This is a genomic window from Citrobacter cronae, from assembly GCF_016893685.1.
GTDB lineage: Bacteria > Pseudomonadota > Gammaproteobacteria > Enterobacterales > Enterobacteriaceae > Citrobacter > Citrobacter werkmanii.
Window position 1 is genome coordinate 3741143 of the sequence record NZ_CP069763.1, and the last position, 55952, is coordinate 3797094.

Below are 55952 nucleotides of genomic sequence, written 5' to 3' on the forward strand. Positions count from 1 at the left end.
ACGATAATGCGCAGACCGGCGATATCTTCCGCCTGCTCGATTTTCTTCAGCTTGCTGCCGGTTTTGACATAAAAGCCCAGGGAGTCCTTACGATAGGTCGCGAAATCGAATTTCTCTTTCCGCGCTTTTGTGACGGTAATATTGCTGATCGCGGCATCGTATTTGCCGGAGGTGACGCCCAGCGGCCAGTCTTCCCATGATGTGGGCACAACGTTGAGTTCCAGACCCAGACTGTCTGCCACCAGACGGGCAATGTCCGCCTCGCTGCCGATCAGTGTTTTATTGTCATCGGCAAACACGGTCAGCGGCGGCTGACTGAGCCCGGCAATCGCCACGGTGAATTTGCCCGGTACGGCCAGGTGCAGGTTCGCGGGTAATTGCGCCATCGCCTGCGGATTTTTTGCCGTATTAATCGGCGTTTTATTGGCTTCCAGGCTTACGCCCGTGCCGTTAATAGTCACGTCATTTGCCCAGACGGTCGCGCTGAAAGCCAGCGACAGCGCGAGGAAGACTGATTTTTTCTGCATAGCGTTGTTCTCTTATTGTGTGAATTGATTTGCAGGTGTCGCTAATCCCAGGCTTGCACGCAGGGTCGTACCGGGATATTCATGGCGGAACAGGCCACGAGCCTGAAGCACGGGGATAACCTGTTCGACAAAACGTGGGAAGGTATCCGGCGTTCCTCCCTGAATGATAAAACCGTCAGCCGCTTTCTCGTCGAACCACTGCTGAAGACCGTCGGCTACCTGCTGCGGCGTGCCGCTAAAACGCGGACGCGGGCTGGCGGCTTCCAGGGCAACCTGACGTAGCGTTAACCCCCGTTCGCGCGCATTACGCTTGATCTCATCGGTCGTGCTGCGAAAGCTATTTTGTCCGAGGGAACCCAGATCCGGGAACGGTGCGTCCAGCGGATATTGGGCAAAATCATGATGTTCGAAGTAGCGGCCAAGGTAGTTCAGTGCGTCAGCAATGGAAACCAGCGCAGCGGTAGTCTGATACTGCTGCTCTACGTCCTCTGCACTGTCGCCAACAATGACGCTGACGCCCTGGAATATATGCAGTTGTTCGGGACCGCGCCCGGTGGTTGCTAATTGGCTTTTTACATCCTGATAGAACGCTTTAGCCTCCGCCAGCGACTCCTGATGAGTAAAAATGGCATCAGCATGCTGCGCTGCTAATTTCTTGCCATCGGATGAAGCCCCAGCCTGAAATATAATTGGACGACCTTGTGGTGTTCGCCCGATATTTAACGGCCCGGCAACCTGAAAATAATCCCCATGATGGTTAAGCGTGTGCAATTTTTGCGGATTAAAAAATTCTCCGCTTGCCTTGTTACGGGTAAAAGCATCATCTTCCCAGGAATCCCACAGTCCTTTCACTACTTGTAAATATTCATCGGCAATACGATAACGTTGGGCATGCTCTGGATGCTGGGCGCGGGAATAGTTTTTTGCCGACCCTTCCAGAGGCGACGTCACCACGTTCCATCCGGCACGGCCCTGGCTGAGATGGTCGAGGCTGGCAAACTGCCGGGCGGTGGTAAAGGGCTCGCTGTATGACGTGGAGACAGTGCCAACCAGTCCCAGATTGCGGGTGATGCTGGCCAACGCAGATAATACCGTCAGCGGCTCAAAGCGATTTAAAAAATGTGGAATTGATTTTTCATTAATATACAGACCATCGGCGACAAAAATAAAATCCAACTTCCCTTTTTCCGCAATAAGCGCTGTTTCTTTAACAAAGTCAAAATTAATACTGGCATCGGCCTGCGCCGCCGGATGACGCCATGCAGACATATTTCCCGATGCGCCATGCAGAATAGTGCCGAGCCGTAGTTGCCGATTTCCAGCCATAATAACCCCTACCCAACAGGTAAAATTAAATGTGTGCGAATGCCGTTTTTGCTAAATGAGCAAAGTAGTGCGCGGCGGGTTCTATTAAGCGTTCATCCGGATTAAATCCCGGATGATGTAATCCGTATTCGCTGGCGCTACCAATACTGACGAACGCTCCAGGCGTATTTTGCAGGTAGACGGCAAAATCCTCCCCGCCCATATGCAGGTCGGCATAGTGGGTGGCGTAGCCTGATTGTTTCGCCACGGCGGTGGCGATATCCGCCCAACGATCATCGTTCACCAGCGCGGTCGGTCCCGCATGCCAGATAACATCAATTTGTGCGCCAAAAGCGTGGGCAAATCCGGCGGCGATGTCATTTACCCGGGCTTTGACCTGCTGCTGCACCTCAATGCGATGCGTTCTGAGCGTCCCTTCCAGCTCTACGGACTCCGGCAGTACGTTCCATGTGTTTCCTCCCTGAATACGGGTCACGCTGAGCACCACTGAATCCAGGGTGTTAACATCGCGACTGGCAACGCTTTGCAAAACTGTTACCAGTTGGCTGGCGAGCAGGATGGCGTCTTTGCCTTCATGCGGACGCGCCGCATGTGCGCCTTTTCCATTGATACGTAACACAAAGCGATCAACATTGGCATAGAATGCACCGCCGCGCGTGGCGAACTCCCCTACCGGCAAACCCGGTTCATTGTGCATGCCAAAAATAGCCGCGACGTTTTGCAGTGCACCGGCGCGAATCAGTGTTTTGGCGCCGCCAAAACTCTCTTCCGCGGGTTGAAACAAAATACGTACTCGCCCCGGTAAGTCTGCTTCCTGCTGCTTAAGCAGCAGCGCGGCGCCAAGCATGACGCTGGTGTGAATATCGTGCCCGCAGGCGTGCATCACCCCCGGCGTGAGTGAGCGAAACGGAACATCGGCGCTTTCTTCTATCGGCAGGGCATCAATGTCCGCCCGCAAGGCGATGATCTCTTCTCCCTGACCAATTTCCGCGACCAGACCAGTTTTCAGGTTGAATGGCAGAATCTGGACATCAGCACTGCGCAACCAGTCGCGAATACGCGCCGTCGTCGCCACTTCCTGCAGGGAAAGTTCCGGGTGTTGATGCAATTCACGACGCCAGTTGATAAGCGTTGTCGCCAGTGTCATCAGACCACCTCCACGGCGTTATGGGCTTGTGCCAACAACCGTAGCGACGTCAGACGCGCGTGCCCCTCTGCCACTGGCGTGTCGATAATGAACTCATTAATGCCAAATTGCGTATGCAGGGCATTCAGTTTTGCCAACACGTCGTGGGCAGTACCGTGTAACAAGGCCTGTTCACGACGCGCGATTTTGCGGGGTGGACTGCCAGCCTGCGCAGCGAAGGCCAGCGCTTGCTCTTCGCTGGCAACCGTGACGCGTTGGCCATTTTCGAGTTCCACGCCCCAGATCTGCACGTTTTCCGCAAGCTGCGCGGCGGTGTCGTTACTGTCAGCCACAATCACCTGGACGGCGACTATCGTCGGGCGTGTGCTGTGGGTCTGCCAGAAGGACAAAACGTCACGCAATAACGCTCTGTCACCGTTGAGGTGTGCCGCGAAGATGAAATTCCAGTCGGATTGCGCTGCCAGCTGAGCGCTTTGTACACTGGCTCCCAGCACAAACCCTTCTGGCGGTCGCGGTGGGATTGGCGTCGGGAAAACCGTTTCCCCGCTTTCCGTGCCGTTCAGCGCCAGCCAACCGTTAAGCTGAGAAAGCTGGTCAGCAAAACTGCCTTTTTCATCCTGATGAAGTCCCAGCTGTAACGCCTGAGTCGACAGGGGTAAGCCGCCAGGCGCTTTTCCGACGCCAAGATCGACACGTCCGGGGGCCAACGATGCCAAAAGATTAAAGTTTTCCGCCACTTTGTACGGGCTGTAATGCTGCAGCATCACGCCGCCGGAACCGACGCGGATACGCTGGGTTTGCCCAAGGATCCAGGCGATCACCAGCTCCGGCGACGGGCTGGCCAGCTGTGGTGTATTATGGTGTTCCGCGATCCAGAAACGATGGTATCCCCACTCTTCTGCCAGTTGCGCCAGACGCAAGGTCCGGGCAAGCGCCATCACGGCAGTTTCTCCTTCCCCAACGGGGCTTTTATCCAGAATACTCAGGCGATATGACATGTTACAGGCCCATATTTGTTAACATGTCTTTATTATTAAATTATCAAATAACCATAATGAAACACTTAATTCACATTTGCTCAGCAAAAAAGTAGATAACCAGCCCTGTTGCTGTCAGGGATAAGATTCGGCTTATCTCTCACGGGCGAAACACGCCGCAAAAACAGCCTGCACGTATTACCTACAAAATATAATAGGGTTGTTGTTACTACAGTAATACCTTCTTTATCCTTTCTGCCAGTGTGCTTTTTATGGTGATTTTTTTAGCGTGATTTACATTAAGTCAGATTAAATAGCTTGCCACGTTATATATTTGTATTAGATGTTTCACTTTCATGACAATTAACAACTTTTATACGTCGGGATTTTTATTATAACTACTTCCACCGAAATCATGATTAGTAGAGAATACAGCGTTTCTTATTAAAATGGTTTAAACAGTTTTTAATATCCCCTGGCTTTATTGCGGGGATTTTTTTATGGCTTATACATACCACCTGGGGCCTCTATGAAAAGTAACATGCCTGTTACACAAATTGAGTACGCACTTAACGATAAAGCGACGCTGCTTTCGACAACAGATAAAGAAAGTCATATTACCTACGCCAACTCTGCTTTTATTGACGCCAGCGGATTCAGCGAACACCAGTTAATGGGCGAGCCGCATAATATTATTCGCCACCCTGATATGCCCTCTGCCGCTTTCGCCGATATGTGGTACACGCTACAGCAGGGGGACAGTTGGACGGGAATGGTGAAAAACCGGCGGCAGAATGGCGATCATTACTGGGTGCGGGCCAACGTGACGCCGGTCTGGCACAATGAAAAACTCACTGGTTACATCTCGGTACGCACTGTTCCTTCGCGCGATGAAATAACCCAAAGTGAAAACTTATATCAAAAAATAAATAGTCAGCAGCTTAAAGGCTTTCGTCTGTTTAAAGGTATTATCATTCGTCGCGGCATAATGGCATGGGTTTCAATGTTTAAATGGCTGAGTATTAGCCAGCGCGTCAATTATAGTTTAGGGGTGACTGCCCTGCTGGCGTTGTTATTTATCTTATCCCCTGTGAATTCTATTATTCAGGCGGGTGGGCTGTTGATGCTGTTTCTGGCACTGGCTATTTACCTTAAGTATCAAATTTGTCAGCCAGTTAATACGCTACTGACGCAAATGAAGAAAGTGGTGTCTGGTCGTAAAGCCGATAACTGTCATTTAAACAGGGTCGATGAAATAGGAATGTTGATGCATCTGGTTAATCAATCCGGGCTTAATCTGAATTCACTGGTCGATGACGTCAGTACGCAACTATCCGGTATTCGCGCCATCAGTCAGCGGGTATCAAAAGAAGGTACTGCGTTGCACAAGCGTTCAGAAGAAACCTCCGCTGACCTGCAACAAACGGCTGCCGCCATCGAAGAAATTGGCAGTGCGGTACAGCAAACCGCTGAAACGGCGGCGCAGACCATGACCATGGCAGATAAAACCAGCGCCAACGCGGCAGCAGGCGGCGATATCATGAAACAAACCATTACCATGATGCAGGCAATCTCGCGTGATAACGGACAGATAGTCGACATCATTGGCGTTATCGATAGCATTGCCTTTCAGACCAATATCCTGGCGCTCAATGCCGCGGTTGAGGCCGCGCGAGCCGGAGAATCCGGGCGCGGCTTCGCCGTTGTCGCAGCAGAAGTTCGCAATCTGGCGCAGCACTCGGCGTCGGCGGCAAAAGAGATCAAACAGTTGATCGAGAAGAACGTCGCCAACGTTAACAGCGGCGTCAAAATGGTGGAGCGAACGGAAACACATCTCACCGGGATGATTGGTGATGTCCTGCAGATGTCGATGATGATCAAAGAGATTAGTCTGGCCACGCGAGAGCAAACCCAGGCGCTGGATCTGATTAACGATTCAATTTCACGCGTGGGCGCCATGACACACAATAACGCCGAAATGGTGGAACGTGTTACTGATGCTACCGCCGATCTGACCCAGCGATCATCACGCTTACAGCAGGCCGTTCAGGTCTTTGGCGTATCAGCATAACGTTACGGCGCTTATCGGGCGAATGTCTTAATAAGCGCACTCCTCTCCCTGGTTAAAACGCCCCTTTCTTTTATTGGCTGAATCGAGGCCACACCGCGCCAGTTCCGGCTGCACAAAAATGCTGAATTCTTGTTATCGGGGCTTTGCGCAAGTGAACAATTGAATGTAGGATGCTCGGCCGGCAGTTTTCCCCCGTAACACAATGAAGGGTAACGCTGTTTTCGCCGCAGCAGGTGCGGCAAAAAGGATTTTGTAAATCAGTCAGGTCAACAGGAAACGTAATGAACACACACAACACGCAAGCCGCGGAACAACATGCGGCGAAACGACGCTGGTTGAATGCTCACGAAGAGGGGTATCACAAGGCGATGGGCAATCGACAGGTACAAATGATCGCCATTGGCGGCGCGATTGGTACCGGGTTGTTTTTAGGGGCAGGCGCACGGTTGCAGATGGCTGGCCCCGCTTTGGCGCTGGTCTATCTGGTGTGCGGTATTTTTTCGTTCTTTATTCTTCGCGCGCTCGGCGAACTGGTTTTGCACCGCCCTTCCAGCGGTAGCTTTGTCTCCTACGCCCGCGAATTTTTAGGTGAGAAAGCCGCCTATGTGGCGGGCTGGATGTATTTCATCAACTGGGCGATGACCGGTATTGTCGATATCACCGCAGTTGCGCTGTATATGCATTACTGGGGCGCATTTGGCGACGTGCCGCAGTGGGTGTTCGCCCTCGGGGCGCTGGCCATTGTCGGCACCATGAACATGATCGGCGTGAAGTGGTTCGCAGAGATGGAGTTTTGGTTTGCGCTGGTCAAAGTGCTGGCGATTGTGATTTTCCTGGTTGTGGGTACCGTTTTCTTAGGTAGCGGAAAACCGCTGGATGGCAACGCCACGGGTTTTCACCTGATAACCGACAACGGCGGATTTTTCCCGCATGGCCTGCTGCCAGCGCTGGTACTGGTTCAGGGGGTCGTCTTCGCGTTTGCCTCCATCGAACTGGTCGGCACTGCCGCGGGTGAGTGCAAAGATCCGCAAACGATGGTGCCGAAAGCAATCAATAGCGTTATCTGGCGTATCGGTCTGTTTTACGTGGGTTCGGTGGTCCTGCTGGTTCTGCTTCTGCCCTGGAATGCCTACCAGGCGGGGCAAAGCCCGTTTGTCACCTTCTTCTCCAAACTTGGCGTGCCGTATATCGGCAGCATCATGAATATTGTGGTGCTCACCGCGGCGCTTTCCAGTCTGAACTCCGGCCTGTACTGCACCGGGCGTATTTTACGTTCCATGTCGATGGGCGGTTCCGCGCCAAAATTTATGGCTAAAATGAGCCGCCAACAGGTGCCATGGGCCGGGATCCTCGCCACACTGGTCGTGTATGTCGTAGGGGTATTCCTGAACTATCTGGTGCCGTCGCAGGTGTTTGAGATCGTGCTTAATTTCGCCTCGCTGGGCATCATTGCGTCGTGGGGATTTATCATGGTTTGTCAGATGCGTCTGCGCCGGGCGATTAAAGAAGGTAAAACCGCAGACGTCAGTTTTAAACTGCCAGGTGCGCCGTTTACCTCCTGGCTCACGTTGCTGTTCCTGCTGAGCGTGCTGGTGCTGATGGCGTTTGATTATCCAAACGGCACTTATACCATCGCATCATTACCGTTAATCGCCATCCTGCTGGTTGCAGGCTGGTTCGGCGTGCGTAAACGCGTAGCGGAAATCCACCGCACCGCGCCGTAAGGATAAAAGGCCTGACAGGTTACCCCTTCAGGCCTTCTTTTTTAGTCTGCTTCAATGAGCTGCGCAACATCGTTGCTATTAATTTCCCGCGCATTCCCATCCTGATCGGTATAGCTGGTCATTCCCGTGTCTTTATCCAGCTTTGGCTTGCCCTGGGTGGTAATCGTTTGTCCGCTTTTGGTCGTCATAACGTAATTGGTTGTGCAACCTGCCAGCGTAAACAGCATGACGCCTGCACAAAGACACATAAATGGCTTTTTCATGGTATTCCCGTGTTATTCAGTTAGCCGTTGAGGGCGTAGTGTAAGTCCCTGAAGTTAGTCAGGCTACTGGCGGGGTGTAACGAGGCGTATCGTGAGGTTTAGAGAAATGACAGGAGGGGTTTCCCCCTCCGGTTAATTACAGCGCAATACGAATCACATCGTCCGGCTGGGTAGCTTCCTGCTCGCGGGTAGATTTCTGTTTCACGCTAACGTACAGCGTTTTACCGTCGGCGGAGAGCGCCAGGCTGTTCGGGAATGTTGGGGTCTCGAACGTTTTGACAACTTTGTAGCTTTTCGCGTCGATCACGCTTACTTTACCGGCCTGACGATGAGTCACATAGGCCTCGTTGCGCGCCGGGTTGAACAGCACGGCCAGGGATTCCGGCGCGGCGACTTTCGCCAGTACATTGCCGTTGCGGGTGTCAATAACCAGCACTTCCGCAGCCTTAGAGTCGGTAACAAATGCGCGGTTACCCGCCGTGTCCAGACTCAGGTTGATAAAGAAGTGCTCTTTTCCATCATCCAACAGCTTTTTACGGCTGAGAATTTTGTTATTGGTGGTATCGATAGTGATAAATTCGCCGTCCGCATTGGCGGTGTACAGGCGTTTAGCCTTGCTGTCGACAGCCAGAGCGGTGCTCATTTTGCCAGTATTTTGGATTGTGTCCTGAAGTTTGATCGTCTCACCGTCCACGACCCAAATTACGCTCTCTTTACCAATACCGCTAATGTAGACCGTGTTGGTCGCATCATCGGCGACCAGCTCACGCGGCTGCAGCGGGCGCACAGCTTCAGAACGCTTACGCGCATCCAGCACCAGGCGCCCTTTCACCGCGCCTGTTTTAGCATCCATCGCCGTCACCGCACTGTTTACCGTATTACCAAACCACAGCGTTTGCGTGGTGTTATTGATGGTGGCGCCAAACGGTTTGAGATCGTTATGGATAACCTGAGTCACTTCGAGCGTCACCGGGTCAAGACGGTAAACCACGCCCCCGGTATCCAGTTTGCGGCTCTGTGAGGTCGCCAGCCACAGCGCGTTCTCTTGCTGGCTGTATGCCATTTCATAGGCACCTTTGCCCACGGCTTTGCGCAGCAATTCTTCCGCAGCCTGTGTCGTAAAAGATGATGCCACGAGCAGTGAACCTAACAGTAAAGAACCACGCAGGCGCGGCGAAAACAGATGACGTAAAGACATGACGACTCCCTTTGATAAATTCGTTTGTTACTGCTTCACATAGCTTCAATGAGCAAAATCATGGTTTTGCCTTTTTAAGAATGAGAATAGTAATCATTATTCATCGCAAAGTGGAGCACTTCTTCACATATTGACTACACTCGTTTTCATTGCCCGAAAAATTACCGCAATTCAGTAGCGCTAAAATTCATCTTTTTTATAAAAAAATTCACATGCTTACCGTCCGTTTCCCGGCGTCAGCATCATAAACTGGCCTTATTCATGACGATTTTTTCAGCCCGCTATACTGTCTTTCCTGTTTCATTACTGCCTGTCTTTCTCTCGACTTTTGCCGCGGCAGACAGTGAGATAAACGAGCAAACGCTGATCGTTAGCGCGACGCCACAATCCGTTTCAGAGCTGGATACGCCTGCCGCCGTCAGCGTTGTTGCCGGTGAAGATATGCGTCTGGCAACACCGCGCATTAACCTGTCCGAATCGCTGACCAGCGTCCCTGGGCTACAGGTGCAAAATCGGCAGAACTACGCGCAGGACCTCCAGTTGTCGATTCGTGGTTTTGGTTCACGCACCACGTATGGTATCCGTGGCATTCGTATGTATGTAGACGGAATCCCAGCCACCATGCCGGATGGGCAAGGCCAAACATCCAATATCGATATCAGCAGCGTACAAAATATTGAAGTCCTGCGGGGTCCCTTCTCTGCGCTGTATGGCAATGCTTCCGGCGGTGTGATTAATGTCAGTACTGAAACAGGGCGTGAGCCGTCCACCATTGAAGCCAGCAGCTATTACGGTAGTTTTGGCACCTGGCGCTACGGTTTAAAGGCCACCGGAGCGCTGGGCGACGGTACTCAGCCAGGCGATGTGGATTACACCGTTTCAACGACCCGATTTACTACCCATGGGTATCGCGATCACAGCAGCGCGCAAAAAAATCTGGCTAACGCCAAACTCGGCGTACGTATTGATGACGCGAGTAAACTGACGCTGATTTTCAACAGCGTGGATATTAAGGCCGACGATCCCGGAGGCCTGACGAAGTCAGAGTGGAATGCCAATCCGCAGCAATCGCCTCGCGCCGAGCAATTCAATACGCGAAAAACCATCAAACAGACCCAGGCGGGATTGCGCTATGAACGCCAGCTCAGCGCGCAGGATGATCTCAGCATCATGACCTATGCGGGGGAGCGTGAAACCACCCAGTATCAGTCGATCCCAATGGCCCCACAGTTAAGACCCTCCCATGCCGGAGGCGTTATCACTCTACAACGTCATTATCAGGGGATAGATAACCGTTGGACTCACCGTGGCGAATTGGGGATCCCGGTAACCTTCACCACCGGCATAAACTATGAAAACATGAGTGAAAACCGTAAAGGCTATAACAACTATCGGCTTGATAATGGTGTGCCTGAGTATGGTCAGAAAGGCGACGTGCGACGCAATGAACGTAACCTGATGTGGAACGTCGATCCCTATCTGCAAACCCAGTGGCAATTGACGGAGAAGCTTTCGCTGGATGCTGGCGTTCGTTACAGTTCCGTGTGGTTTGATTCCAACGATCGCTACATTACGCCGGGTAACGGCGATGACAGCGGGGACGCCAGCTATCACCAATGGCTCCCTGCCGGATCGTTGAAATATGCGATGACGGACGCCTGGAACGTCTATCTGGCTGCGGGGAGAGGATTTGAAACGCCGACAATTAACGAACTCTCCTACCGTTCCGATGGCCAAAGCGGGATGAATTTTGGTTTACAGCCGTCCACAAATGACACCATTGAAATCGGCAGCAAAACGCGTATCGGCGATGGGCTGTTTACCGCGGCCCTGTTCCAGACCAACACGGATGACGAAATCGTCGTTGATAGTAACAATGGCGGTCGTACGACCTATAAAAACGCCGGGAAAACCCGCCGTCAGGGAGGCGAGCTATCCTGGGACCAACGCTTTGCCACAAACTGGCGCGTAAAAGCGGCATGGACCTGGCTGGATGCAACCTATCGCAGCAATGTCTGCGGCGATCAAAACTGCAACGGCAACCGACTGCCCGGCATAGCGCAAAACATGGGATTCGCGTCACTGGGCTACGTGCCTGATGAAGGCTGGTATGCGGGAGCAGATGTGCGTTATATGGGGGACATTATGGCTAATGATGAAAATACGGCGAAAGCCCCGTCATATAGCGTAGTCGGCCTGAATACCGGCTATAAATTTTATTACAGCAACCTTATGATCGACCTGTTTGGCCGGGTGGATAACCTGTTTGATAAGACCTACGTCGGTTCGGTGATTGTGAATGAATCAAATGGCCGGTACTACGAACCGGCGCCAGGACGAAACTATGGCGTGGGTATTAATCTGGCCTGGCGTTTTGAATGATACTGGCGGGAATCGCTCCCGCCAGCACTCTTTACGCATCGTCTGCTACGCGAATAACCACCTTGCCGAAGTTTTTACCGGTCAGCAAACCGATAAAGGTCTGCGGCGCATTCTCCAGACCGTCAGTGACCTGCTCACGGTAGTGGATTTTACCCTCTTTAATCCAGCGCCCCATCTCCCGCTGAAACTCATGAATGCGGTGACCATAATCCTGACCAATGATAAAACCCTGCATCCGGATACGCTTTTTCAGTAAGGTTGCCATCAGCAACGGTAATCGGTCAGGGCCGGTCGGAAGCGATGTCGCATTATAACCGCTGACCAGTCCGCAAAGCGGAATGCGCGCCGAGGTATTGAGTAACGGCAGCACAGCGTCAAATACCTTACCGCCAACGTTCTCGTAGTAAATATCAATTCCCTGTGGACACGCTTTTGCCAGTTGTTGTGCAAAATCGTGCGCATGGTGATCGAGACAAACATCAAAGCCCAGCACTTCGGTAGCATGCCGGCATTTCTCTGCCCCGCCCGCTACACCGATCACCCGACACCCTTTGAGCTTACCAATCTGTCCAACCGTTGCGCCCACCGGGCCAGTTGCAGCGGCAACAACCAGCGTTTCCCCTGCTTTCGGCTGGCCAATGTCCAGCAAGCCCATATAGGCGGTAAATCCCGGCATTCCCAAAACACCCAGCGCCCAGGAGGGATGTTCAGGATTATCGCCAAGCTTCACCAGCCCGTTGCCGTCCGAAATGTCATAGTCCTGCCAGCCACTGTAGCTCAGCACCCATTCGCCAGGCTGGTAATCAGGATGGTTGGAGGACACGACGCGGCTCACAGTGCCACCGACCATCACACCGCCAATCTCAACGGGAGGCGAGTAAGACGGTTCATCGCTCATGCGCCCACGCATGTAAGGATCGAGAGAAAGGAAAACGGTGCGCAGCAAAACCTGACCTTCTCCCGGCGTTGCGACTTCATCTTCTTCAAGACGGAAGTTATCCGGGATTGGCGCGCCATGTGGGCGGGAAGCCAGTACCCAACGGCGGTTACGATTAGTCTGTTGACCCATGATGTGCTCCTCTGCTTTTGGCATGAATCCATCAATAGTAGCAGCCTGCGCCAGCATTTAGCTCACGACATGGTTTAATCGCACAACCAGATAAACGCAGGTTTGCGTGGTTTCATTGATAAACCGACAGTCATTCGGCGGCCCCAGTTCCAGACAATCGCCCGCTTTCATTTCATGACGCACATCGCCTTCCACAAAGACTAACTCCCCCTGCTGTAGCCAGATAAGCTGTCTGGCCTGCACGTAGGAGGATGCTGGCATTGGGATATTGCTTCCGGCGGGCAATTCGATTTGTACCAGGTCGATGGGGAGATCGCTGCGCGGTGAGACATGGCGTCGCAGATAGTGGCTCTGCGGATCGTGCCAGACGGGCTGGTCAGCGAGGCGCAGCAACTTGCCCTCCTGCATTTCGGCTCGTGCAATCAGCATCGACATGCTGATGCCAAACGCCCCGGAGAGCCTGCCCAGCAGCGTGGCCGTGGGGCTACTCTCACCACGCTCTATTTTATGGATCATTGCCCGCGACACGCCTGCACGCTCGGCGAGTTCCGTCAGAGACCAGCCGCGAGATTCTCGTTCAAGGCGAATTCTTGCACCGATCCGTTGATTTATGCTGTCTTCAATAGTATTCATATTGTAATACTATAGTGAACAAGCCCTGAGGTTCAACATGTCAATTAGATTTGCCAGCAAAGCAGACTGCGCCGCTATTGCTGAAATTTATAACCACGCGGTACTGCATACGGCGGCTATCTGGAACGATCAAACGGTCGATACCGAAAACCGTATCGCCTGGTTCGAAGCCCGCCAGTTGATGGGCTATCCCGTGCTGGTAAGTGAAGAAAACGGCGTAGTCACTGGATATGCTTCGTTCGGCGACTGGCGTAACTTTGACGGATTTCGTCATACCGTTGAGCATTCGGTGTATGTCCATCCTGAGCATCAGGGCAAGGGCCTGGGACGAGCGCTGCTCAGCCGACTGATAGAAGAAGCGCGGGTGTGCGGAAAACATGTAATGGTGGCGGGGATTGAGTCTCAGAATCAGGCGTCGCTGCATCTGCACAGTACGCTGGGATTTAACATCACGGCACAAATGCCGCAGGTTGGCACCAAATTTGGTCGCTGGTTGGATCTGACCTTTATGCAACTGCAGTTAGACGATCGTCGCGATCCGGATGCCGGCAGATGAACCAGACGCTGACCCTCTCCTTTCTGATTGCCGCAGGTATTGGTCTGGTGGTGCAAAACACCTTAATGGTGCGTATCACGCAGACCTCCTCGACGATCCTGATTGCCATGCTGCTGAACTCACTGGTTGGGATTGTACTGTTTGTCAGCATTCTGTGGTTCAAGCAAGGCGCCGCGGGGTTTGGCGAACTGATCACCAGCGTGCGCTGGTGGACGCTGATCCCCGGTTTGCTGGGGTCTTTTTTTGTTTTTGCCAGTATCAGCGGCTATCAAAATGTGGGGGCTGCCACCACGATTGCGGTACTGGTCGCCAGCCAGTTAATTGGCGGACTGGTGCTGGATATTCTGCGCAGTCATGGTGTACCGCTCCGTGCGCTGGTGGGGCCTGTTTGCGGCGCGGTGCTGCTGGTCGTCGGGGCCTGGTTGGTCGCGAGGCGCTCATTTTAACTGCCGGATGGCGCTTCGCTTATCAGACTTACGGAATTTATCCAGCCTGAACATACAGGCCGGATAACAGTAATAACGAATTAAAGGATTGTGCCGCCTTTGGTCAACTGCTCGCGACGGGCTTCCATATCCTCTTTATGCTGACGACCATGATGTGCAATAGCCGTACGCAAACGCTGTTGCTGGGTGTAACGATCTTCCCGGCTCAGCGCGGCATCATCGCTGAGTTCAATCAGCAATTCATTCATATGCGTAATGACGCTCTCTTCAATGGCGGCATCAACTCGTGCGCTGACCTCATCCAGATGCGACATAACCTCTCCTTAACTCTTTAATTTAATTTTGCTTTTGAAAAATCACTGCCCATCAGGCTGACGCTGTATCCGCTGACGTTGCTACGCGTGGCATAGAACGTTTTGCCATTTGCCAGGGCTATCCACGGAGCCTGCTGGTAGAAAATCTCTTGCGACTGCTGGTACAGCGCGGCGCGTTCTTCAGGTTTGCTCACCAGTTTCGCCTTTTGAACCAGAGAATTATACTCTTTATCGCACCAACGCGCGGCGTTAGATCCGGTTTTAATGCTGTCGCAGCCCAACAGTACATCCGCGAAATTATCCGGATCGCCGTTGTCTGACATCCAGCCGAACAGCGCGGTGTCATGCTCGCCTTTGCGCATTCCGGAGAGATATTCGCCCCACTCGTATGACACTATTTTTGCCTTTACGCCGACTTTTGCCCAATCGCTCTGGATCATCTCGGCAATACGTCGGGAGTTCGGGTTGTATGGACGCTGAACCGGCATTGACCACAGCGTCGCTTCAAATCCGTTTTCCAGCCCAGCCTGTTTCAGCAGATCTTTCGCTTTTTGCGGGTCGTAAGCGTAATCTTTTAGATCGTTATTGAACCCCATCATATTCGGTGGAATCGGCGATTTTGCCACCGTACCGGAACCTAAAAAGACGGCGTTAATAATGGCTTTTTTATCGGTCGCGTAGTTCAACGCCTGACGCACCAGCACGTTATCAAACGGTTTTTTCTCGGTATTAAACGCCAGATACCCGACGTTGAGCGCTTCAACCGAATGCAGCGTCAAATCTTTATTCTTGTTGATCTCGTCAAACTGGATTGGCGCAGGCGCCGGGATAATCTGGCATTCGTTAGTTTGCAGTTTTGCCAGTCTGGTCTGTACATTTGGTGTGATCGAGAATATCAGGTGCTTCGTCGGGACGGCGCCATCCCAGTAGTTCGGGTTGGCCAGATAACGGATTTGGGAATCCTGTTTGTACTGCTGCAACACATATGGCCCGGTGCCAATCGGCCAATTATCAACGTTTTCCGGGGTGCCTTTTTTCAGCATCGCGTCAGCATATTCCGCGGAAAGAATGGAAGCGAAATCCATCCCCCAGTCGGCAAGAAACGCGGCGTTAGGTTCATTCAGCACAAACTGAACGTGATAATCATCCACCTTCTTCACTTCTTTGATCAGTTTATCCAGACCGACATCGTTAAAGTATTCGTAGCTGCCCTGAGAAACCTTGTGGTACGGATGATCGGCATCTTTCTGGCGCAATACCGAGAAAACCACGTCATCGGCGTTGAAGTCGCGGGTAGGTTTAAAGAATTTATTACTGTTGAATTTCACCCCCTGGCGCAGGGTAAACGTGTAAGTCTTCCCATCGGGAGAAATTGTCCAGTCCGTTGCCAAAGACGGTATTGGGGTATTCTTTACCGGATCAAAGTTAATGAGTCGGTTGTAGAGCACCTGTGAACTTGCCACAAACGACGGACCGGAACTGGCGATTTGCGGGTTAAATGACTCCGGCGACGCTTCTGAGCAGTAGATGATGGTGTCAGTGCTGGCCGCGAACGCAGCGCCTGAGGGTAAGGCGGCGCTGAGCGCCAGCGCGAGTAACGTTTTCCTTGCAATCATGGTTATAAGCCTTCTTATTTTATTATTAACCGGAATATCAGAGCATAGCTGACAAAAACTGACCAATAACAAATCACTATCAGGTTATTCTAATCCGGTGGTTTTCGCTGAATTATTCATCACCACAAGCGAATTAATTTCCCTTAAGTCTTTTTCAAAACGTCAAGATTTTTCCCGGCACTCTATGCCATGAAAATTCGCCCCTTTTTGCCTCTCTTCCGTCGTTTGCTCGTTTTTATAAACCGTAAAGTAGATGTGTGAAGAAGTCTAAGGGGTAACAACGTGGCAAAAACTCTCTTGCGCAGCGGCAATTTGGATGACTATCAGGCCGTAGGTGGCGGTGGTCAGGCCGTGTTTGATTCAGCACTGCAAATTCGTGAAACGCTTCGCTTGCGTAAACAGCAGGCGATGGTGGATTGTCTGGCGATCCCACAAATTAACGACAACGGCGATCGGGTTGACTGGTATTCTCCGGTTGAAGGAAAAGTCGTTGCATGGAAAGCCGCTGATGAAGAGGCTCGTTTTCGTGCGCTACGCTATCTGGGGAGCACGCTGGAAAATGCGGCGGCCCTGAGCCGTAAAAGCCTGCAATCGGGGAAAACCGCCCTCCAACTGTTTGGTTCATTGCTCGAAAAAGCCATCCAGTTTCCTGGCGAGAATCACGTGTTTCTGGTTGATGGTAAACCCGTTATTACGTTCTGGGGCTTCGTCAATCTGAATGAAAATCCCCGCGACGATGTGCTCGATTGCCTGCGCCTTGCCGATATACCACCGGTTGTCACTGTGACAGAGCCTGACCCGGAAGAAGAGACTTCACCTGAAATCACCTTCACTGAGGCCGATGCCCCTTTACTGACGCCGGTCGTTGAACCGCCAAAACCGGTTGAACCTGAATCACAACCGCTGGCCATGATCAGCGAACCGGAAGTCACACCGCCACCGGTACAGGTGAAGCCCGCACGTCGCCTGCCGCTGTGGAGTCTACCCGTTGCCGCCGTCATTATCGCAGCCATTGTCGGACCGTTGCTATGGAAACAACAAGCCGTTATCCCTACCCCCTTAGTTGCCCCCATTGCAGTGGCTAAAGCAGACATGACGCCGTTGCCGGAACTGTCCTCTGCACTACCTTTGCATCGGGCTGAAGTCATTCCGGTAGCGAAAAAAGAGAAACCTGACGCAGGACCGGTAGTGATTGCCGCTATTCCCAAAGATGCGCTGGTCATGGATGCCAGCCAGATGAAGGCAGGAACGACGCGTTTCCTCAACGGTAACTGGCGCGTCATGGTCGACGTGAAAGATCCGGTCAGCGGCAAAGCGCCGTCGCTGCGTTATCAGATCCAGACGAATAAAGGCACTGCACGCGTTGTTCATGGCGACAATATTGTTTGTCGTGCCGAGATTTTCTCTGGTTTGCATCAGACTGGCGAATTAATGATTAAGAGTCGCGGCAATGCCCGTTGCACGGACGGATCACGTTATCCGATGCCTGAAATTACCTGCAAAGCGGGAACCAATGACGTCGCCACCTGCACCGCACGATATGACGATCACGCGGAAATCCCTCTGACGATCAAAAAGATAGGTGCCTGATTTTATGTTGGTGAATCTGTGTGACTACAAACAAAGCGTGACGCTCATCGCCAATAGCGGTGTGCAATTTCTGGATTTTGGCCTGACGCCGCAGGAATCTGCACATCATGGCCGCTTTGTGCGCAAAACGGCCAACGGTCCCCTGCTACGGCTGGACTTCGATCTGACAACGGGACGCTATACCTTGCCGGGCAGCACCGGCGGTCAGCCCGAAGTGGTGAAGCCGGAAAGCACCCAGACGCTGCATTATTCTCTGGACGTGCTCGACGGCATCTGGCTACCGCTGCCGTTCCTGCGCTTTAATCCGCCGCGTACGTTTGTTGAAGGCCCGGATAACTGGGCGCGTGTACAGGTGCGAAAACTGGCGCAACCAGACAGCGCGGGCAACACTCACCGCGTTACCCTGGCGCTGGACAGCCAGCTCACTGAAAATGCCCCGGCAGCGTTAACCCCCAACGAAAATGACCTGCTTAACGGTACGCGATTTGCACTGGCCTGGCATGATAACGAAATTGCCGATTTCCTCGACCAGACCTGGATTGACGGCTGGCTGCGCGAATCCTTTATGCATCATGTCACGCAGCATGAGAATCGCTCAGAACATGAGATCCAGCAGGCGCTGCGTAATTTTGAATATCAGGCGCACTGGTTAAATTTGTTAACCCTGTTAGGCGAACAGCTTTCTATTCCTGAAGTCAAGCTGGTCACACATACGCTCAGCACACCGGCGATTCCCGTCGATCTGATCCTGGACATTGGTAATACCCATACCTGCGGCGTCCTGATTGAGGATCACGGCGATGCCAATGATGGACTGCGCCAGACCGCTGAATTACAGGTGCGGTCATTAAGCGAGCCGCAGTTTCTTAACGATCCGCTATTCACCAGCCGACTGGAGTTTTCCGAAGCGCGGTTCGGTAAACAGCACTTTTCCGTTGAGAGCGGTCGTGATGACGCCTTTATCTGGCCGTCGATTGTTCGCGTGGGCGATGAAGCCCGAAAGCTGGCGATGCAACGTATGGGTACGGAAGGCAGCAGCGGGATCTCCAGCCCGCGCCGTTATCTGTGGGATGAAACGCCGGTGCTGCATGACTGGCGCTTTAGCCAGATGAATGGCAAAACCCAGCGCGAACCGCTGGCTACCGCCTTCCCGCTGATGAATCTCATGAATGATGACGGACAACCGCTGTTCAGCCTGCCGCAGGATGACCGTCTGCCGGTGTTCTCACCGCAATACAGCCGCAGCACGTTGATGACGCATATGCTGTGTGAGATCCTGGCTCAGGCGCTGGGTCAAATTAACAGCGTGGCGACGCGTTTGCGCCTTGGTTTCCCGGCCTCTCCTCGCCAGTTGCGCACATTGATCCTGACCCTACCCTCAGCGATGCCAAAACAGGAGCGCGAGATTTTCCGCCTGCGTATGTTTGAAGCCATTGCACTGGTCTGGAAAGCGATGGGCTGGCACCCGCAGGATGAAGACTTCACCACCCGTAAGCAGCAGGAAAAGAGCGTGGTTCCCGTCCCTGAGATCCAGATGGAGTGGGATGAGGCCAGCTGCGGTCAGTTGGTGTGGCTGTATAACGAGGCGATTTCCCACTACGATGGTCACACGGAATCGTTTTTTAATGCCCTTGCCCGTCCGGACCGTCAGCCGGAACCTGGTGAGATAAAAGGTCGTGCGCTGCGCGTGGCATCCATCGATATTGGCGGTGGGACCACGGATATGGCCGTCGTCCATTACCAACTTGATGACGGCGTTGGCGCGAACGTCAAGATCACCCCGCATTTGCTGTTTCGCGAAGGCTTTAAGGTCGCGGGCGATGACATGCTGCTGGACGTGATTCAGCGTTGCGTACTACCTGCCCTGCAAACCCGCTTGCAGCAGGCTGGCGTGACCGACGCCGCCGCATTACTGGCTACGCTGTTTGGCGACTCCGGGCGCATCGATACTCAGGCGATCCTGCGTCAGCAAACGGCATTACAACTCTTTATGCCGCTCGGTCATGCGGTGCTCTCCGCCTGGGAACAAAGCGATATTAACGATCCGGTAGCCGGACTGCATGCCACCTTTGGCGAGCTGCTCAGCCAGCAACCCACGCGTAACGTGATGAACTATATCCAACAGGCTATCGATCATGCGTTGCCGTCTGGTTCGCCAGCGTTTGATGTTTTGAGCGTGCCGTTACAGGTGCAGTTCAGGCAGTTACAAGAAGCGTTACTGGCGGGGCAATTTACCCTGACCTCGCCGCTGCACGCGGTTTGTGAGGCTATTTCACATTATCGTTGCGATATTTTATTAGTGACCGGCAGACCCGCTTGTTTACCGGGCGTACAGGCGTTGATCCGCCATCTTCAACCCGTTCCGGTTAATCGTATGATCTGGATGGATAACTATCGGGTGCACGAGTGGTATCCGTTCAGTCAGCAAGGGCGGATTGGCAACCCCAAATCCACCGCAGCAGTCGGTGCAATGCTATGCAGCCTGGCGCTGGATCTGCGTTTACCGCGCTTCAATTTTAAAGCTGCCGATATCGGCGCTTACTCGACCGTACGTTATCTTGGCGTGCTGGATAATACGGTCAACACGCTACGCGATGAGAACATCTGGTATCACGATATCGATCTGGATACACCCGGCGCGAAGCTGGATACCCGTTTGCACTTCCCGCTGCGCGGCAATGTAACGTTAGGCTTCCGCCAATTGGCAAACAGCCGCTGGCCTGCCACGCCGCTGTATACGCTGAGCATAAATTCTGCCGAACTGGCAAAAAGTATCGCCGGAGATGGCGTGTTAAATGTACGGCTGCAGTTACGCGGCGGCAGCAAAGAGAGCGGCCCGGAATGCTTCGTACTCAGCGATGCCTGGTTACAGGATGGCACCCCCGTTGCCGCCAATGCCTTAACGTTAAAATTGAATACCCTGGCGGATCGTCGCCATAGCGGTAGCCATTACTGGATTGATAGCGGGAGCGTGTACCTGAAATGAGTAAGATGTTAAACACCGCGCAGGCCGTCATCGAGTGGGTAACAGAGACCCGCCAGCGTTCCGTACGTCTTGATGATGAGGCGGATGCCCTGCTGACACAACTTACGTTAGCCGCGGTTAATGAATCTGCGCTGACAGCGACCTTTTCAGCACGAGGCTGTGTTGGGTTATATGGGCACTCACAATCAGCGAAAGCGCATCTGCTCGCGGCATTGTGCAGCAATGCCAATGGCAAAGTGAATATCGTGACCCCGGATCGCAGTTTTGATTATTTTTCGCATATTAATCCGGGGCATGCACCGACCAATATGGCGATTCGCTTTACACGTGAAGATAATCCGCTCAATAGCGAATGGCCGCTGCGCTTACGCTTACTCAGTGAAGCCGAACTGGTACAGCTGTTTATCACACAGTTCTGTGCGCTTCCGGACAACCGCCAGGTTGAGAAATCGATTATTGAGGCGCGCCTGGAAAAATGGCAAACCCTGCGTCAGCGTCATCCGGTGCAAGGCATCACGGCTCAGGATGTCGCGGCAATCGGTCGTTTCTGGCGCTCCTGCGTACCGGCTAATCAGCAGCAAATTGACGATGCGCTATGGCATCAGTTTGCTACGCTTCTCCCCGCTCTGGATCTGACGACCCGGGCAAACGCCTGGGCATTATTGTGGGGAGAACAACCAGAGCTAACGCAGCAGTGGCTGGCGCTGGCGCATACGCTGCAACAAACCGGGAACGCGCAAGAACTGGCGGCTCCGCTGAGCCTGTTGGTTGACCATTTTGGTTTACCTGCTGAGAGTTTTCTCACTCAGGTGGCATTGCACGGGAGTGAGGCGCAAAGTGATGTGGTTGTTCATCCAATTGAAAACCATCCGTTGCTCAATGCGGTCAGTCTCTCACAGGCATCACTAGCGCTGTTGACGCGCGAGCTGATCCTGACGGTGGAAGATGCTGTGCTGGAGAATGTCGATCTGCTCGATATCCCTCTCGCCCCGGATGCTCATCCCCATCCGCTGTGGCAGGCAAAATTAGGCTGGATGCTGGAGCATTATCGCCAGCAACTGCAACCGGATGTGCTCTTAATCTGCAATGCGGTATCTACCCGCGCCCAGACGCCAGCCATTACCCGCAAGCTGCTGGGCTGGGTCAACGATACGCAACCCGTACATGACGCCGCATTACCGGGCGTAGTCTGGGCCATCACCCCACAGGATGCGCGTTTTAGCACCCAGCAAAACCTGGATGAGTCCGTACAGCAATTAATGGGCAAACCGGGACTGCACTGGGGTACGCTGCAGGCGCTGGATAACCACAGCTTACAACGCCTTGTCGAATGGCTGACTCAGGCGACTTCACCACAACAGCGTCAGGCCAGGCTGATCTCTCTGCGCGAACAACACCAACAGCGCATCCGCGAAACGCTGATGAGTTGGATTAACACCCGCGATGATGAGTCAGGTAGCAGCGAGTCGGTGATCCGCCAGTTACAATCCCAGGCGGCAAAACATGGCGAGCTACTGGAGGGGTTACTGCCGCCAATGCGCCTCTTTGAGTCGCTGCTGCGTGTTCATCAGCCGCGCGAGGAACAGGTGAACGGGCTATTTAATGAAGAGATCGACCTGTTTGCTGAAGTACGTGACATACCGCACTCGCCGGAGAGCAAAGAAACTGGTTATCTGGCACACAAAATGTGGGTTAATCACGTACGTCAGTGGTGTCGCGATGAAAATAATGCGCGCCGTTTAGGTCTCGATCCTCGTACGCTAAGGCAGGTGGCTGACATTCTTGTGACCACCAGTTATCGCCTGGAGATGCCGCAACGCTTACAGCGCATGATGCAGCGCGAAAACGTCTGTGCGGCGCAGCTACATGCCGATATTGGGGATTTTATTACCTGGCTTGGATTTACCAACGTTGCTGAGGAACAGCGCCCTGCCAGCAGGATCCAAAAAGGCGCTGCTATTTTTAGCGCGCCGAAGCAACAACCGATGTCGCGCCTGGCCAAACTGGAAGAACAGCCCTCGCACGGCGCAAGCCGCTATGTTTACGACTGGCTGGTTGCTTTGTATACCCGCGCGAATGAGAACGTGGGATATCAGCACCCACAGGATGTTACTGAAGCCGACAAAAAACGTTTAGATGCCCTGCTTTCCGTCTGAAACGGCCTCATCAGAAAAGTGAAAACATCAGCGCGACGGGAAAGCTCATTGGCCAGGTCGCCCCGACTAATACCGCGCTGAGAAAACGAATCCGCTTTTTCTCGCGTGACAGAAACCAGGTGATGATTGCCGTGATAGCGGCCATCACCGCATAAAAGACCAACATTTTTTGGTACAGAGACATGTAAGGCATCCTGGCCGGAAGGTGAAATCGCGCGCAATATGCTCTTTTTCATGACTCACATCAAGTTTTATTAATTATTTTAAGAGAAACGGCGGTAAAACAACCCGTTTTCATTATGTTCAGAATTCGTACTATTGCGGATAGTTATAACCCGTACTATACCCATAGGGGTTAAAACGAAAGGTGGCACAAATGAATGTTTCCAGTAAAACTGTGGTGCTGATAAATATATTTGCTGCTGTAGGACTTTTCAGTCTGATTTCCGCAAGGTTCGGCTGGTTTGCTTGATGTGACTCTTCTGAATTAATTGCAGCGTCCAGTGGCAGAGAGGGTTTTCTCTCTGCCATTAGCCAACGATCTTCCCACTCTACCTTCATCCGGTAAATCATCCTTAGGATGTAATATCCCTAATCCTTCTGCGGCATTATTTGCCTGTAAAGCGGGCTGGCGTGGTGCCGGTATGCTGACGGAAAAATGCAATAAAAGCACTGTCACTGACAAATTCCAGATGTTGCGCCACCTGACTACCAGGACTCCCGTCAGCCAGCATTTCCATGGCTTTTAACAGTCTAAATTGCTGTCGCCAGTGCTGATAATGCATCCCGGTATCTCTGATGAAGATCCGGCTGATGGTCTTCTCACACGCCCCAACCCGTTGGGACAACTGATTCAGTCGCGGTGGCAACGCCCCCATGCGCAATTGCTCAAGCCATACGTCCAGCCGTGGATCTGAGGGAAATTGTAATGTCCAGTTTTCACTACGCGCGGCCCGCAATTCCTCACAAAAAACGGTGATGAGGCTGGCCTGTTGCACCGCAGGCATATCCCATGACCAAAAGGCCATGCGTTCTATGACTTCGAAAAAAAGTGGATTAACCTCGACGATATGCATGGGCAGATCGGATAACGGCAGCGAGGTTGAAAAGTACAAAGAACGATAAGCCATTACGCCACGCATGATGGCGCGATGAACCGTACCGGCCGGGATCCAGACCGCACGCCGTGGCGGCAGCAGGCACAGGGCCTGCTCCAGTTCAATCGTGATGCTCCCCGCCGCCGAAAAAAGGAGTTGATGACGAAGGTGGCTATGGCGTCCGGAATCGTGTACGCCCATATCGGCGGCAATCCCAATTACCGGGTTATCAAAGCTATCCGCATCGAAAATTTCATCGGGGGCAATTTTCATTATCTGTCCGATATTTGATATATAAAGTCCTGATAATAGTAATAAGACAGCCCGCTTTCAGCAATAATTCCCGCCTGTTTTCGGTCTCTTCGGATATTGCTATGAATATTCTTCGTCGTCCGCCGCTTTGGCTGCTCACTCTGCTGATAATGTTTCCGCAACTGGTGGAAACCATTTACAGCCCGGCATTGCCAGGTATCGCTACCGCTTTTCACATAAGCAGTGAACGTGCAGCTCAAACACTCTCCGTTTACTTTGTGGCCTTCGCCGTCGGTGTGGCGATGTGGGGCTGGCTGAGCGACAGTATCGGACGACGGCGGGCGATGCTGGCAGGACTAATCTGCTACGGCACAGGTTGTGCATTGGCCATTGTTGCCACCAATTTCAACGTGTTGCTGCTGGCGCGGATGGTGTCAGCCATCGGAGCGGCTGCCGGGTCAGTCGTGGTACAGACCATATTGAGGGACTGTTATGAATCAACCACGCTATCCCGCGTCTTTTCTGTGATGGGCGCCGCGCTGGCCCTGAGTCCGGTTTTCGGCCTGCTAAGCGGAGGTTGGCTGGTGTGCCTGTATGGTCATATCGGTGTATTCGTTGCTCTTGTTTTGCTGGCGATATTACTGCTCATACTGACAGCAACCCGTTTGCCGGAAACAAGGCCGGAGAATACGATCCGCCCGCGGATGGCTGTGCTCCTGCCCCGCATGGCTCGGGACGATGAGCTGTGGAAAAATGCTATGCTGGTCGCCCTGTTAAATACCATGCTGTTTAGCTATTACAGTCTGGCGCCATTTCTTTTCAGACAGTTGGGATGGAGTTCCAGAGCCTTTGGCTGGACGGGGGTGTTACTTGCGCTTGCTTCGCTGTCGGGAAGCCTGTTGAATCGGCGTCTGTTAACGACAGGTCTGACGCCGCAACAGCTGGTACGTCATGCCTGTGTGCTGGCCATGTTCTCAGGTCTGGCGGCGTGGTGGCTACAGCATACTGCATGGATCCTGATACCGGTGTTTGGGGTGGTACTGGCCTATGGTATCGCCATTCCCAATGTATTGAGCCAGGCACTGCGTCGCTATCGTGAACAAGCCGGGGCCGCTGGTGCTTTGTTCGGGTTAAGCTATTACCTGTTGCTGGGAATGATGCTGGGATTGGCTGGCATGGTGCAACAACTGGGGCTGGTGCTGAGCGTCTGTGCGCTACTTGCCTGGCTTTGCAGCTACCGCCGCTGATAACTGGACGGTATACCTGAAAGCACAAAGCCCCGGCGTTAAGCTGGGGCTTTGTCGTATCAATTAGCCTGACCTCGCGGATATTTCCAACTTACCGCCGTCCGATGGCGACGAGGCCAGTGGCGCGAATAGTATAGAGACCCGTTTGCTAATTTTTAGCTATCCGTGCCTCATTAGGAGTTCACGTCTAAATTGTTACTCATGCTTGATCATGACATGGCGAACAATCGTGTAATCCTCGAGCCCGTACACCGACATATCTTTGCCATAACCAGACTGTTTTTGCCCACCGTGCGGCATCTCGCTGACCAGCGTGAAGTGGGTATTGACCCAGGTGCAACCATATTGCAGACGAGCACTGAACCGATGCGCGCGGCCGACGTCCCGGGTCCAGACAGAAGATGCCAGTCCGTATTTCGAATCATTCGCCCACGCCAGTACCTGGTCTTCATCATCAAATACGGTCACGCTGACCACCGGACCAAAAACTTCCCGCTGCACGATGGCATCTTCTTGCTTCGCCCCGGCCAGCAGCGTTGGGGCAAAGTAGTAGCCTGCGCCGTCCACTTTTTTACCCCCGGTGATAACCTTGATATGCCCCAGGGCTTTGGCCTCATCGACCGCTTTGGCCACGCGATCAAGATGTGCCTGCGAACTTACCGGTCCCAGCTCCGTCGATTCGTCGTTCGGCGCGCCAATTTTCAGGCTGGCAACCGCGGCGCCAAGTTTCTCAACCAACGCGTCATAAATGCCTTTCTGGGCATAGATTCGACAAGCGGCGGTACAGTCTTGTCCGGCGTTGTAATAACCAAAGGTTCGCACGCCGCTCACTACCGCATCCAGATCCGCATCATCAAAAATGATGACCGGGGCTTTGCCGCCCAGTTCCATATGTGTGCGCTTAATTGAAGACGCGGTATGCTGGATAATGTGTTCGCCGGTGGCAATAGAGCCGGTCAATGAAACCATGCGGACCTTTTCATGTCCGGTCAGCGGATCGCCCACGGTTTTTCCACGGCCAAACAGCACGTTGACAACGCCTGCCGGATAAATATCTTTGGCAAACTCGGCCAGTTTAAGCGCCGTTAATGGGGTAATTTCCGACGGTTTAATCACCACGCAGTTCCCCGCCGCCAGCGCCGGAGCCAGTTTCCACGCCGCCATCATCAGCGGATAGTTCCACGGGGCAATAGAGGCGACCACGCCCAGCGGATCCCGGCGAATCATTGACGTATGCCCTTCCAGATACTCTCCGGCGGCCTGTCCTTGCAGGGTGCGGGCCGCCCCGGCAAAGAAGCGGAAAACATCGACGATGGCCGGAATTTCATCGTTGAGCACACAATGCAGCGGCTTACCGCAGTTGAGCGATTCCAGCTCAGCGAAGGTTTGCGCATTATCCGCGATAGCATCCGCCAGTTTCAGCAGTAACTCGGAACGTACTTTCGGTGTGGTTTGTCCCCAACTGGCAAAGGCACTGTCGGCCGCACGGACCGCGGCATCAACCTGCGTGGCTGAGGCCTCGGCAATCTCCAGAATGCATTCACCAGTTGCAGGGTTATAGACTGGCTGCTTTTCACCTTCACCGTTGACCAGCTCGCCATTAATCAGTAATTGATGTTGCATAGCAATTTCCCATATCGTCGTTTATTTACCGTTTCCGGCGAGAGTGTCGCCTTCACGCGTTAGCCACCAGGCCCCTAAAATTGGCAGTGTAGTCACCAGCATTACCAGCAATGCCACAACGTTGGTGACAGGCACATCCCGTGGACGACCCAGTTGATTGAGCAGCCACAAAGGAAGTGTTCTTTCATGTCCGGCGGTGAACGTTGTCACGATGATTTCATCAAATGACAAGGCAAACGCCAGCATTCCGCCCGCCAGCAGTGCTGATGCCAGGTTCGGCAGCACCACGTAACGAAAGGTTTGCCAGCCGTTGGCGCCAAGATCCATAGACGCTTCAACCAGACTCCATGAGGTACGCCGAAAACGCGCCACAACGTTGTTAAACACCACCACCACGCAAAACGTCGCATGCCCCACCACGATCGTGAGAAAACCCGGTTCCAGGTTGATGGTTTTAAACGCCGTCAACAGCGCCAGACCGGTGATGATCCCCGGTAACGCGATTGGCAACAGCAGCAACAGCGATATTGCACTCTTGCCAAAAAAGTCCCTGCGCCACAGCGCGGCAGCGGCCAGCGTCCCCAGAACGAGAGCAATAGCCGTCGACAACGCAGCGATTTTAAGTGACAACGTCACAGACTCCAGAATATCGCTACGCTGCGCCGCAACGCTAAACCACTTCAGCGTCAACCCCTGCGGTGGAAAACTAAAAGCAGCCTCCTCAGTATTAAAAGCATAGGTGGCGATGATGAGGATGGGAAAGTGCAGGAAAATAACCCCGCCCCATGCCGCCAGTTTGAGTAACCAGGGTGCGCGTTCAGAGTGCATCGAAAGCTCCCAGACGCTTCACGAACGCCAGATACAGTGCGATTAACACAATCGGCACCAGAGTAAATGCCGCCGCCATCGGCATATTGCCGATCGCCCCTTGTTGCGAATACACCATGTTGCCGATGAAATACCCCGGCGGTCCCACCAGTTGCGGCACGATAAAATCGCCCAACGTCAGAGAGAAAGTAAAGATAGATCCCGCCGCGATACCGGGTATTGCCAGCGGAAGAACCACATAGCGGAAGGTTTGACGCGGACGCGCGCCCAAATCAGCGGAAGCCTGTAACAGTGACGGCGGAAGCCTCTCCAATGCGGCCTGTACCGGGAGGATCATAAACGGCAACCAGATGTAAACGAACACCAGAAAGCGTCCTAACCCTGAGGTCGACAACGTATTGCCGCCGACAGCAGGTAGCGTCAGGAACGAAAGCAGCAGCGGCTCCAGCCCAAGATGGGTTAAAAACCACTGCGCCACACCGTCTTTCGCCAACAGTAACGTCCACGCGTAGGCTTTAACAATGTAACTGGCCCACATCGGCAGCATCACCGCAATGTAAAAAAAGGCTTTCATTTTGCCGCTGGTATAGCGCGCCATATACCACGCCATCGGAAACGCCAGAATCGCGCTGGCAATGGTGACCGCGATCGCCATCGTCAGGGTACGCAAAATGATGTCGTAGTTGGCGGGATTAAACAGCGCCTGCAGATTCGCCAGCGTCAGGTCCGGCGTGACCGACATGGTGAAATCGTCGAAGGTATAAAAACCTTGCCACAACAGCGTCAGCAGTGAGCCAAAGTAGACGATGCCAAACCACATCAGCGGCCCGAGAAGCAGTAAAAACAGCCCCAGCCCCGGATTACGCCAGAAAAAACCGGAAATCTTGTTCAGATTTGTCGGTTGCGATGGCGAATGTAAGACGTTCATAGCCATTCACCTCTCCTCAACCAACGGCACCATCACGTCGCGTGACCACGATGCCATCACCTGCTGACCCGGCGACAGCGTTGACGGCAGCATTTCTCCCGTCAGGTTCGCCTGGCTCACCAGTAATTTTTCACCGCCAGCCAGTTTCAGTTCAAACCGTGTCGCCGCGCCCTGGTACTGCACCGCCTGGATGACTCCCGGAGCCTGGACGTCTCCCCCGGCATCATTCAACCGAATGTGTTCCGGACGCAGGGAAAACATTCCCTGTAGCCCGCAAACGTTCGCTGACATCGCGGCATCAAAGACATTGGACGTCCCGACGAAGCTCGCCACAAACGGTGTCCGTGGACGCATGTACAGTTCACGCGGAGAATCCACCTGTTCGATACGACCGTTATTAAACACCGCCACACGGTCAGACATCGACAGCGCTTCGCCCTGATCGTGAGTGACAAAAATGAAGGTGATACCGAGAGATTGCTGTAACTTCTTCAGCTCTAATTGCATCTGTTCGCGCAACTTAAGATCCAACGCCCCGAGCGGCTCATCCAACAGCAGAACGCGCGGTTCATTGACCAGCGCCCTGGCAATCGCCACGCGCTGACGTTGTCCGCCGGAAAGCTGTGACGGTTTGCGCTCATGAACAAAACCGAGTGCAACTTTATCAAGCGCCTCACGGGCTTTGGCGTGACGCTGTTTTTTATCAATCCCTTTGACCATCAGCCCGTAAGCGACGTTGTCGAGGATCGACATATGTGGGAATAGCGCGTAGTCCTGAAATACCGTATTGACGTCCCGCTCCCAAGGGGGCAATTCGCTGGCCTGTTTTCCAAAAATGGTGATTGCGCCGCCTGAAAGCTGCTCGAACCCGGCAATCAGGCGCAGACAGGTGGTCTTGCCGGAGCCGGATGGCCCCAGCATTGAGAAAAACTCCCCGTCGTTAATCGCAATACTCACTCCATCAACTGCACGAACATCCCCGTACAGACGCGAGACGTTATGAAACTCTACTGCGTACGTCATAAAACCCCCAGCGGAATTAACGACCGCCCATAATGGCGATGTAATCCTGCGTCCAGCGACTGTAAGGAACGAATTTTCCGCCTTCCGCAATTGGCGTTTTCCAGAAAGCGATTTTGTCAAAGTAGCTATAACCGTTGGTTTCACAGCCCTTTTCACCCAGCAGTGGGCTGGCTTTACATCCTTCAGGCACCACTGGCAGAGAACCAAACCAGGCCGCTACGTCGCCCTGTACTTTCGGGGTTAATGACCAGTTCATCCATTTGTAAGCGCACACCGGGTGTTTCGCTGCACTGTGCAGCATGGTGGTGTCAGCCCAGCCGGTAACTCCTTCTTTTGGGAAAACCGTGGCAACAGGCTGCCCTTCGGCTTTCAGGGCGTTAGCCTGATAAGGCCAGGCGCTGGATGCCACCACGCCTTCGTTTTTGAAGTCACTCATTTGCACAGTGGTATCGTGCCAATAGCGATGGATTAGCGCATGTTGATCGCTCAGGACTTTGATAACCGCCTGGTACTGTTGTTCGGTGAGTTGGTAGGGATCGGTGATGCCTAATTGCGGCTGGGTGGCTTTAACGAATAACGCGGCATCGGCAATATAGATCGGACCATCATAGGCTTGCACGCGTCCTTTATTGCTTTTTCCATCCTCGAGTTTTTGCTCAACAAACACCACGTTCCAGCTATCCGGCGGCGTTGGGAAGGTTTTGGTGTTATACATCAGCAAGTTTGGTCCCCACTGATACGGGGTGCCATATACTTTTCCGCCAACGTTAAACCACTCGCCTTTCACCACGCGTGGATCGATAGTTTTCCAGTTTGGGATCAGCGCGGTGTTAATCGGCTGCACGCGTTTACCCATAATCAGACGCAGTGAAGCGTCGCCGGACGCGGTCACCAGGTCGTAGCCGCCTTTTGCCATCAGGCTGACCATCTCATCCGATGTGGCCGCCGTTTTCACATTGACCGCGCAGCCGGTATCTTTCTCAAACTGCGAGACCCAGTCATATTGTTTATCGGTTTGTCCGCGTTCGATATAACCCGGCCAGGCAATAATATCCAGGCGGCCTTCTGGTTTATCTAATGATGTCGGGGGTTCGGCTGCCTGTGCAGTCATCAGCGTCATACTGAGCGCACACAGGCTACTGAGGGCAAATTGCTTGCTCATAACATCTTACTCCTGTCTAAAAAATATTGAGCGGCAGCCTTGCCGTAAATATATGTCCTTTCCTAAAAATAGTCGGGGTGTGCTAAGCGTTCCTGCTGGCGCAAGGAAATTTAATCAGGTTGTGAGCTAACGCTCATTACGCTACTGATTCAGACTGTGTGTTCTAATCTTCTGGAGTATAGACAAGGAGTTAGGTGCAGAGGTGGCAATAGTTAGAACTATTGATTTTTTGTATGGTAGCACCCGATATAAATAACATCAGGGTTCGGTATTCTCTATTTCGAAAATAAGAACGCACTATTCTTTTATATTGAATAGCGCGTTACATTTTATTTCATCATGTCGCGAATTAATTTTCCAAGCTGTTTCACCGCCAGTTCCTCGCGTTCTCCCCAATGCCATGCGGTATTAAAGCGAAAGAAACGTGTCCAGCTCCCCGAGGTTGAGAACATTTTTCCCGGCGCAATGCTGATGTGGTGCGCCAGCGCTTGCGTACTGAGCTCTCCCGCATCCAGCGGTTCCGGCAGTTCGAGCCACAGAAAATAGCCGCTGTCGTTGTGGTGAATTTTGACCTCCGCCGGAAGATGGCGCAGTAGCGTTTGCCAGGCCTGCTGTTTGCGTTCCGCAAGCTGACGGCGTAAACGACGCAAATGCGCGTCATAGCGTCGTGTTGACAGATAGTCGACGAGTGCAAGCTGCATGGGAGAACTGGTGGATAAGGTGCTCATTAGCTGGAGTCGCTGAATGCGCCGGGCATGTTTCCCCGCCGCCACCCAGCCAATGCGAAATCCGGGCACCAGGCATTTTGAGAATGATGAGCAATGCAGAACGCTATCGCTGCGATCCCAGGCTTTAGCGGGGAGCGGTTTTTCCCGGCCAAAGTAAAGTTCGCTATAAACATCATCTTCAATCAGCATCACATGATATTTCTCCAGTAATGCAACCAGATGCGCTTTTTTCTCTGCGCTGAGCGTAAACCCCAGCGGATTTTGGCTGTTGGTCATCAACCAGCACGCTTTTACCGGATACTCCTGCAACGCCTGCTCCAGCGCGGCCAGATCGATCCCCTCTTTGACATCAGTGGCAACAGACAGCGCCTTCAGACGTAATCGCTCCAGTGCCTGCAATGCGCCATAAAAACAGGGGTTTTCGACAATCACCCAGTCCCCCGGTTCGGTGACCGCCTGCAGACTCAGGTTGAGAGCTTCAAGCGCACCGGTGGTGATCACAATTTCGTCAGGTGAAATGGTCATTCCCTGTTGGGCATAGCGACGGGCAATGGCATGGCGCAATTCATGATTCCCCGGCGGCAGGTTTTCAATCACGCTCATAGCCGTGGCCGTTTTACTCACCTGCGCCAGCGAGCGGTTTAACTGCTGAAGGGGAAACAGACGCGGGTCAGGGAATGCAGAGGCAAATGGCATTACTGACGCATCCCGGCTGGCCTGCAGCATATCAAAAATGTAGGTGTTGATATCCACCGCTTCGTCGCGCATCACCTGCACCTGAGGTGCTGCAGAATGACGTTCAGGGCGCGCGGCAACATAATAACCCGACTGGGGGCGGGCAATAATCCGCCCCTGGCTTTCCAACAACTGATATGCGTGGCCAACGGTCATAAAACTCATCCCGCTACTGACCACCTGCTCACGCAATGAAGGCAGACGATCGCCGGGTTGCCATACGCCAGACGCGATTTGATCGCGAATTTGCTCTGCCAGTCGCTGGTACTTTTTCATCTTTCGTCCTGATTACCGGTGTTGGTGACAACCACTATATATATCAGTTTACATAATCAAGACATTTTTTATAACTGTTATAGTTAACAGTTTTACAACATCGTTACCGACAGTTCTTTTCCTAAAGCGCGGGCAGCTATCTGCACAGCATCAATTTTTGTCGCGTGCTTTAAATCGAATAAACGGGTGATTTCCTGCTTAGGCCTGCCGATCCTGTTTGCCAACTCCTGCTGGGTAATATTCGATTCAAGGAAGGCATTTAACAACAGAACCTTAGACGCAACGCTCAGTGGTATTTCCACATAGTCAGCGCCAGCGACAACCGCTGAAGGCAAAGGAATCGGTTCGTTATCGTCGAAATAGAATTCAAAAGCGGTGACCAATGCGGCCTGCGCAGCCTGCAAAGCATCATGGCGAGTTTCTCCCTGAGTTAATGCTTCAGGAATATCCGGAAAAGACACCATGAACCCACCTTCTACGGCGGGTATTAGATTAACGGGATAACGCATAATTTTCTCAAAATTTCTCATATAGTCAGCCTTATAGAGATGATGATTACTGTAAGCCAGGCTGCTTTTGGATCGCTTTTCGCAGGGCCTCTTTTATCTCATCACCAGGATGCCTGGGCATAACGCTACGCCTTCCCTGATACCTCAACTTCAGATGATTTGAGCCGTTTGTAACTTTAACTCCCTGAGATTCAAGCCAGCGTCTGAACTCACTTTGCTTCACTGCGCCTCCCTGTCGTCTATTATAGACACAAAGTAAACATTTATGCTTACTTTTTTGATTGTGTTGCTATTAATAACGCAACATCACTAGCGTGGGGAGGACGCTATTTAATAACAGGAATCCAGCTTCCAGATTTCATATCAGCCAGGCCAACCTATAACAGAGCGACAACTGTTATGGTTAAAAAGAACTGTTCTGTTTCTGCCCTCCATTGCTTCCCAGGCTTAGAATTGCGCCAAATCAATTTTGCCTGCGGAGTTAAGCATGTTCGGTCTTGACGCGTTTCACCTGGCGAGGATCCAGTTCGCGTTTACGGTATCCTTCCACATTATCTTTCCGGCCATTACCATCGGCCTCGCCAGTTATCTGGCAGTGCTCGAAGGGCTGTGGCTAAAAACGAAAAATCCCACCTGGCGCTCGCTATATCATTTCTGGTCGAAAATATTCGCCGTAAACTTTGGTATGGGCGTGGTTTCCGGGCTGGTGATGGCCTATCAATTCGGCACCAACTGGAGTGGTTTTTCCGAGTTCGCCGGGAGCATCACCGGACCGCTGCTGACCTATGAAGTATTAACCGCCTTTTTCCTCGAAGCGGGTTTCCTGGGCGTAATGCTGTTCGGCTGGAATCGCGTGGGGCCAGGCCTGCACTTCTTCGCGACCTGTATGGTTGCGTTGGGTACCATTATTTCTACCTTCTGGATCCTCGCCTCCAACAGCTGGATGCAGACGCCGCAAGGCTATGAAATCGTTAATGGTCAGGTTGTTCCCGTCGACTGGTTCGCCGTTATTTTCAATCCTTCATTCCCTTATCGTTTGCTGCATATGTCCGTTGCCGCCTTCCTCAGCAGCGCGTTATTTGTCGCTGCTTCTGCGGCGTGGCATTTGCTGCGCGGAAACAATACGCCGGCTATTCGCGCTATGTTTTCGATGGCGCTGTGGATGACATTAATCGTCGCCCCGCTCCAGGCATTGATTGGTGATATGCACGGTTTGAATACGCTGAAACACCAGCCGGCAAAAATTGCGGCGATTGAAGGACACTGGGAAAATCCGCCCGGTGAACCCACTCCGCTATTGCTGTTCGGCTGGCCGGACATGGAACAGGAGCGTACCCGCTATGGACTGGAAATCCCGGCGCTGGGCAGTCTGATCCTGACCCACAGTCTGGATAAACAAGTCCCGGCCCTGAAAGAGTTTCCTAAAGAAGACCGGCCCAATTCAACCATGGTGTTCTGGTCGTTTCGCATTATGGCAGGGCTAGGCATGCTGATGATCCTGCTGGGCGCGATCGCCCTGCGGCTACGTTACAAGCAGCGGCTATACACCTCACGTCCTTTCCTGCGTTTTGCATTATGGATGGGGCCCTCCGGTCTGATTGCCATTCTGGCTGGCTGGGTAACCACTGAAGTTGGCCGTCAACCGTGGGTGGTCTACGGTCTGCAACGTACCGCGGATGCCGTTTCCGCGCATGGCGATTTACATATGAGCATCAGCTTGCTGTCATTCTTTGTGGTGTACAGCTCCGTATTTGGCGTCGGTTACAGCTACATGATCCGCCTGATCCGTAAAGGGCCACAGGAACATGATCCGTCAACGCCGCCATCCGGCACGCCTGCACGACCGCTTTCTGCTGCAGTTCTCGATTCTCAACCGGAGGCTCACCGCTAATGGGTATCGATTTATCAGTTATCTGGTTTGTCATTATCGTGTTCGCCACGTTGATGTATATCGTGATGGACGGTTTCGATCTCGGTATCGGCATTTTATTTCCTGCTATTCAGGATGCGGATGACCGTGATGTGATGGTGAATAGCGTCGCCCCCGTGTGGGACGGCAATGAAACGTGGCTGGTACTGGGCGGAGCCGGACTATTCGGCGCTTTCCCCCTGGCCTATGCGGTGATTGTCGATGCGCTGACGATCCCACTCACCCTGATGCTGCTCGGCCTGATTTTTCGCGGCGTCGCTTTTGAGTTTCGCTTCAATGCCACGCCGGCACATCGACCATTCTGGGATAAAGCTTTTCTCGGCGGTTCAATTCTGGCGACATTCACTCAGGGCATCGTGGTAGGTGCCGTGCTTAACGGATTTTCTGTCACCGGACGCAGCTACAGCGGCGGCCCTTTCGACTGGCTGACCCCGTTCACGCTGTTCTGCGGTGTTGGCCTGGTCGTGGCTTACGCCCTGCTGGGGGCAACATGGCTGGTGATGAAAAGCGAAAATCCGTTGCAGGATAAAATGCGCCGCGTGGCCAAAAAACTGCTGCTGGCGATGCTGGTTGTTATCGCCATTATCAGCCTATGGACGCCGCTGGCGCACAGTGCGATTGCCGAGCGCTGGTTTAGCCTGCCTAACCTGTGGTTCCTGATGCCGGTTCCGCTGCTGGTGGTGTTGATCAGCATGTGGTTGTGGCGCTCGCTGGACCAACAGCACAGCCATGCACTGCCCTTTGTTTTGACACTGGGATTGATCTTCCTTGGGTTCAGCGGTCTGGGGATCAGCATATGGCCGCATATCATTCCGCCGTCCATTACGCTCTGGCAGGCGGCAGCGCCTGCGCAAAGTCAGGGCTTTATGTTGGTTGGCGCCCTACTGATTATCCCGATAATCCTGGTGTATACCTTCTGGAGCTACTACGTTTTCCGCGGCAAAGTTCAACATGGTGAGGGGTATCATTGATGCAACAATCAATCTGGAAACGCCTGATGTGGCTGGTGATCCTCTGGGGCGGCAGCGTACTGGCCCTGGCCGCCGTCGGTATGTTCTTTCGTTTACTGATGACGGCTGCTGGCTTTAAGTCCTGATTCCCTCCCTGAAAACAACCGGGCAGCGTAATACTACCCGGTTGTAACAAATCCCAACGTTGACCAAACAAAAATGCAAAAAACATCTCATTCGCAAAACAGAGATTGCCATTTCCCCGATTAAAATATTGAATAGTCACCTGGCGAAATTATCGCCACTTTCGCTGCTAACGTACCAGAGGGTTCACGATGTTTAAGAAAGGGTTAACGGTGTTATTGCTGGCCAGCGCGCTTTTTTCGGGTCAACTTCTCGCAACCAATCAGGGACATGAATATCTTCAGGTGCAGGATGCCGATCACGTATTACGGCACACCGCCGACAGCGATGAACTGCGCGTGACGGCGGAAGAATCCGCCGCCGATCTTCGCGAACATCATTACTGGCAAAAATCACGCAAACCCGATACTCACCAGGGTTAAGGTTTACGCTTTGGCAATGTTTTCATCAGTTCTTCGGGACTGACGGAAGCGACGATGCTGCCCGGCAACGGCATTTTCAGAATATGATGTTTCATCTTGCCGATTACATGCATTTCGCACGGTCGGCAATCAAATTTCAGCGTCAGAACTTCATCGCCGTTTACCAACTGCATCGGTGTCGCTTTCCAGCTCTTGATGTTTCCTTTCGCCTGTTTCGGACACAGGTTAAATGCAAAACGCAGACAATGTTTGGTGATCATCACCGGCACATCGCCCTTTTCTTCATGCGCTTCATAGGCCGCATCAATCAACTGAACGCCATAGCGGTGATAAAACTCACGCGCTTTATGGTTGTAGACGTTTGCCAGGAAGCTCAGATGCGTTTGTGGATATACCGGAGCCGGCTGTGACACTGGTTTGCGACTGCCGCGCTGATAGTTTTGCAAACGCGCCGCATCCAGCATGTCGACAGCTTCACGTCGCAGTTGATTGAGTTGACCGTTTGGCACAAACAGCGCCCCCGGGAGATTAACCTGAATATCGCGGGCGTAATAAAGCGTTTGTCCAAGTTTGGCCAGACCATCCTGCAGGTTGTTTAACGCTTTTTCTGCATTGTTCGCTTCGTCAAAGTGGCCGTCCAGCGTATGCGTGATGCTCACCCCCTCTTCACTGGTGAGCGTCAGGATCAACTGCTCCTGCCAGCCGCCCAGTTCAATATCAACCGCGATACGACGTTCGCTGGAGGTTTTGGTTAACGCCTGCTGCCAGTTATGATCGAGATTACGGTTCAGCGGATGATGCGCACGCACTTTGTGCAAATCGGCTGGCATTTCATTCGGCCACACCCGATATCGATTGTGCCCCGTTTTTTCAACGGTATTGGCACGGAAACCTACCACCTCACGCTTGATTAACACGTTCAGACCATCGCCGTTCGCCAGCGGCTCGGTGACCTCAACATCCAGATGATCTTTCGCGACCTTCAGGACTTCACCAACCGGCAGACCAATGAATTTTGGCGAGTCAAACGCGCCGATATCGCCCTTACGCGCATTGACAAAATAATCGGTGCTACCGCGATGGAAGGTTTTTTCCGTGGAGGGGGTAAAGAAATGTTCGGTGCGTCCGGCTGATGAACGGGCAAGGTCGCCGCGCTCTTCAATGATGGCGTCGAGCATCTGACGATAATGCGCGGTAATATTCTTCACATAGCTCATGTCTTTGTAGCGCCCTTCGATTTTGAAAGAGCGCACGCCTGCATCAATCAACGCGCCCAGGTTGGCGGTCTGATCGTTATCTTTCATCGACAGCAGGTGTTTTTCATAGGACACCACGCGCCCCTGATCGTCTTTCAGGGTATACGGCAGACGGCAAGCCTGGGAACAGTCTCCGCGGTTAGCGCTACGTCCGGTTTGCGCATGTGAAATATAACACTGACCTGAATAGGCAACGCACAACGCACCGTGAATGAAAAATTCAATGGTCGCGTCCGTGGCCTGGTGGATGGCGTTAATTTGCTCAAGGCTCAGTTCCCGCGCCAGGACAATCTGGGTAAATCCGACATCAGACAGAAACTTCGCCTTCTCGACGCTGCGAATATCACACTGCGTGCTGGCATGCAGCTCAATGGGGGGAATATCCAGCTCCAGAATCCCCATGTCCTGCACAATCAGAGCATCAACACCGGTCTGGTACAGATCGGTAATTAATCGCTGTGCGGGCTCCAGTTCATCATCGTGCAAAATCGTATTCAGCGTCACAAAGATTTTCGCCCCGAAGCGATGAGCGAATGGCACCAGTTCGGCGATATCTTTCAGGCTGTTGCTGGCGTTATGACGCGCGCCAAATCCCGGTCCGCCAATGTAAATGGCGTCTGCGCCGTGCAGAATGGCTTCGCGCGCAATGGCGGTATCCCGAGCCGGGCTTAACAATTCAAGGTGATGAGGTTGCTGGCGCATACAGTTGTTACCATCCACAAGCGGTAAAAATGGCGGCTATTGTAGTCACAAGCGCGGCATTTCGGAATAGTTTTCCCGATCAACTGCGCGGGTAATGGATCAGCGAATGAAAGTGAACCGTTTGTTCACCGCTGTTACGGTAACTATGGGCCGTATCGCCGGCAAAACGGACACCTTCACCGGCTTTAATGGTACGCCATAGACCATCAATGCACATATCCAGCAGTCCACTAATCACCACTACGTGCTCTATAACACCGCTTTCATGTGGCGTGGATTCACTAAGCGCGCCGGGCGCCAGCAGTATCGAAAAGTGATCGAAACACAACTGAGGATCCCATGGGAACAGCGGCGTGACGACCATCGCCTGGTGTTGGGGATCGAAAGACGGCGTGCCGTCTGACTCAGGAGGCGAAATAAACGTTGAAAATGGGACATTCAGCCCGGTGGCGATTTTCCACAATGTCGCCACTGTAGGGCTGGATTCATTGCGCTCAATCTGCCCCAGCATCGCTTTTGACACGCCGGTTTCCTCCGCCAGACGCGAGAGACTCCATTCCCGCTGGTGGCGCAGCGTTCTGAGCGTCGTCGCCAGATAGTGAGTTAAGTTATCCATGTTTCTCCTCCTTCGCCCTTCCTTCTCAAGGCTACAGCTTAGCACTTGTACGCTATAACGCACAGTGCTACAGTGACTGACCGTTATAACGCACACGGAGTTGCTATGCGCACATTTTCAATCCCTCTGCCTACCGTGCTATCAGGTTTTGTCGCGGTGCTGGTCGGTTATGCCAGTTCGGCAGCCATTATCTGGCAAGCGGCGCTGGCCGCAGGTGCGACGACAGGGCAAATTGCGGGTTGGATGACCGCGCTGGGAATAGCGATGGGCGTTAGTACGCTGGCGCTGACATTATGGTATCGCGCCCCTGTTCTCACTGCATGGTCAACGCCCGGCGCCGCACTGCTGGTTACGGGCCTGCAAGGGGTAACGATTCAGGACGCGATCGGTATTTTCATCGTGGCTAACGCCTTAATTGTGCTGTGCGGCGTAACCGGACTCTTTGCCCGACTGATGAAAATAATCCCCCACTCGCTGGCGTCAGCCATGCTGGCCGGGATCCTGCTACGCTTTGGCCTGCAGGCGTTCAGTAGCCTTAATAGTGAGCTTATCTTATGCGGTAGCATGCTGGTGGCATGGTTAGCGTTTAAAGTCATTGCCCCACGGTATGCGACAATCGCCGCGATGCTGATAGGTATAATCATCGCACTGATAAAAGGTGACATTGTCACTAATGAGGTAAGTTTATCTCCAGTGTTACCTGAGTTTATCGCCCCGCATTTTTCATTTGCCCACAGCATTAGCATCGCACTGCCCCTGTTTCTGGTTACCATGGCCTCGCAAAATGCTCCTGGTATCGCCACCATGAAGGCGTCAGGTTATGCGTTACCCGTTTCACCGTTGATTGTCTTTACCGGTCTGCTGGCGCTGCTGTTTTCCCCTTTTGGCGTCTATTCCATTTGCATTGCCGCCATAACCGCGGCAATTTGCCAAAGTCCCGAAGCGCATCCTGATGCAACGCGACGTTGGCTTGCCGCGGCGGCGGCGGGTGTCATCTATCTTTTGGCAGGGGTTTTTGGCGGTTCGGTCACCGGACTGATGGCGGCCTTGCCCGTAAGCTGGATCCAAATGCTGGCGGGCCTGGCGCTGCTTGGCACGATTAGCGGCAGCTTATACCAGGCATTACATCATGAATCCGAGCGTGATGCGGCTATCATTACTTTTCTGGTCACTGCCAGTGGCCTGACGCTATGGGGGGTTGGGTCTGCATTTTGGGGGCTGATCGCCGGAGGTGTGTGCTACGCGGTGTTTACTTTATTTCGCCGCACGTAACTGCGTTGGCGTTTTACCCGTCACCTGCTTAAACCGGTTGCTGAAATGGCTCGCTGAACTGAACCCGCAAGCCATCGCAATATCCGACAAACTGCGGGAAGAATGACAGACCAGATGCTGGGCTAATACCATGCGTCGTTGCATAACGTACTGATGCGGCGCCATATTCATTGACTGGCGAAACATTCTGGCAAAATGGAACTCACTCAGCGCCGCCTCACTTGCCAAATCGCTCAGGGTAATGGGGTACGCCAGATGCGCTTCTATGTAGGCCAGCACGTTGCGCAATGTGGCAGGCGCAAGCCCCCCGGTGACAACGGGCAACTGCCATTGGACGTTGCTGTAATGCTGGATCAGATGCGTGAGCAGTAGCGAAGACGCGGCGCTGAGCGTGAGATGGTTGGCCGGTTGTTGCCAGTCATTCCCGAGTAAAAACTGACGATAAACCGCTGTTATCCCCGGATCGCTGCCAAACGTATGCTCATCCAGCGTGAAGCTATAAGGGCTTTTGTCCCAGACTTTTTCACCCACTTCGCGCAAATGGCCGTCCGTACAATAGAGATGAACAAAGGAAAGATCGTCACGAATATCCCAACTGGATTCGCTCTCTTTCGGCATCAGGCAAAAACGGTCCGGCCCACCGCCATTCTTCCAGCCGCCGGCCGTCTTGTGGTAACTCTCGTAGCCATCGGCGATGTATAAGCTGAGGGTATGGTGATCGCAATACTGGGTAATGGTATCACGCTTATTTGACCAGGCCGCCAGTTGGATCCCTGAATGTAACGCAACCGACTCGTGCAGCACGGCATTGTGTTTGCGTAAGTTTTCAAAGGCACCGTAGGGCTGAGACATACCATCACATTCAAAATAAGTTAGCAGGCTTTCAGTTTATATCAGCTACATATTGTTAACAGCTCCTTTTCACATTTGCGCGAAAAAAAGCGCAAGATTTTGCAAGTCCACCGCAATCTGATGAAAGCCCCCTGCTACCCAACGTGACACAGTGTGCGCCTGAAGACCAAAAGAGAGAGTTGTATGAACGCGCTATTGTACTGCCTGGTGGTAGTGATTTGGGGAACGACATGGATTGCCATTTATCTGCAACAAGGACCGGTTTCAGCGCCGGTTTCTATCTTTTGGCGCTTTGCCGTTGCCAGCTCGGTGATGATAATAATCCTGCTGGTTAGCGGTAAATTACGCAAACTATCTGGTCGTGACCATCTGTTTTGTCTGTTACAAGGCGGATGCGTTTTTTGCTTTAACTTTTGGTGTTTTTATACGGCTGCGGCGTGGATTAACACGGGCCTTGAATCGGTGATTTTCTCGATGGCCGTCCTGTTCAATGCGGTCAATAGCTTTCTGTTTTTCGGCCAAAAACCGCCGATGCGCTTTTATATTGCCGCCGGTCTCGGTCTGACTGGCATTGTCACCCTGTTCTGGCAGGACTTACTCAACAGTGGGTTCAACCATTCACTTCTGCTGGGCATCGGCTTAAGCGCTCTGGGAACCTTTGGTTTTTCATTGGGCAACATGATAAGTCTGCGCCATCAGAAAAAAGGGCTGGAAGTATTGACCACCAATAGCTGGGCCATGTTGTACGGTACATTGCTGATCGCCGCTATTGCGCTGGTGCGTGGCGATGACTTCACTCCGCAGTGGACTTTCAGCTATCTTAGCGCACTGCTGTACCTGGCTATTTTTGGTTCGGTGATTGCCTTTGGCGCCTATTTCACACTGGTCGGTCGCATTGGTCCCAGTAAGGCCGCATACAGTACGCTGCTTTTTCCTCTGGTCGCACTCACGCTGTCAACATTGTATGAAGGGTATATCTGGCAGGTAAATGCGATTGTGGGATTAGTATTGATTTTGCTGGGGAACCTGGTGATGTTTGCCCGACCAGAAGCGCTGATGGGTAAGCTCGTATATCGTCGCCGAACGGCATAAAAAAACGCACCATCYWARGATGGTGCGTTCATCATTATTATTGTGTTTTTTTGTTCACGTCAAACATGGAAGCATCAGTCGCCATGTCATCAACAACTTTCTTCAACGTTTCGAACGCCATCGGCGTGCTTTCGTTGTTCAGATCTTTACCTTCACCCTTACGTACAACCTTAACAACCGGTTTATTGGTCGCCGCATCAATCAACTCACCCTCAAAGTAGAGGTTGGTATCCATGGTACGGTGGCCCGTTGCCATTTGCGTTCCCGCAACCAGCAGCGCAACCGGGATCACTTCGTAGAACTGCAGCCCTTCTTTACTGGTCGCTACACCGGTAATTGCCCCGCGGAAAATCAGGCTACGTGGCCCAGGGGTAGTCACCAGGGGTTTACGTTTACTGATTGCGGATTTCAACTGTGTATTGGTGTAGGTTAGTAGTTGATCAAGAACCTTCTGCCCTACCTGCGTAGTAGGTTTAGGAACCGGATAATACGTTACCGGGTTATATACAATGTTGTCATATTTGGATTCGTTGTAGTTCGGGTCAACCCAACGGAGTACCGTTTGTCCGGTTGCCGATTTTGTTTCCTTCAGATCAGAGTAATTTTTTAAAAACCCAGAATATTTATCCGGTTCGGTCACTTTTGACGCACAGCCGGATAATGCCAACAAGCCAGTAAGCACTGCAACTTTAAATAAAGTATGAGTACGCATGAAACGATCCCTTTAGTTTTCGCAATGATGCCTAAAAAGAATAGCAAAACAGATTCATTTTGGATGCACTAAAAATGGTAAGGACCGCACAATTTTATCTTTGCGCTCAACATAAAAAATGCTGAACGCAGAGAGAGTTAACCCAGACAGGAGCTTCAGACAGTTTTGCGTGCCAGCATAGTGGCAAAGCGCAGTTTAATGCGATTACCATTTTCATCCGTACGATGAAGTTCACCCACGTCTTCGTTGTATTTCAGCAGATCCCACCCGCTGTAATAGTTGCGTAATTCACCCGTTTTAAACGCAAACGGAAAACCAACAGTGCACGGGAAATCATCAGTGTCCATTGCCGCAACGATTAAATTATATCCGCCTGGCTTCGTGCAGCGCTGCATATTATCTATCAGTCCCGGGATAGTTTTAGCCTCAAGGAACATCAGCACAACGGTAGAAAGAATAAAATCATATTCGCCATCAAAGCGTAAGGCGTTAAGATCCGCGACTTGCGCATGCAGGTTGGTCAGTCCTTCCGCCGCTTTAATACGTTCAAGGTTCGCTATGCTCATGGGGTTTTTATCCCATGCGGTAACGTCATAGCCGTTTGCCGCAAGGTACAGGCTGTTACGACCATTACCGCAGCCCAGATCTAATGTTTTACCTGGCGCGACCACTTTTGCCGCTTCAACAACATCGGAATGCGTACGGGTTAAATCGTATTTCTCAGTAAAGTAGTTTTCGTCGCAATGAGTCATCATTTATCCTCAGATTTCAGTAATGCAGCACGTTCTGTGCGGATAAGCAGCTTTCCCTGCAGCAGCAAAGCAAGCGTACGTATCAGTAATAATGCAATGATAAAATTGGTAAAAATAAACAGAGGGATAGACAGCGTATGAAAAAATCCTGATTCGCTGCCGTGTCCCAGATGCAGGCCCGTCGTCGCCAGGGCCGACACGCCAAACGAGAAGCTCCAGAACGAGGCATTAAATGGTTGCGACAGGTACCATGGCATGAGACGTAGCATAAACAGAAGTTGCAGCAGACCATAGCCGAACAGCATTTTGGCTAACGTATCCCCCTCACCGCCGTTGACGCTAAGCCAGGCGCTGCAAGCGACCAGCGCGGGCGCCAGTTGAATGCCTAGCGAAGTCCGTAAGACCGCTGGCAGTTCCCCGCAGCTACGTAAACGTTGCAGGATCACCGGTTCCAGGCTGAGCCAGGAAAATACGCCTGCCCCCAAAAACACCATTCCGGCATCATTGAAACCAAGCGCACCACAGGCCATTGCGCTGATAAAGTTATTGGCGACGGTCGGCAGATACAGACCCGGCGTGGTGGCTTCCTCTGGATGCGCTCCACGCCATAATCCTGCCGTTTGCCAGGCCGCGTACGCCAGTTGTATCACCACGCCAATGCTGAATAACCCGATCGCCAGCGGTCGATACCAGGGAACAAAGCCAATGGCTACCAGCATGGTTGTGGCCGGAAACAGACTGACAAAGCTACTCATCACCGGGTGACGAATTTCAGCCAGTACGCTGTGCGGGAAGTGCAGCAAGCGATACATAAAAGCCAGCGTCAGCAGCCCCCAAATGGCCATGGCGAGAATCACTAAACCGTCGCCAATCCAGTGGCTCACCGGCCAAATCTGGCTGGCATAGCGCCAGGCGAATCCCATCCCGATTGTCCCCAGAACCATGCCAAAATAACCGGCCGGAAGATTGAGGACCCGTTCACTCTGTTTGTTCTTACTCATTTTGTTTATTTTTTAAAGTATATTTGAAATGCATTTTATGGAATTTCAGCCGGTTTAGCCAGTGCGGAAAACTTTGCTACGTTTAACTAAGGTGCGCAACATGGAAATAAGCAATGACCAAATATCGACTCAGCGATGAGCTTCGCTCCTTTAGTTACCAGGATAATGGCAATAAAAAAAGCGTATTACTACGCCAAATCATTGCGCTCATTGATTTTAATGATGTTACCGCCGGTACGCCTGGCGGCTGGATTGATGACGAAAGCGTCTTGTCGCAAAGCGGTGATTGCTGGATTTACGATGTAAATGCGCTCGCATTTTCCGGCGCATCGATAACCGGAAACGCCCGGGTTACTCAGGCAAGCGTCGTCAGAGATGGCGCGCAAATAGGCGATGCCGTGTGGATTGACCGGGCAGAAATCAGCCATTACGCACAAATACGTGACAACGTCACGATACAGGATTCGGTTATTCGCGGCGAGTGCCTTCTCTGGGGTAATGCACGCGTTGTATGTGGATCCGAAATCATTGCCGCCAGGGGACTCACTGTTGAAAACGACCAGTTGCTGCAGATTTACGATCGGGCGACCATCAGCAACTCACGCGTAGTGCATCAGGCGCAGATCTATGGCGATGCGAAAATCAACTACGCCTTTATTGAACATCGGGCGGAAGTTTTTGATTTTGCCCAGGTGGAAGGTAATGAAGAGAATAATGTCTGGATTTGCGATTGCGCCAAAGTCTACGGGCATGCGCGCGTCATCGCCGGAACCGATGAAGATGCTATTCCTACCCTGCGCTACAGTTCACAGGTGGCAGAACACGCGGTAGTCGAGGGTAATTGCGTGCTGAAGCACCATGTGTTGGTCGGGGGACATGCTACATTACGCGGCGGACCAATCCAGCTTGACGATCACATCCTGATTGAAGGTCACGCCTGCGTTCTTGGAGAAGTGTTGGTCGAGAATCACATTGAGATAACCGGCCTGGCGCACATTGAAGCGTTTGATGGCGATGCTATTCATCTGCGCGGGCCGAAGGTGATCAATGGTGAGCAGCGCATTACGCGCACACCTATCGCAGGCTTATTCTGAGGGACTATCAATGATGCGGGCATAGAGATTCACATCATAGTAATCGCCATTGAGGAACTCTGCTTGTCGTAAACATCCTTCCAGTTGGAAGCCATTGCGCAATGCCACCCGGTTGCTCTCAACGTTTTCTACGCGGCATTTAATCACAAAGCGGCGAATTTCCTGGCGCTGCGCATAATGATGAATCAATGCCTGTAGCGCCAGGGACATAATGCCCTTACCCTGGTGAGCTTCATCCAGCCAGTAACCAATATAGGCCGCTTTGTTCAGCGGCTCTATCTGGTTAAACGCAATGACACCCACCAGATTCTGTTGTGCAAAAATCAGGAACATTTTGGCGTAGCCGCGCTGGTGCAACATCATATTTCCCTGCACGTTTTTGCGCGTGTCGTCCTCGGATTCGACAAACTGCGGCCAGTTCAGCGACTGCTGGAGCCAGGTTTTATTTTTCAGCACCAACTGATGCAGAGGGGTGACGTGTTGTTCTTCGACGGCACGCAGTTCCAGCCAATCATTAATGGTTATCACTTCTGGCATTTTCTTTCCGTTACGATCGTTAAGCAGCTAATTCTGCTCATCATAAAACAGGAAGGGCTTCCCTTTTGGAAGCCCTTTTATACAGCAAGCGCTGTTTTACTTAGCTCTCACCGACACTCTCTTTTTGCAAAATTTTGAGCAGATCTTCCTTCAGGTGGAGTTTCTGTTTCTTAAGGCGAACAATGTCCAAACTATACCCCCGACCATCCGCACCTTCCAGTCTGGAGATCTCATGATCAAGGCTGTTGTGTTTTTCGAATAAGGACAGAAAGCGAGGGTTCTCGGTTTTCAGTCGGGAAATAAGGTCTCTGTATTCTGGAAACATACTTTCTCCCTGTTAGTGGACAAGAACGTGTATAAGAAATACACAGCTCCAGAGTACCCATTTCCCATACAGAAAAATGCGAACAGGATCGAGTAAATAGCGTACAGACTATTTTCAGAAAGATTGCAGATACGGCTCCCCCTCAGGAGAGCCGTAAAAGGAGTGATTAACGCATCTCACGGTCGTCAACGTACTGACGTTTATCCGGCGCTGGCGGGAAGTACTGATACAGCCAGGTTTCGCTGATGGCGTCGCCCTGGCAACGCAGGAACATACGCATATCTACCGGGTCGGTTGAGTCAGACGTCGGATACCAGTCAAACTGGATACGGTAGCCGTCGATAGGCTCCACGTAGAGGATCTCAATTTGTTTTGCTTCACCGCTGGAGAGCGTTATCACCGGCTCAATGCCTTTCGGCGCAGCGGCTTTCAGATCGCCACCGACGAAGTCAACGGCAAAACGACGCGCCCATTTCTCCGGGTAGTGCTCGCCCGGCGCCCATCCTTCCGGGAAGCCGCCCATGCCTGTACGGGTCGCCATCACGCGAGCCAACGGCGAACGTACCGGCGGCTGCGCGCTCCAGTACAGACGATATTTAAATTCCAGCTCATCGCCGGCTTTAATCGACTTCTCCGGCTGCCAGAAGCAGACGACGTTATCCAGCGTTTCGCCAGTCGTCGGGATCTCCATCAGGCCGATGGTCCCCTTGCCCCACTGGTTACGCGGTTCGACCCACAGGCTCGGACGCTTGTTATACCAGCCCATGATGTCCTGGTAATGAGAGAAGTCGCGATCGAGCTGCAGTAAACCAAACCCTTTCGGGTTGTTATCGGTATAGGCATTGAACTGCAGTTTTTGCGGGTTATTCAGCGGACGGCAGATCCACTCGCCGTTGCCCCGCCACATCGCCAGACGATCGGAGTCATGAATCTGCGGGTGAATGGTGTCGCACATCCGACGTTCATTGTTGCCGCAACTGAACATGCTGGTCATCGGCGCAATGCCGAGTTGCTTGATGTCTTTACGCGCGTAGATATGGTTTTGTACATCCATGATCACCTGCGTTTTCTCGCAGTGGATCACGAACTTAAAGGCACCTGTTACGCTTGGGCTATCGAGTAGCGCATACACGGTAAAGGAGGTCGCGCCCGGTTTAACCGTTTCGAACCAGAAAGCGGTGAAATCAGGAAACTCTTCTTTGCTGTCGGTATAGGTATCTACCGCCAGACCACGCGCCGATAAACCGTACTGGTAGGTGTCATCCACAGCGCGGAAGTAGCTGGCGCCGAGGAAAGAAACCACATCACGACGAGCCAGTTCTGGCGCTTTAAATACGCGGAAACCCGCGAACCCGAGGTCGGTTTGCCCTTCCAGTTGTTTGGTATCCACACCCGCGTCGTTGTATTTAAACAACTCCGGACGGAAGTGGATTTCACGCGCCATATGCGTACTGTCATCGACCGAGAACATGCGAACCCGGCGGCGGAATCCCATTCCCACATGGAAGAACTGCGCATCAAGCTGACGATTTTCAACATTGTTCCACAGAGACTGCTCTGCGTCATATTGAATGCTGTTGTAGGCCTGCGGCGTCAATTTCGCCAGCGTGTCGGGTAACGCACGCGGCTCGCCGCCCCAGGGTTTCTGTGCTAAGTCGTGGGCCATCGATTGCAGAACGGAAAAATCAAAACGTACGGTTTTTCCGTCTGCAATGTCAGACTCTGCCGCAAAGGCGGCGCGGGAAAAGAGTGATGCAATACCACTGGTTCCGCACACGGCGGCCATTGCCATTGAACCTTTAATAAATCGTCTGCGATTCATGCCTGAAAGTGAGTCCTTCTGGTCGTGTAAATGGTCCCGCGCCGGTCAAAATCTGCGGCAAGAGAGTGCACATTTCTGACCGCTCACTCTAGACAAAATTCATTAATAATCCAATTGTTGGTCGCCGATTATCTGTACAAAATCGAAAATATTTTATGTCGATGGGAACAGACTGAATCCCGTGTAAATTCTGTTAAAGTAAACCACACCGCCGTTTACTTCGCTCTTCAGCCTCCTGATACAGCATAAATTCGTCATATACCTTGCAACCCAGTGCCTCTTCAAACGCGTCGCGACTGGAATTCCCATGGCTGCGAGCCTGAGTTTCATTACCCAGATTTGACTGGAAAATCCCCGCTGCGCTAACCGGTAAGAAATCTTCGTAGGTGATAGGTTGCGCAACCAGCCAGCCGCGCTCAATGAGCGGTTGCGGATCGTCATCCGGGCGAATGGCCTGGCGATGCGCTTCACCTGATGGCGTCAGTCGATAACGAAACCAGGCGAGCCCCTGTTGGCGCAGCAGAAACTCGCTATCCGGGAATGCCTTGAATACCTCCTGAAGATGCAGCTGGTGCGTCAGATTGTCTTTTCCCGTTCCCGCTTTATTCAACAGTTCGTCATACAAGGCTCTGCCTTTCGGCGTGAGCGCTACGCCGCGCTGTTCAATCTCGCCAAAACGCGCCGTGTGAGTGCCGCGCATTTCACCGGCAAACAGCACCGGTTCTTCCAGCGCTTTGAAACTGGTCTGACGTAATAAAATCGGCACCTCGCGGCGCGGCGGCCCTTCAATCAATATTTTCGGCTCTATGCCGCATTCCGGCATCATGGACTGTACCCGGTCAATATCCAGCGTGCGCGGCGTCAGATGGTTGATGTGACAACCAGGGAAACACACCACATCGGCAATCAGCCGGTGTTCGTTGTGTAATGCGTGATAGGTCGCTTCATCTACCGTGGCGTGCTGATGCCAGCGGAAGGTTTCCAGTGCTTCATGGACAAACTCCTGCGCCTGCTCAGGCGTAAAACTGCCCTGCGCATCAAACTCATCCAGCAGTTCATGACAACGACGAGTGAAAATGTCGCGTTTTGCAAGGATCTCCGCAGCCTTTTGCCGCAGCGCTACGTTCTCGATTAATTCGAGCCGTAATAACGAGGTGAATACCCGAAAAGGGTTGCGCGAAAGCGAGGCATCGTCGATGGGCCGAAAAGCCGTGGAATGTACAGGGACGCCGGCCTGAGAGAGGTCGTAGTAACTCACCGGATACATGCCCATAATGGCAAACATCCGGCGCAGCGTAGCAAGTTCCTGCGCAGTGCCCACCCGGATGGCGCCGTGGCGCTCAACGTTTAGCCGGGCCAGTTCATCCGCATTAGCCAGTTTTTCATGCAGCGTCGGATTATTTTCCAGTACCGCCAGATTCACATCAGCGACAAGTTCCAGCAACGTGCCATACTGCGGGACTTCCTGCTGGTACATTGCTGACATTGCCTGCGAAAATTGTTCCCGAATCTCATCTGCCGTGATGGTGTTCGCCATAATGTCATGCCTCCAGTGAATATTACCTGGAGTGTAGAGAACGCTGCAAAGTCCGGTGGGAAGAATTTACAAAGTGTGACCCCGCGTAAGTTTCCCACCCCATACAGACGGCGAACCGAACCTACTGGCGTGGTTTTAAATGACTTTCCAGCCAGGGAAGCATCTGTTTTTTACGGCTGAGCATACCTTCCACCTTGCAGGGCTGCGGGATGTCAGAAAGCTCAGAACCGGCAAACCACAGACTGGTGTCGCCCAGATTAATATCGGTGAGCATGAGCACAACCAGCGCGGCATTCTTTTCCTGCGCATAGCGCGTCATTTCCTGGCATAATTCATCCAGCACTGTATCAACCTGCTGCAGCGCGTACAGTTCAAGCTGCGCCACACAGACCTGATGCCCATGGATAGTGAAGGTTTTAATGTCTTTCTGCAGGAGTTCGCGGGCGCTCATCCCTTCCACGCTCGTTTTGGCAGACAGCAGGTCGCGACTGAAGGCGTCCAGGTCTACACCGGCCTTTTGAACCAGCGCATCGACCGCCAAACGATCATCAGCGGTGGTCGTGGGCGAACGAAGCGTGACAGTGTCACTCAGCACGGCACCCAGCAACAAAACGGCCTCCGCGGGATATAACTGGCTACGCTCATCTTCCGACATCAGTTGCCATAACAGCGTCGCGCTACTGCCGACAGGCTTCACCCACACTTCTGGCGGCAGACGGGTGACTAATCCACCGAGTCGGTGGTGATCGATAATCCCCACGACGTTACTGTCTGCCAGCGATTGCGGCCCCTGGGCAGGTTCGGTGAAATCAACCAACCAGACGTCACGATCGGTCAACTCAAACGTCAGCCGTTCAGGAAGTGCCAGCCCCGCTTGCGCAAAGATAAACTGCGTTTCGCGGTTAGGTTCACCCAGACGCCATGCTGTGGCCTGCTGACCGCGTAAGGTAAGCCAACGCGCCGTCATTGCGGCAGTGCAAATAGCATCGCTATCGGGATTAAGGTGTCCTACTACATGTATCATTAATCAGTGCCTTGTGAGAGAAAGGGTGCAAAAGCAAACAATATTCAAAGTATAACGACTGGGTGCATTCCCTTCCATGATCCCACCACCCTGCCTGGCTGTATAAAACATGAGCAAAATAAATAAGTTGTAAGTAAAACATGATAAATGTTAATAATATTTTGCTATCAAGTTATCAAAAACGAACAACTTCACTTGTCACCGACACGGCTCTGTTTTTAACATCGCTTATGGAAAAAAATGTTCTGTTCAATCAGCGCATTCGCTTGCGCCACCTGCATACTTTTGTCGCCGTTGCACAACAGGGAACGTTGGGGCGCGCGGCTGAAACCCTTAATCTGAGCCAGCCGGCCCTCTCCAAAACACTGAATGAACTGGAGCAGCTGACCGGTACCCGGCTGTTTGAACGCGGTCGCCTTGGCGCGCAGTTAACATTGCCCGGCGAGCAGTTTCTTACCCATGCGGTGAGAGTACTGGACGCGCTCAATACGGCCGGACAGGCGTTAAACCAGCGCGAAGAGTCGCAGACTGACGTCGTACGGATTGGGGCCTTACCCACCGCTGCGCTGGGTATTCTTCCGGCGGTAATCGGTCCGTTCCATAAGCAGCAAATGGAGACGACGCTGCAAGTTGCCACCATGAGTAATCCCATGATTCTGGCCGGTTTAAAATCGGGAGAAATCGATCTTGGTATCGGTCGGATGGCCGATCCGGAATTAATGGTCGGTCTGAATTACGAGCTGTTGTTTCTTGAGTCGCTCAAACTGGTAGTGCGGCCTAACCACCCGTTGTTGCAGGAAACCATCACGCTGAGTCGGGTGATGGAATGGCCCGTTGTGGTGTCACCAAAAGGAACCGCTCCTCGTCAGCACGCGGAGACGCTGCTGCAAAGCCAGGGTTGCAAAATGCCGCCGGGCTGCATCGAAACGCTGTCAGCATCGCTTTCCCGCCAGCTGACGGTTGACTACGACTATGTATGGTTTGTGCCGTCAGGCGCGGTCCGGGAAGATTTACGTCAGGCGACGTTGGTATCATTGCCGATTCCCACCCACGGGGCGGGTGAACCTATTGGCATTCTTACCCGTGTAGACGTGCAGCTTTCCTCTGCCGCGCAAATCCTCATTGGCGCGATACGCAAAACCATACCGTTTTGATACCCAAAATTAAGGGACCATCTGGTCCCTTATAGCGTGTTAAAACGTTTCCCAGTTATCATCACTGACCGTTGCTGCCTGCAGACTTGAATGGCCCGATATTTTGGTACCAGCAGCGCGCTTTATTGCGCTTCCCCCATTTAAGCGGAATGTACCGACGGCTTCAGTTAAACGTGCCGCCTGTTCTTCCAGCGATGCCGCTGCGGCCGACGCTTCTTCAACCAGAGAGGCGTTTTGCTGCGTCACCTTATCCATCTCCGAAATCGCCTGGCTCACCTGTACAATACCCCGGCTCTGCTCATCAGAGGCCGCCGCAATTTCCAGCATGATATCGGTCACGCGTTTTACCGCATCGACAATATCCGTCATGGTATTGCCCGCCGCGACCACTTCATCGGATCCCTGGTCAATGAGTCGTACCGATTCGCTAATCAAACCCTCAATCTCTTTTGCCGCCTGCGCGCTTCGGCTCGCCAGCGTGCGTACCTCACTGGCGACCACGGCAAACCCGCGTCCCTGCTCTCCCGCCCGCGCCGCTTCTACCGCCGCGTTCAACGCCAGGATATTCGTCTGGAAAGCAATACTGTTTATAACGGCTGTGATTTCAGAGATTTTCTTCGAACTACCTGAGATATTGCCCATGGTTTTCACCACGCCAGAAACCATCTGACCGCCACGACTGGCCTTGCCGGAAGCGTCTTCCGCCAGCTTGCTCGCATGGTGCGCGTTGTCAGCGTTTTGCTTCACCGTAGCCGTTAACTCTTCCATACTGGCCGCCGTTTCTTCAATCGCCGCGGCCTGTTGCTCTGTACGTGAGGACAAATCGGTATTCCCTGCAGAAATCTCACTGGTACCGCGATAAATTTCCTCTGCCCCCTGGCGCACCGTGCCCACGGTTTTCACCAGCGAATGCTGCATAGTTTGCAGATGACGACTCAGGCGACCAATTTCACTGCGCCCGGTCGGTTCCTCTGGCATGGTCAGGTCGCCTGCCGAAATTTGCTCGATGCGCAGGGCTGCACGTAACAGAGGATGGATAACGGTGCGGCGCAGAACGATAAACGTCATCACGGTGAGCACCAACGCGAGGGCAAATGCGCCGAGCATAAACGCCATACCAAGTTGCGTACGTTGGTGCGCCTGCTCGCTGAGGTTATTCGCCCTGGCAGTACGAATCTCAATGGCTTTCAGCAGCACCTTGTTGTAAGCGGAATCCAGCGGTCTGGCCTGTTCATTTTCATGGTTGATAATCGCTTCAAACATGCCGTTTTTTGCGTATTTCAGCATCGGCTGTAAACCGTCGGTATAGGCTTTGAAGCTGGCGCTTAATTCGGCGTCTAATGCTTCATCAGCAGACGTTTTCACCGTACGCGCCATATAAGCATTGAAGCCGTCCTGCGATTGCTTAATCCGTTTTTCTGCCTCGGCGATATTGGCCTTCATGTCATCCATTTCGGCAATACGGCTCGCCGCGCCGGCATGGATCATGTTGATACGTGCGGTGCGTAAGTGGTTAGAGCTGTTAGATAACCCCATCCTGACCTGAATCTCATCGGTCACGTCGCGCTGATCGCGATCGGCCTGCATAAGAAAATAGCTTGCCAGCCCTGAACTTAAGGCGAACAACAGAAGGATGCCACCGAGAATGGAGGAAAACAGCGGAACCAGTCGGATTTGATGCAGAAATCCCAGTTTATGCTGGGCCTGCATCGATGTTGTGTTGTCCATGACCGTCGACTCTCTTGTAGGGTTTATGCGTGAAAACACGCCCGTTAGATAGTCATCGGCAATCCGTGAGGTTTACTTACCGTAAAAAGCGCCGGATTCGTCACACTTTCACAACATAATTCTAAAAAATTCAGGAAAGTGCCAGCGGATAAATCCGCTGGCCAATGAATCAGTTATCGCCAAAGTGGATAACGGTACGGATGGACTTACCCTGATGCATTAAATCGAATGCTTCGTTAATCTGCTCCAGCGGTAAGCGATGGGTGATAAACGGATCCAACTGGATTTTTCCGCTCATCGCTTCTTCGACCATTCCCGGGAGTTGAGTGCGCCCTTTCACGCCGCCAAACGCCGAACCGCGCCAGACTCGCCCGGTAACCAGTTGGAACGGACGCGTTTTGATTTCTTGTCCGGCGCCTGCCACGCCGATGATGATGCTCTCGCCCCATCCTTTATGGCAGCATTCCAGCGCCGCACGCATTACGTTAACGTTGCCGATACATTCAAAGCTGAAGTCCACACCGCCATCGGTAAGCTCAACAATCACATCCTGAATCGGTTTATCGTAATCATTCAGGTTGATGAAATCCGTTGCCCCCATTTCACCCGCCAGTTTGAATTTCTCCGGATTGGTATCAACGGCCAGAATACGTCCGGCTTTCGCCTGCACCGCGCCCTGAATCACCGCCAGGCCGATGCCGCCAAGTCCAAATACGGCCACGGTATCGCCTTCTTTCACTTTCGCGGTGTTATGTACTGCCCCGATCCCGGTAGTGACGCCACAGCCCAGCAGGCACACTTTGTCCAGCGGAGCCTGCGGGTTAACCTTCGCCAGTGAGATCTCCGCGCAAACGGTATATTCACTGAAGGTACTGGTGCCCATATAGTGATAAATCGGCTCGCCGTTATAGGAGAAGCGAGTCGTGCCATCCGGCATCAACCCCTTGCCCTGGGTGGCGCGTACAGCCTGACACAGGTTGGTTTTCCCTGATTTACAGAACTTACACTCACCGCATTCTGCCGTGTACAGGGGGATGACATGGTCGCCCGCTTTCAGGCTGGTGACGCCTTCACCCACTTCAACCACAATACCGCCGCCTTCATGGCCAAGCACCGCCGGGAACACCCCTTCCGGATCGTCGCCTGAGAGCGTAAAAGCGTCAGTATGACACACGCCAGTGTGGGTAATTTTAACCAGAACTTCACCTTTCTTTGGCGGTGCGACGTCGATTTCGACAATTTTTAGCGGTTGGCCGGGGCCAAATGCAACTGCTGCACGTGATTTCATTTGTCTCTTCCCATTATTGCGAGGTGATGGTGTTATTTTAGATAAGCGCGAAGAAGATGGCCGATTTCAGCCATACGCACGGCTCGCTGGTCTGGCGTTGTCTCGCCGCTGACCAGTTCGTCTTTCAGGTGGATCTCCACCATTTCGCCCATCAGGCCATTGGATGCGCCGCGTACAGCGGCAATTTGTTGCAGGATCGCAAGGCACGGTTCGCCGGACTCCAGCGCCCGCTCAAGCGCGTCAACCTGACCGCGAATACGGCGAACACGGGTGAGGATACGTTTTTTATCTTCAGGTGAATGTGGCATACGCCCTCCAGATACTATAGGGGGGTATACTATCAGAATTTTTAT

At 52.7% G+C, this 55952-nt stretch carries 50 protein-coding genes and 1 pseudogene (1 of these 51 cut by a window edge); 18 read left to right on the plus strand and 33 right to left on the minus strand.

Annotated features, from left to right (window positions below):
* The 3 genes and pseudogenes from JSN25_RS16180 to JSN25_RS16190 form a co-directional block, all read right to left on the minus strand.
* Nucleotides 1-1853: pseudogene (locus JSN25_RS16180) on the minus strand (NtaA/DmoA family FMN-dependent monooxygenase) (it extends 406 nt beyond the left edge of the window).
* Between the two features lie 25 nt (nt 1854-1878).
* Nucleotides 1879-3000, minus strand: a complete 1122-nt coding sequence (locus tag JSN25_RS16185; protein ID WP_038640686.1) for an amidohydrolase — start codon at nt 2998-3000, stop codon at nt 1879-1881.
* Nucleotides 3000-3998 (minus strand): MsnO8 family LLM class oxidoreductase, encoded by a 999-nt coding sequence (locus JSN25_RS16190; protein ID WP_085048182.1) that lies wholly within the window; start codon nt 3996-3998, stop codon nt 3000-3002. Before JSN25_RS16190 ends, JSN25_RS16185 begins: the two co-directional genes overlap by 1 nt.
* A 508-nt stretch (nt 3999-4506) precedes the next feature.
* Between JSN25_RS16190 and JSN25_RS16195 the strand changes: the two genes are divergently transcribed.
* Together JSN25_RS16195 and ansP are read left to right on the plus strand one after the other, a co-directional pair.
* Nucleotides 4507-6048 (plus strand): methyl-accepting chemotaxis protein, encoded by a 1542-nt coding sequence (locus JSN25_RS16195; RefSeq protein WP_204525132.1) that lies wholly within the window; start codon nt 4507-4509, stop codon nt 6046-6048.
* 281 nt (nt 6049-6329) lie between these two features.
* Nucleotides 6330-7772, plus strand: a complete 1443-nt coding sequence (ansP, locus tag JSN25_RS16200; RefSeq protein ID WP_038640693.1) for an L-asparagine permease — start codon at nt 6330-6332, stop codon at nt 7770-7772.
* Between the two features lie 41 nt (nt 7773-7813).
* On the opposite strand, the gene JSN25_RS16205 is transcribed toward ansP, so the two are convergent.
* Together JSN25_RS16205 and yncE are read right to left on the minus strand one after the other, a co-directional pair.
* Nucleotides 7814-8035: a YgdI/YgdR family lipoprotein gene (locus JSN25_RS16205; RefSeq protein ID WP_038640695.1), complete on the minus strand. Its 222-nt coding sequence runs from the start codon at nt 8033-8035 to the stop codon at nt 7814-7816.
* A gap of 136 nt (nt 8036-8171) precedes the next feature.
* The gene (yncE, locus tag JSN25_RS16210; protein ID WP_204525133.1) at nt 8172-9233 is read right to left on the minus strand and encodes a 7-bladed beta-propeller protein YncE; all 1062 of its coding nucleotides are present in this window, start codon (nt 9231-9233) and stop codon (nt 8172-8174) included.
* Between the two features lie 261 nt (nt 9234-9494).
* Between yncE and pqqU the strand changes: the two genes are divergently transcribed.
* Nucleotides 9495-11615, plus strand: coding sequence for a TonB-dependent receptor PqqU (pqqU, locus tag JSN25_RS16215; protein ID WP_204525134.1), 2121 nt, complete (start codon nt 9495-9497; stop codon nt 11613-11615).
* Nucleotides 11616-11646: 31 nt separating this feature from the next.
* Here pqqU and JSN25_RS16220 read toward each other — a convergent pair whose 3' ends face one another.
* Together JSN25_RS16220 and JSN25_RS16225 are read right to left on the minus strand one after the other, a co-directional pair.
* Entirely contained in the window at nt 11647-12684 is a 1038-nt protein-coding gene (locus tag JSN25_RS16220) for an NADP-dependent oxidoreductase (protein WP_137351476.1), read from the minus strand.
* A gap of 57 nt (nt 12685-12741) precedes the next feature.
* Nucleotides 12742-13317 carry a helix-turn-helix domain-containing protein gene (locus JSN25_RS16225; RefSeq protein WP_204525135.1) on the minus strand — a complete coding sequence of 192 codons (576 nt, stop codon included), beginning with the start codon at nt 13315-13317 and terminating at the stop codon, nt 12742-12744.
* A 37-nt stretch (nt 13318-13354) separates the two neighbouring features.
* Between JSN25_RS16225 and JSN25_RS16230 the strand changes: the two genes are divergently transcribed.
* Nucleotides 13355-13873 (plus strand): GNAT family N-acetyltransferase, encoded by a 519-nt coding sequence (locus JSN25_RS16230; RefSeq protein ID WP_085048178.1) that lies wholly within the window; start codon nt 13355-13357, stop codon nt 13871-13873.
* Entirely contained in the window at nt 13870-14319 is a 450-nt protein-coding gene (locus JSN25_RS16235; RefSeq protein WP_085048177.1) for a DMT family transporter, read from the plus strand. Before JSN25_RS16230 ends, JSN25_RS16235 begins: the two co-directional genes overlap by 4 nt.
* Nucleotides 14320-14399: 80 nt before the next feature.
* Here the strand turns inward: JSN25_RS16235 and JSN25_RS16240 are convergent, their stop codons facing one another.
* Both JSN25_RS16240 and JSN25_RS16245 read right to left on the minus strand, forming a co-directional pair.
* A complete protein-coding gene (locus JSN25_RS16240; RefSeq protein WP_038640708.1) occupies nt 14400-14633 on the minus strand; it encodes a YdcY family protein in 234 nt (77 codons plus the stop codon).
* Between the two features lie 17 nt (nt 14634-14650).
* Nucleotides 14651-16249 carry an ABC transporter substrate-binding protein gene (locus JSN25_RS16245; protein WP_038640710.1) on the minus strand — a complete coding sequence of 533 codons (1599 nt, stop codon included), beginning with the start codon at nt 16247-16249 and terminating at the stop codon, nt 14651-14653.
* A gap of 282 nt (nt 16250-16531) precedes the next feature.
* On the opposite strand from JSN25_RS16245, the gene JSN25_RS16250 reads away from it, so the two are divergent.
* The 3 genes from JSN25_RS16250 to JSN25_RS16260 are packed head-to-tail and all read left to right on the plus strand — an operon-like array spanning nt 16532 to nt 22981.
* A complete protein-coding gene (locus JSN25_RS16250; protein ID WP_204525136.1) occupies nt 16532-17839 on the plus strand; it encodes an SrfA family protein in 1308 nt (435 codons plus the stop codon).
* 4 nt (nt 17840-17843) lie between these two features.
* Entirely contained in the window at nt 17844-20825 is a 2982-nt protein-coding gene (locus JSN25_RS16255; protein WP_204525137.1) for a virulence factor SrfB, read from the plus strand.
* Nucleotides 20822-22981 (plus strand): virulence factor SrfC family protein, encoded by a 2160-nt coding sequence (locus JSN25_RS16260; protein WP_204525138.1) that lies wholly within the window; start codon nt 20822-20824, stop codon nt 22979-22981. Before JSN25_RS16255 ends, JSN25_RS16260 begins: the two co-directional genes overlap by 4 nt.
* 10 nt (nt 22982-22991) lie before the next feature.
* Here JSN25_RS16260 and JSN25_RS16265 read toward each other — a convergent pair whose 3' ends face one another.
* Nucleotides 22992-23165 carry a GhoT/OrtT family toxin gene (locus JSN25_RS16265; protein WP_069324931.1) on the minus strand — a complete coding sequence of 58 codons (174 nt, stop codon included), beginning with the start codon at nt 23163-23165 and terminating at the stop codon, nt 22992-22994.
* Nucleotides 23166-23357: 192 nt separating this feature from the next.
* Between JSN25_RS16265 and yncL the strand changes: the two genes are divergently transcribed.
* On the plus strand, nt 23358-23453 hold the full coding sequence (gene yncL, locus JSN25_RS16270; protein ID WP_071524268.1) for a stress response membrane protein YncL: 96 nt from the start codon (nt 23358-23360) through the stop codon (nt 23451-23453).
* 136 nt (nt 23454-23589) lie between these two features.
* Here yncL and JSN25_RS16275 read toward each other — a convergent pair whose 3' ends face one another.
* Entirely contained in the window at nt 23590-24351 is a 762-nt protein-coding gene (locus JSN25_RS16275; protein ID WP_069324932.1) for an AraC family transcriptional regulator, read from the minus strand.
* Nucleotides 24352-24452: 101 nt separating this feature from the next.
* On the opposite strand from JSN25_RS16275, the gene JSN25_RS16280 reads away from it, so the two are divergent.
* Nucleotides 24453-25577 (plus strand): multidrug effflux MFS transporter, encoded by a 1125-nt coding sequence (locus JSN25_RS16280; RefSeq protein ID WP_204525139.1) that lies wholly within the window; start codon nt 24453-24455, stop codon nt 25575-25577.
* A gap of 195 nt (nt 25578-25772) precedes the next feature.
* Here the strand turns inward: JSN25_RS16280 and patD are convergent, their stop codons facing one another.
* From patD to JSN25_RS16320, 8 genes are all read right to left on the minus strand, one after another.
* Nucleotides 25773-27200, minus strand: a complete 1428-nt coding sequence (gene patD, locus JSN25_RS16285) for an aminobutyraldehyde dehydrogenase (RefSeq protein ID WP_038640724.1) — start codon at nt 27198-27200, stop codon at nt 25773-25775.
* A gap of 21 nt (nt 27201-27221) precedes the next feature.
* Entirely contained in the window at nt 27222-28028 is an 807-nt protein-coding gene (locus tag JSN25_RS16290; protein WP_003020204.1) for an ABC transporter permease, read from the minus strand.
* Nucleotides 28018-28962, minus strand: a complete 945-nt coding sequence (locus tag JSN25_RS16295) for an ABC transporter permease (protein WP_069324933.1) — start codon at nt 28960-28962, stop codon at nt 28018-28020. Before JSN25_RS16295 ends, JSN25_RS16290 begins: the two co-directional genes overlap by 11 nt.
* On the minus strand, nt 28963-29979 hold the full coding sequence (locus tag JSN25_RS16300) for an ABC transporter ATP-binding protein (protein ID WP_204525140.1): 1017 nt from the start codon (nt 29977-29979) through the stop codon (nt 28963-28965).
* A gap of 16 nt (nt 29980-29995) precedes the next feature.
* Nucleotides 29996-31141 carry a putative ABC transporter substrate-binding protein YdcS gene (gene ydcS, locus JSN25_RS16305; protein WP_069324934.1) on the minus strand — a complete coding sequence of 382 codons (1146 nt, stop codon included), beginning with the start codon at nt 31139-31141 and terminating at the stop codon, nt 29996-29998.
* A 329-nt stretch (nt 31142-31470) separates the two neighbouring features.
* Nucleotides 31471-32880 carry an aminotransferase-like domain-containing protein gene (locus tag JSN25_RS16310; RefSeq protein WP_069324935.1) on the minus strand — a complete coding sequence of 470 codons (1410 nt, stop codon included), beginning with the start codon at nt 32878-32880 and terminating at the stop codon, nt 31471-31473.
* 92 nt (nt 32881-32972) lie between these two features.
* On the minus strand, nt 32973-33389 hold the full coding sequence (locus JSN25_RS16315) for a type II toxin-antitoxin system HicB family antitoxin (RefSeq protein ID WP_087856629.1): 417 nt from the start codon (nt 33387-33389) through the stop codon (nt 32973-32975).
* Nucleotides 33390-33435: 46 nt separating this feature from the next.
* On the minus strand, nt 33436-33612 hold the full coding sequence (locus tag JSN25_RS16320) for a type II toxin-antitoxin system HicA family toxin (protein ID WP_137347305.1): 177 nt from the start codon (nt 33610-33612) through the stop codon (nt 33436-33438).
* Between the two features lie 264 nt (nt 33613-33876).
* Between JSN25_RS16320 and JSN25_RS16325 the strand changes: the two genes are divergently transcribed.
* The 4 genes from JSN25_RS16325 to JSN25_RS16340 all read left to right on the plus strand — a co-directional run bounded on the left by JSN25_RS16325 (nt 33877) and on the right by JSN25_RS16340 (nt 36835).
* Entirely contained in the window at nt 33877-35280 is a 1404-nt protein-coding gene (locus tag JSN25_RS16325; RefSeq protein ID WP_038640740.1) for a cytochrome ubiquinol oxidase subunit I, read from the plus strand.
* Complete coding sequence (gene cydB, locus JSN25_RS16330; protein ID WP_087856574.1) at nt 35280-36290, plus strand: cytochrome d ubiquinol oxidase subunit II; 1011 nt, start codon at nt 35280-35282, stop codon at nt 36288-36290. The genes JSN25_RS16325 and cydB overlap by 1 nt, the downstream gene beginning before the upstream one ends.
* Nucleotides 36290-36415: a DUF2474 domain-containing protein gene (locus tag JSN25_RS16335; protein WP_064507023.1), complete on the plus strand. Its 126-nt coding sequence runs from the start codon at nt 36290-36292 to the stop codon at nt 36413-36415. The genes cydB and JSN25_RS16335 overlap by 1 nt, the downstream gene beginning before the upstream one ends.
* Before the next feature lie 189 nt (nt 36416-36604).
* Nucleotides 36605-36835, plus strand: coding sequence for a DUF2554 family protein (locus tag JSN25_RS16340; RefSeq protein WP_038640744.1), 231 nt, complete (start codon nt 36605-36607; stop codon nt 36833-36835).
* On the opposite strand, the gene JSN25_RS16345 is transcribed toward JSN25_RS16340, so the two are convergent.
* The gene (locus JSN25_RS16345; RefSeq protein WP_204525141.1) at nt 36832-38793 is read right to left on the minus strand and encodes a peptidase U32 family protein; all 1962 of its coding nucleotides are present in this window, start codon (nt 38791-38793) and stop codon (nt 36832-36834) included. The genes JSN25_RS16340 and JSN25_RS16345 overlap by 4 nt on opposite strands.
* Before the next feature lie 79 nt (nt 38794-38872).
* Entirely contained in the window at nt 38873-39409 is a 537-nt protein-coding gene (locus tag JSN25_RS16350; RefSeq protein ID WP_042308263.1) for a helix-turn-helix domain-containing protein, read from the minus strand.
* Nucleotides 39410-39514: 105 nt separating this feature from the next.
* Here JSN25_RS16350 and JSN25_RS16355 point away from each other — a divergent pair, with 105 nt between their 5' ends.
* Nucleotides 39515-40681 carry a benzoate/H(+) symporter BenE family transporter gene (locus tag JSN25_RS16355; RefSeq protein WP_204525142.1) on the plus strand — a complete coding sequence of 389 codons (1167 nt, stop codon included), beginning with the start codon at nt 39515-39517 and terminating at the stop codon, nt 40679-40681.
* Here the strand turns inward: JSN25_RS16355 and JSN25_RS16360 are convergent.
* Nucleotides 40664-41533 (minus strand): AraC family transcriptional regulator, encoded by an 870-nt coding sequence (locus JSN25_RS16360; RefSeq protein WP_085048160.1) that lies wholly within the window; start codon nt 41531-41533, stop codon nt 40664-40666. The two genes, JSN25_RS16355 and JSN25_RS16360, sit on opposite strands and share 18 nt — an antisense overlap.
* Before the next feature lie 183 nt (nt 41534-41716).
* Here JSN25_RS16360 and JSN25_RS16365 point away from each other — a divergent pair, with 183 nt between their 5' ends.
* The gene (locus tag JSN25_RS16365; RefSeq protein WP_085048159.1) at nt 41717-42625 is read left to right on the plus strand and encodes a DMT family transporter; all 909 of its coding nucleotides are present in this window, start codon (nt 41717-41719) and stop codon (nt 42623-42625) included.
* A gap of 37 nt (nt 42626-42662) precedes the next feature.
* On the opposite strand, the gene JSN25_RS16370 is transcribed toward JSN25_RS16365, so the two are convergent.
* The 3 genes from JSN25_RS16370 to tehA form a co-directional block, all read right to left on the minus strand.
* The gene (locus tag JSN25_RS16370) at nt 42663-43337 is read right to left on the minus strand and encodes a DUF3313 domain-containing protein (protein WP_038640757.1); all 675 of its coding nucleotides are present in this window, start codon (nt 43335-43337) and stop codon (nt 42663-42665) included.
* A 155-nt stretch (nt 43338-43492) separates the two neighbouring features.
* On the minus strand, nt 43493-44089 hold the full coding sequence (gene tehB / locus JSN25_RS16375) for a tellurite resistance methyltransferase TehB (RefSeq protein ID WP_160956186.1): 597 nt from the start codon (nt 44087-44089) through the stop codon (nt 43493-43495).
* Complete coding sequence (gene tehA, locus JSN25_RS16380; protein WP_204525143.1) at nt 44089-45090, minus strand: dicarboxylate transporter/tellurite-resistance protein TehA; 1002 nt, start codon at nt 45088-45090, stop codon at nt 44089-44091. The genes tehB and tehA overlap by 1 nt, the downstream gene beginning before the upstream one ends.
* Nucleotides 45091-45203: 113 nt before the next feature.
* On the opposite strand from tehA, the gene ydcK reads away from it, so the two are divergent.
* On the plus strand, nt 45204-46184 hold the full coding sequence (ydcK, locus tag JSN25_RS16385) for a YdcK family protein (RefSeq protein WP_185655814.1): 981 nt from the start codon (nt 45204-45206) through the stop codon (nt 46182-46184).
* Here the strand turns inward: ydcK and rimL are convergent.
* The 5 genes from rimL to JSN25_RS16410 form a co-directional block, all read right to left on the minus strand.
* Complete coding sequence (gene rimL, locus JSN25_RS16390) at nt 46176-46721, minus strand: 50S ribosomal protein L7/L12-serine acetyltransferase (protein ID WP_199952049.1); 546 nt, start codon at nt 46719-46721, stop codon at nt 46176-46178. The genes ydcK and rimL overlap by 9 nt on opposite strands.
* A 100-nt stretch (nt 46722-46821) precedes the next feature.
* Complete coding sequence (locus tag JSN25_RS16395) at nt 46822-47046, minus strand: HP1242/YdcH family protein (protein WP_038640766.1); 225 nt, start codon at nt 47044-47046, stop codon at nt 46822-46824.
* Between the two features lie 166 nt (nt 47047-47212).
* Complete coding sequence (locus JSN25_RS16400) at nt 47213-48868, minus strand: glucan biosynthesis protein D (RefSeq protein WP_038640767.1); 1656 nt, start codon at nt 48866-48868, stop codon at nt 47213-47215.
* 193 nt (nt 48869-49061) lie between these two features.
* On the minus strand, nt 49062-50405 hold the full coding sequence (hglS, locus tag JSN25_RS16405) for a 2-oxoadipate dioxygenase/decarboxylase HglS (protein WP_069324946.1): 1344 nt from the start codon (nt 50403-50405) through the stop codon (nt 49062-49064).
* 121 nt (nt 50406-50526) lie between these two features.
* Entirely contained in the window at nt 50527-51429 is a 903-nt protein-coding gene (locus JSN25_RS16410) for a manganese-dependent inorganic pyrophosphatase (protein WP_204525144.1), read from the minus strand.
* 230 nt (nt 51430-51659) lie between these two features.
* Between JSN25_RS16410 and JSN25_RS16415 the strand changes: the two genes are divergently transcribed.
* Nucleotides 51660-52583, plus strand: a complete 924-nt coding sequence (locus tag JSN25_RS16415; protein ID WP_038640774.1) for a LysR substrate-binding domain-containing protein — start codon at nt 51660-51662, stop codon at nt 52581-52583.
* Nucleotides 52584-52622: 39 nt separating this feature from the next.
* Here the strand turns inward: JSN25_RS16415 and JSN25_RS16420 are convergent, their stop codons facing one another.
* The 3 genes from JSN25_RS16420 to JSN25_RS16430 all read right to left on the minus strand — a co-directional run bounded on the left by JSN25_RS16420 (nt 52623) and on the right by JSN25_RS16430 (nt 55907).
* Entirely contained in the window at nt 52623-54311 is a 1689-nt protein-coding gene (locus tag JSN25_RS16420) for a methyl-accepting chemotaxis protein (RefSeq protein ID WP_159121777.1), read from the minus strand.
* A 169-nt stretch (nt 54312-54480) separates the two neighbouring features.
* A complete protein-coding gene (locus JSN25_RS16425; protein WP_204525145.1) occupies nt 54481-55599 on the minus strand; it encodes an S-(hydroxymethyl)glutathione dehydrogenase/class III alcohol dehydrogenase in 1119 nt (372 codons plus the stop codon).
* Between the two features lie 32 nt (nt 55600-55631).
* Nucleotides 55632-55907 carry a metal/formaldehyde-sensitive transcriptional repressor gene (locus tag JSN25_RS16430; protein WP_003833178.1) on the minus strand — a complete coding sequence of 92 codons (276 nt, stop codon included), beginning with the start codon at nt 55905-55907 and terminating at the stop codon, nt 55632-55634.
* Between the last annotated feature and the right edge of the window lie 45 nt (nt 55908-55952).

Excerpts from the sequence above, each read along its gene's own strand:
- patD (WP_038640724.1), bottom strand. The coding sequence starts at position 27,200 with ATGCAACATCAATTACTGATTAATGGCGAGCTGGTCAACGGTGAAGGT.
- JSN25_RS16430 (WP_003833178.1), bottom strand. The coding sequence starts at position 55,907 with ATGCCACATTCACCTGAAGATAAAAAACGTATCCTCACCCGTGTTCGC.
- JSN25_RS16315 (WP_087856629.1), bottom strand. The coding sequence starts at position 33,389 with ATGCGTTATCCCGTTAATCTAATACCCGCCGTAGAAGGTGGGTTCATG.
- yncE (WP_204525133.1), bottom strand. The coding sequence starts at position 9,233 with ATGTCTTTACGTCATCTGTTTTCGCCGCGCCTGCGTGGTTCTTTACTG.
- JSN25_RS16185 (WP_038640686.1), bottom strand. The coding sequence starts at position 3,000 with ATGACACTGGCGACAACGCTTATCAACTGGCGTCGTGAATTGCATCAA.
- JSN25_RS16225 (WP_204525135.1), bottom strand. The coding sequence starts at position 13,317 with ATGAATACTATTGAAGACAGCATAAATCAACGGATCGGTGCAAGAATT.
- JSN25_RS16425 (WP_204525145.1), bottom strand. The coding sequence starts at position 55,599 with ATGAAATCACGTGCAGCAGTTGCATTTGGCCCCGGCCAACCGCTAAAA.
- JSN25_RS16310 (WP_069324935.1), bottom strand. The coding sequence starts at position 32,880 with ATGAAAAAGTACCAGCGACTGGCAGAGCAAATTCGCGATCAAATCGCG.
- JSN25_RS16345 (WP_204525141.1), bottom strand. The coding sequence starts at position 38,793 with ATGCGCCAGCAACCTCATCACCTTGAATTGTTAAGCCCGGCTCGGGAT.
- tehB (WP_160956186.1), bottom strand. The coding sequence starts at position 44,089 with ATGACTCATTGCGACGAAAACTACTTTACTGAGAAATACGATTTAACC.
- JSN25_RS16335 (WP_064507023.1), top strand. The coding sequence starts at position 36,290 with ATGCAACAATCAATCTGGAAACGCCTGATGTGGCTGGTGATCCTCTGG.
- JSN25_RS16415 (WP_038640774.1), top strand. The coding sequence starts at position 51,660 with ATGGAAAAAAATGTTCTGTTCAATCAGCGCATTCGCTTGCGCCACCTG.
- JSN25_RS16190 (WP_085048182.1), bottom strand. The coding sequence starts at position 3,998 with ATGTCATATCGCCTGAGTATTCTGGATAAAAGCCCCGTTGGGGAAGGA.
- ansP (WP_038640693.1), top strand. The coding sequence starts at position 6,330 with ATGAACACACACAACACGCAAGCCGCGGAACAACATGCGGCGAAACGA.
- JSN25_RS16255 (WP_204525137.1), top strand. The coding sequence starts at position 17,844 with ATGTTGGTGAATCTGTGTGACTACAAACAAAGCGTGACGCTCATCGCC.
- JSN25_RS16220 (WP_137351476.1), bottom strand. The coding sequence starts at position 12,684 with ATGGGTCAACAGACTAATCGTAACCGCCGTTGGGTACTGGCTTCCCGC.
- JSN25_RS16195 (WP_204525132.1), top strand. The coding sequence starts at position 4,507 with ATGAAAAGTAACATGCCTGTTACACAAATTGAGTACGCACTTAACGAT.
- JSN25_RS16355 (WP_204525142.1), top strand. The coding sequence starts at position 39,515 with ATGCGCACATTTTCAATCCCTCTGCCTACCGTGCTATCAGGTTTTGTC.
- JSN25_RS16340 (WP_038640744.1), top strand. The coding sequence starts at position 36,605 with ATGTTTAAGAAAGGGTTAACGGTGTTATTGCTGGCCAGCGCGCTTTTT.
- ydcS (WP_069324934.1), bottom strand. The coding sequence starts at position 31,141 with ATGAGCAAGCAATTTGCCCTCAGTAGCCTGTGTGCGCTCAGTATGACG.
- yncL (WP_071524268.1), top strand. The coding sequence starts at position 23,358 with ATGAATGTTTCCAGTAAAACTGTGGTGCTGATAAATATATTTGCTGCT.
- JSN25_RS16300 (WP_204525140.1), bottom strand. The coding sequence starts at position 29,979 with ATGACGTACGCAGTAGAGTTTCATAACGTCTCGCGTCTGTACGGGGAT.
- JSN25_RS16245 (WP_038640710.1), bottom strand. The coding sequence starts at position 16,249 with ATGATTGCAAGGAAAACGTTACTCGCGCTGGCGCTCAGCGCCGCCTTA.
- JSN25_RS16400 (WP_038640767.1), bottom strand. The coding sequence starts at position 48,868 with ATGAATCGCAGACGATTTATTAAAGGTTCAATGGCAATGGCCGCCGTG.
- JSN25_RS16420 (WP_159121777.1), bottom strand. The coding sequence starts at position 54,311 with ATGGACAACACAACATCGATGCAGGCCCAGCATAAACTGGGATTTCTG.
- JSN25_RS16325 (WP_038640740.1), top strand. The coding sequence starts at position 33,877 with ATGTTCGGTCTTGACGCGTTTCACCTGGCGAGGATCCAGTTCGCGTTT.
- JSN25_RS16260 (WP_204525138.1), top strand. The coding sequence starts at position 20,822 with ATGAGTAAGATGTTAAACACCGCGCAGGCCGTCATCGAGTGGGTAACA.
- rimL (WP_199952049.1), bottom strand. The coding sequence starts at position 46,721 with ATGCCAGAAGTGATAACCATTAATGATTGGCTGGAACTGCGTGCCGTC.
- JSN25_RS16365 (WP_085048159.1), top strand. The coding sequence starts at position 41,717 with ATGAACGCGCTATTGTACTGCCTGGTGGTAGTGATTTGGGGAACGACA.
- JSN25_RS16275 (WP_069324932.1), bottom strand. The coding sequence starts at position 24,351 with ATGAAAATTGCCCCCGATGAAATTTTCGATGCGGATAGCTTTGATAAC.
- JSN25_RS16235 (WP_085048177.1), top strand. The coding sequence starts at position 13,870 with ATGAACCAGACGCTGACCCTCTCCTTTCTGATTGCCGCAGGTATTGGT.
- ydcK (WP_185655814.1), top strand. The coding sequence starts at position 45,204 with ATGACCAAATATCGACTCAGCGATGAGCTTCGCTCCTTTAGTTACCAG.
- JSN25_RS16290 (WP_003020204.1), bottom strand. The coding sequence starts at position 28,028 with ATGCACTCTGAACGCGCACCCTGGTTACTCAAACTGGCGGCATGGGGC.
- JSN25_RS16205 (WP_038640695.1), bottom strand. The coding sequence starts at position 8,035 with ATGAAAAAGCCATTTATGTGTCTTTGTGCAGGCGTCATGCTGTTTACG.
- JSN25_RS16360 (WP_085048160.1), bottom strand. The coding sequence starts at position 41,533 with ATGTCTCAGCCCTACGGTGCCTTTGAAAACTTACGCAAACACAATGCC.
- pqqU (WP_204525134.1), top strand. The coding sequence starts at position 9,495 with ATGACGATTTTTTCAGCCCGCTATACTGTCTTTCCTGTTTCATTACTG.
- tehA (WP_204525143.1), bottom strand. The coding sequence starts at position 45,090 with ATGAGTAAGAACAAACAGAGTGAACGGGTCCTCAATCTTCCGGCCGGT.
- JSN25_RS16230 (WP_085048178.1), top strand. The coding sequence starts at position 13,355 with ATGTCAATTAGATTTGCCAGCAAAGCAGACTGCGCCGCTATTGCTGAA.
- hglS (WP_069324946.1), bottom strand. The coding sequence starts at position 50,405 with ATGGCGAACACCATCACGGCAGATGAGATTCGGGAACAATTTTCGCAG.
- cydB (WP_087856574.1), top strand. The coding sequence starts at position 35,280 with ATGGGTATCGATTTATCAGTTATCTGGTTTGTCATTATCGTGTTCGCC.
- JSN25_RS16410 (WP_204525144.1), bottom strand. The coding sequence starts at position 51,429 with ATGATACATGTAGTAGGACACCTTAATCCCGATAGCGATGCTATTTGC.
- JSN25_RS16370 (WP_038640757.1), bottom strand. The coding sequence starts at position 43,337 with ATGCGTACTCATACTTTATTTAAAGTTGCAGTGCTTACTGGCTTGTTG.
- JSN25_RS16295 (WP_069324933.1), bottom strand. The coding sequence starts at position 28,962 with ATGGCTATGAACGTCTTACATTCGCCATCGCAACCGACAAATCTGAAC.
- JSN25_RS16240 (WP_038640708.1), bottom strand. The coding sequence starts at position 14,633 with ATGTCGCATCTGGATGAGGTCAGCGCACGAGTTGATGCCGCCATTGAA.
- JSN25_RS16350 (WP_042308263.1), bottom strand. The coding sequence starts at position 39,409 with ATGGATAACTTAACTCACTATCTGGCGACGACGCTCAGAACGCTGCGC.
- JSN25_RS16395 (WP_038640766.1), bottom strand. The coding sequence starts at position 47,046 with ATGTTTCCAGAATACAGAGACCTTATTTCCCGACTGAAAACCGAGAAC.
- JSN25_RS16280 (WP_204525139.1), top strand. The coding sequence starts at position 24,453 with ATGAATATTCTTCGTCGTCCGCCGCTTTGGCTGCTCACTCTGCTGATA.
- JSN25_RS16265 (WP_069324931.1), bottom strand. The coding sequence starts at position 23,165 with ATGTCTCTGTACCAAAAAATGTTGGTCTTTTATGCGGTGATGGCCGCT.